Origin of the sequence: Arthrobacter sp. NPDC056493 (genome assembly GCF_042795115.1) — a bacterium.
In the GTDB taxonomy this organism is placed as follows: domain Bacteria; phylum Actinomycetota; class Actinomycetes; order Actinomycetales; family Micrococcaceae; genus Arthrobacter.
On record NZ_JBHTSL010000009.1, the window covers coordinates 56,945 to 114,310 of the forward strand.

General features: G+C 63.0%; 46 protein-coding genes and 4 pseudogenes. 22 read left to right on the forward strand and 28 right to left on the reverse strand.

Translation table 11 applies throughout. From position 1 onward, the window contains the following. Nucleotides 1-258: 258 nt before the first annotated feature. The 3 genes from ACFQ50_RS06070 to ACFQ50_RS06080 all read right to left on the reverse strand — a co-directional run bounded on the left by ACFQ50_RS06070 (nt 259) and on the right by ACFQ50_RS06080 (nt 2,567). Nucleotides 259-795: a hypothetical protein gene (locus ACFQ50_RS06070; protein ID WP_377994696.1), complete on the reverse strand. Its 537-nt coding sequence runs from the start codon at nt 793-795 to the stop codon at nt 259-261. 265 nt (nt 796-1,060) lie between these two features. Then, complete coding sequence (locus ACFQ50_RS06075; protein ID WP_377994627.1) at nt 1,061-1,693, reverse strand: MBL fold metallo-hydrolase; 633 nt, start codon at nt 1,691-1,693, stop codon at nt 1,061-1,063. Between the two features lie 427 nt (nt 1,694-2,120). After that, nucleotides 2,121-2,567 carry a ubiquinol-cytochrome c reductase iron-sulfur subunit gene (locus ACFQ50_RS06080; RefSeq protein ID WP_377994628.1) on the reverse strand — a complete coding sequence of 149 codons (447 nt, stop codon included), beginning with the start codon at nt 2,565-2,567 and terminating at the stop codon, nt 2,121-2,123. A 211-nt stretch (nt 2,568-2,778) separates the two neighbouring features. Between ACFQ50_RS06080 and ACFQ50_RS06085 the strand changes: the two genes are divergently transcribed. Both ACFQ50_RS06085 and ACFQ50_RS06090 read left to right on the forward strand, forming a co-directional pair. After that, a complete protein-coding gene (locus tag ACFQ50_RS06085) occupies nt 2,779-3,075 on the forward strand; it encodes a hypothetical protein (protein ID WP_377994629.1) in 297 nt (98 codons plus the stop codon). A 1,294-nt stretch (nt 3,076-4,369) separates the two neighbouring features. Further along, nucleotides 4,370-4,672 carry a YciI-like protein gene (locus tag ACFQ50_RS06090; protein WP_377994630.1) on the forward strand — a complete coding sequence of 101 codons (303 nt, stop codon included), beginning with the start codon at nt 4,370-4,372 and terminating at the stop codon, nt 4,670-4,672. Between the two features lie 194 nt (nt 4,673-4,866). On the opposite strand, the pseudogene ACFQ50_RS06095 reads toward ACFQ50_RS06090, so the two are convergent. The 7 genes and pseudogenes from ACFQ50_RS06095 to ACFQ50_RS06125 form a co-directional block, all read right to left on the reverse strand. Beyond that, nucleotides 4,867-5,401 (reverse strand): annotated as a pseudogene (locus ACFQ50_RS06095) (recombinase family protein). Nucleotides 5,402-5,625: 224 nt separating this feature from the next. Further along, complete coding sequence (locus ACFQ50_RS06100) at nt 5,626-6,405, reverse strand: fumarylacetoacetate hydrolase family protein (RefSeq protein WP_377994631.1); 780 nt, start codon at nt 6,403-6,405, stop codon at nt 5,626-5,628. A 92-nt stretch (nt 6,406-6,497) separates the two neighbouring features. Next, nucleotides 6,498-6,884: a YkvA family protein gene (locus ACFQ50_RS06105; RefSeq protein ID WP_377994632.1), complete on the reverse strand. Its 387-nt coding sequence runs from the start codon at nt 6,882-6,884 to the stop codon at nt 6,498-6,500. Nucleotides 6,885-7,093: 209 nt separating this feature from the next. Further along, a complete protein-coding gene (locus ACFQ50_RS06110; protein WP_377994633.1) occupies nt 7,094-9,283 on the reverse strand; it encodes a hypothetical protein in 2,190 nt (729 codons plus the stop codon). 68 nt (nt 9,284-9,351) lie between these two features. Next, nucleotides 9,352-10,155, reverse strand: coding sequence for a carbohydrate ABC transporter permease (locus ACFQ50_RS06115; protein WP_377994634.1), 804 nt, complete (start codon nt 10,153-10,155; stop codon nt 9,352-9,354). Between the two features lie 151 nt (nt 10,156-10,306). Further along, nucleotides 10,307-11,242, reverse strand: coding sequence for a carbohydrate ABC transporter permease (locus ACFQ50_RS06120; protein WP_377994635.1), 936 nt, complete (start codon nt 11,240-11,242; stop codon nt 10,307-10,309). Next, complete coding sequence (locus ACFQ50_RS06125; RefSeq protein WP_377994636.1) at nt 11,239-12,531, reverse strand: ABC transporter substrate-binding protein; 1,293 nt, start codon at nt 12,529-12,531, stop codon at nt 11,239-11,241. Before ACFQ50_RS06125 ends, ACFQ50_RS06120 begins: the two co-directional genes overlap by 4 nt. A gap of 184 nt (nt 12,532-12,715) precedes the next feature. On the opposite strand from ACFQ50_RS06125, the gene ACFQ50_RS06130 reads away from it, so the two are divergent. Then, on the forward strand, nt 12,716-13,468 hold the full coding sequence (locus ACFQ50_RS06130) for an IclR family transcriptional regulator (RefSeq protein WP_377994637.1): 753 nt from the start codon (nt 12,716-12,718) through the stop codon (nt 13,466-13,468). Between the two features lie 96 nt (nt 13,469-13,564). Further along, nucleotides 13,565-14,608, forward strand: a complete 1,044-nt coding sequence (locus ACFQ50_RS06135) for a LacI family DNA-binding transcriptional regulator (RefSeq protein WP_377994638.1) — start codon at nt 13,565-13,567, stop codon at nt 14,606-14,608. 154 nt (nt 14,609-14,762) lie between these two features. Here the strand turns inward: ACFQ50_RS06135 and ACFQ50_RS06140 are convergent, their stop codons facing one another. From ACFQ50_RS06140 to ACFQ50_RS06150, 3 genes are all read right to left on the reverse strand, one after another. Beyond that, a complete protein-coding gene (locus tag ACFQ50_RS06140; RefSeq protein ID WP_377994640.1) occupies nt 14,763-14,993 on the reverse strand; it encodes a hypothetical protein in 231 nt (76 codons plus the stop codon). An 817-nt stretch (nt 14,994-15,810) separates the two neighbouring features. Next, complete coding sequence (locus ACFQ50_RS06145; protein WP_377994642.1) at nt 15,811-17,214, reverse strand: MFS transporter; 1,404 nt, start codon at nt 17,212-17,214, stop codon at nt 15,811-15,813. Nucleotides 17,215-17,440: 226 nt separating this feature from the next. Continuing rightward, on the reverse strand, nt 17,441-18,232 hold the full coding sequence (locus ACFQ50_RS06150) for an IclR family transcriptional regulator (protein WP_377994643.1): 792 nt from the start codon (nt 18,230-18,232) through the stop codon (nt 17,441-17,443). Between the two features lie 55 nt (nt 18,233-18,287). Between ACFQ50_RS06150 and ACFQ50_RS06155 the strand changes: the two genes are divergently transcribed. The 5 genes from ACFQ50_RS06155 to ACFQ50_RS06175 all read left to right on the forward strand — a co-directional run bounded on the left by ACFQ50_RS06155 (nt 18,288) and on the right by ACFQ50_RS06175 (nt 24,749). After that, on the forward strand, nt 18,288-19,340 hold the full coding sequence (locus ACFQ50_RS06155) for an Ldh family oxidoreductase (protein ID WP_377994645.1): 1,053 nt from the start codon (nt 18,288-18,290) through the stop codon (nt 19,338-19,340). Beyond that, nucleotides 19,333-20,601, forward strand: coding sequence for an iron-containing alcohol dehydrogenase (locus ACFQ50_RS06160; protein ID WP_377994646.1), 1,269 nt, complete (start codon nt 19,333-19,335; stop codon nt 20,599-20,601). Before ACFQ50_RS06155 ends, ACFQ50_RS06160 begins: the two co-directional genes overlap by 8 nt. Beyond that, a complete protein-coding gene (locus tag ACFQ50_RS06165; protein ID WP_377994647.1) occupies nt 20,598-22,025 on the forward strand; it encodes an NAD-dependent succinate-semialdehyde dehydrogenase in 1,428 nt (475 codons plus the stop codon). Before ACFQ50_RS06160 ends, ACFQ50_RS06165 begins: the two co-directional genes overlap by 4 nt. A gap of 113 nt (nt 22,026-22,138) precedes the next feature. After that, nucleotides 22,139-23,335 (forward strand): enolase C-terminal domain-like protein, encoded by a 1,197-nt coding sequence (locus ACFQ50_RS06170; RefSeq protein ID WP_377994648.1) that lies wholly within the window; start codon nt 22,139-22,141, stop codon nt 23,333-23,335. A gap of 184 nt (nt 23,336-23,519) precedes the next feature. Next, a complete protein-coding gene (locus ACFQ50_RS06175) occupies nt 23,520-24,749 on the forward strand; it encodes an MFS transporter (protein WP_377994649.1) in 1,230 nt (409 codons plus the stop codon). Nucleotides 24,750-25,307: 558 nt separating this feature from the next. Here ACFQ50_RS06175 and ACFQ50_RS06180 read toward each other — a convergent pair. Together ACFQ50_RS06180 and ACFQ50_RS06185 are read right to left on the reverse strand one after the other, a co-directional pair. Then, nucleotides 25,308-25,838: a substrate-binding domain-containing protein gene (locus ACFQ50_RS06180; RefSeq protein WP_377994650.1), complete on the reverse strand. Its 531-nt coding sequence runs from the start codon at nt 25,836-25,838 to the stop codon at nt 25,308-25,310. A gap of 408 nt (nt 25,839-26,246) precedes the next feature. Then, nucleotides 26,247-27,221: a DUF4862 family protein gene (locus tag ACFQ50_RS06185; protein ID WP_377994651.1), complete on the reverse strand. Its 975-nt coding sequence runs from the start codon at nt 27,219-27,221 to the stop codon at nt 26,247-26,249. Nucleotides 27,222-27,848: 627 nt separating this feature from the next. Between ACFQ50_RS06185 and ACFQ50_RS06190 the strand changes: the two genes are divergently transcribed. Together ACFQ50_RS06190 and ACFQ50_RS06195 are read left to right on the forward strand one after the other, a co-directional pair. Continuing rightward, nucleotides 27,849-28,250 carry a hypothetical protein gene (locus ACFQ50_RS06190; RefSeq protein WP_377994652.1) on the forward strand — a complete coding sequence of 134 codons (402 nt, stop codon included), beginning with the start codon at nt 27,849-27,851 and terminating at the stop codon, nt 28,248-28,250. Between the two features lie 1,687 nt (nt 28,251-29,937). Then, the gene (locus ACFQ50_RS06195) at nt 29,938-30,075 is read left to right on the forward strand and encodes a hypothetical protein (RefSeq protein WP_377994653.1); all 138 of its coding nucleotides are present in this window, start codon (nt 29,938-29,940) and stop codon (nt 30,073-30,075) included. Nucleotides 30,076-30,364: 289 nt separating this feature from the next. On the opposite strand, the gene ACFQ50_RS06200 is transcribed toward ACFQ50_RS06195, so the two are convergent. Next, a complete protein-coding gene (locus tag ACFQ50_RS06200) occupies nt 30,365-31,960 on the reverse strand; it encodes an ATP-dependent DNA ligase (RefSeq protein WP_377994654.1) in 1,596 nt (531 codons plus the stop codon). Nucleotides 31,961-32,022: 62 nt separating this feature from the next. On the opposite strand from ACFQ50_RS06200, the gene ACFQ50_RS06205 reads away from it, so the two are divergent. Both ACFQ50_RS06205 and ACFQ50_RS06210 read left to right on the forward strand, forming a co-directional pair. After that, on the forward strand, nt 32,023-32,247 hold the full coding sequence (locus tag ACFQ50_RS06205; protein WP_377994655.1) for a hypothetical protein: 225 nt from the start codon (nt 32,023-32,025) through the stop codon (nt 32,245-32,247). Nucleotides 32,248-32,376: 129 nt separating this feature from the next. Next, complete coding sequence (locus ACFQ50_RS06210) at nt 32,377-32,880, forward strand: DUF805 domain-containing protein (protein WP_377994657.1); 504 nt, start codon at nt 32,377-32,379, stop codon at nt 32,878-32,880. 147 nt (nt 32,881-33,027) lie between these two features. On the opposite strand, the gene ACFQ50_RS06215 is transcribed toward ACFQ50_RS06210, so the two are convergent. From ACFQ50_RS06215 to ACFQ50_RS06245, 7 genes and pseudogenes are all read right to left on the reverse strand, one after another. Continuing rightward, on the reverse strand, nt 33,028-34,110 hold the full coding sequence (locus ACFQ50_RS06215; protein ID WP_377994658.1) for a glycerophosphodiester phosphodiesterase: 1,083 nt from the start codon (nt 34,108-34,110) through the stop codon (nt 33,028-33,030). Nucleotides 34,111-34,186: 76 nt separating this feature from the next. After that, on the reverse strand, nt 34,187-35,890 hold the full coding sequence (locus ACFQ50_RS06220; RefSeq protein ID WP_377994660.1) for a phospholipase C: 1,704 nt from the start codon (nt 35,888-35,890) through the stop codon (nt 34,187-34,189). A gap of 98 nt (nt 35,891-35,988) precedes the next feature. After that, nucleotides 35,989-37,032 (reverse strand): DUF6454 family protein, encoded by a 1,044-nt coding sequence (locus ACFQ50_RS06225; protein WP_377994661.1) that lies wholly within the window; start codon nt 37,030-37,032, stop codon nt 35,989-35,991. Between the two features lie 445 nt (nt 37,033-37,477). After that, the gene (locus ACFQ50_RS06230) at nt 37,478-39,634 is read right to left on the reverse strand and encodes a glycogen debranching N-terminal domain-containing protein (RefSeq protein WP_377994662.1); all 2,157 of its coding nucleotides are present in this window, start codon (nt 39,632-39,634) and stop codon (nt 37,478-37,480) included. Nucleotides 39,635-39,862: 228 nt separating this feature from the next. Next, nucleotides 39,863-40,209 (reverse strand): annotated as a pseudogene (locus ACFQ50_RS06235) (formyltransferase family protein); the annotation flags it as partial. A 131-nt stretch (nt 40,210-40,340) separates the two neighbouring features. Next, nucleotides 40,341-41,360: an agmatinase gene (gene speB / locus ACFQ50_RS06240; RefSeq protein WP_377994664.1), complete on the reverse strand. Its 1,020-nt coding sequence runs from the start codon at nt 41,358-41,360 to the stop codon at nt 40,341-40,343. Continuing rightward, the gene (locus tag ACFQ50_RS06245) at nt 41,357-42,739 is read right to left on the reverse strand and encodes an MFS transporter (protein WP_377994665.1); all 1,383 of its coding nucleotides are present in this window, start codon (nt 42,737-42,739) and stop codon (nt 41,357-41,359) included. Before ACFQ50_RS06245 ends, speB begins: the two co-directional genes overlap by 4 nt. Nucleotides 42,740-42,922: 183 nt before the next feature. Between ACFQ50_RS06245 and ACFQ50_RS06250 the strand changes: the two genes are divergently transcribed. Next, nucleotides 42,923-44,455: a PucR family transcriptional regulator gene (locus ACFQ50_RS06250; protein ID WP_377994666.1), complete on the forward strand. Its 1,533-nt coding sequence runs from the start codon at nt 42,923-42,925 to the stop codon at nt 44,453-44,455. A gap of 186 nt (nt 44,456-44,641) precedes the next feature. Here ACFQ50_RS06250 and ACFQ50_RS06255 read toward each other — a convergent pair. Further along, a pseudogene (locus tag ACFQ50_RS06255) lies at nt 44,642-45,382 on the reverse strand (L-serine ammonia-lyase, iron-sulfur-dependent, subunit alpha); the annotation flags it as partial. Nucleotides 45,383-45,588: 206 nt separating this feature from the next. Here ACFQ50_RS06255 and ACFQ50_RS06260 point away from each other — a divergent pair. From ACFQ50_RS06260 to ACFQ50_RS06270, 3 genes are read left to right on the forward strand one after another with little or no spacing between them, the layout of a single operon-like run. Beyond that, complete coding sequence (locus ACFQ50_RS06260; RefSeq protein WP_377994667.1) at nt 45,589-46,179, forward strand: molybdopterin-dependent oxidoreductase; 591 nt, start codon at nt 45,589-45,591, stop codon at nt 46,177-46,179. A 10-nt stretch (nt 46,180-46,189) separates the two neighbouring features. Next, nucleotides 46,190-46,927: a ferredoxin reductase gene (locus ACFQ50_RS06265; protein WP_377994668.1), complete on the forward strand. Its 738-nt coding sequence runs from the start codon at nt 46,190-46,192 to the stop codon at nt 46,925-46,927. Further along, the gene (locus tag ACFQ50_RS06270; RefSeq protein WP_377994669.1) at nt 46,924-47,256 is read left to right on the forward strand and encodes a DUF6510 family protein; all 333 of its coding nucleotides are present in this window, start codon (nt 46,924-46,926) and stop codon (nt 47,254-47,256) included. The genes ACFQ50_RS06265 and ACFQ50_RS06270 overlap by 4 nt, the downstream gene beginning before the upstream one ends. 965 nt (nt 47,257-48,221) lie before the next feature. On the opposite strand, the gene ACFQ50_RS06275 is transcribed toward ACFQ50_RS06270, so the two are convergent. Together ACFQ50_RS06275 and ACFQ50_RS06280 are read right to left on the reverse strand one after the other, a co-directional pair. Next, nucleotides 48,222-48,635, reverse strand: coding sequence for a VOC family protein (locus ACFQ50_RS06275; protein ID WP_377994670.1), 414 nt, complete (start codon nt 48,633-48,635; stop codon nt 48,222-48,224). After that, nucleotides 48,632-48,916: an ArsR/SmtB family transcription factor gene (locus ACFQ50_RS06280; protein WP_377994671.1), complete on the reverse strand. Its 285-nt coding sequence runs from the start codon at nt 48,914-48,916 to the stop codon at nt 48,632-48,634. Before ACFQ50_RS06280 ends, ACFQ50_RS06275 begins: the two co-directional genes overlap by 4 nt. A gap of 264 nt (nt 48,917-49,180) precedes the next feature. Here ACFQ50_RS06280 and ACFQ50_RS06285 point away from each other — a divergent pair, with 264 nt between their 5' ends. The 4 genes from ACFQ50_RS06285 (at nt 49,181) to ACFQ50_RS06300 (ending at nt 53,618) form a co-directional block, all read left to right on the forward strand. Then, complete coding sequence (locus tag ACFQ50_RS06285) at nt 49,181-51,064, forward strand: hypothetical protein (protein WP_377994672.1); 1,884 nt, start codon at nt 49,181-49,183, stop codon at nt 51,062-51,064. 604 nt (nt 51,065-51,668) lie between these two features. Continuing rightward, nucleotides 51,669-52,229 (forward strand): dihydrofolate reductase family protein, encoded by a 561-nt coding sequence (locus tag ACFQ50_RS06290; RefSeq protein WP_377994673.1) that lies wholly within the window; start codon nt 51,669-51,671, stop codon nt 52,227-52,229. Nucleotides 52,230-52,300: 71 nt separating this feature from the next. Further along, nucleotides 52,301-52,753, forward strand: coding sequence for a hypothetical protein (locus tag ACFQ50_RS06295; RefSeq protein ID WP_377994674.1), 453 nt, complete (start codon nt 52,301-52,303; stop codon nt 52,751-52,753). 190 nt (nt 52,754-52,943) lie between these two features. Beyond that, on the forward strand, nt 52,944-53,618 hold the full coding sequence (locus tag ACFQ50_RS06300; RefSeq protein WP_377994675.1) for a DMT family transporter: 675 nt from the start codon (nt 52,944-52,946) through the stop codon (nt 53,616-53,618). Nucleotides 53,619-54,434: 816 nt separating this feature from the next. Here ACFQ50_RS06300 and ACFQ50_RS06305 read toward each other — a convergent pair. Beyond that, a pseudogene (locus ACFQ50_RS06305) lies at nt 54,435-54,714 on the reverse strand (hypothetical protein); the annotation flags it as partial. 466 nt (nt 54,715-55,180) lie between these two features. On the opposite strand from ACFQ50_RS06305, the gene ACFQ50_RS06310 reads away from it, so the two are divergent. Then, complete coding sequence (locus ACFQ50_RS06310) at nt 55,181-56,587, forward strand: LytTR family transcriptional regulator DNA-binding domain-containing protein (protein ID WP_377994676.1); 1,407 nt, start codon at nt 55,181-55,183, stop codon at nt 56,585-56,587. A 121-nt stretch (nt 56,588-56,708) separates the two neighbouring features. On the opposite strand, the gene ACFQ50_RS06315 is transcribed toward ACFQ50_RS06310, so the two are convergent. After that, complete coding sequence (locus tag ACFQ50_RS06315; protein WP_377994677.1) at nt 56,709-57,155, reverse strand: hypothetical protein; 447 nt, start codon at nt 57,153-57,155, stop codon at nt 56,709-56,711. Nucleotides 57,156-57,366: the final 211 nt, after the last annotated feature.

The following is a 57,366-nucleotide window of genomic DNA, read 5'->3' on the forward strand; positions in this document are numbered from 1 at the left end:
GGATATCGCCCTCCGGGGCTGTCTGCTGCATTTCTTCTCCGGTGGTGAGCAGCAGCACTTCAGTGGGGGGTGCTGCCGGGCCCAGCGCTGCTGGGGGAGTGCGTACTGGACCCGGCCGGTCCCGGGTTCTCAGGTCGCGGCACCTTCAACTTCAGGACCGACATAGTCTTGCCCCTGGATCTTGGGATGCGCACGAGGCCCTGTGGCGCAAATGGTCCCGGTAGCGCTCAGAACTGAGGGGATGACCCCAAGGTTTATCTAAGGAATTTGTGTCGAACCGCAAATCAGGTTTCCTCGGTCTACTAAGAAAACGAAGGTGACCCCCCCTGCGGAAATAGGCATGAGGTTGGGCTCGAATCCGAGCGCGAGAATTCGGCGCTGGAGGCGTTTTCTGGCGCGTTCGGGGTTCTTATTGTCGTTATGATCGATGCCAGGTTCGTCATAGGCGACTCCGTCGTGGAGCATGTTCCAGACGATGACGAGCAGCGTGTGTCGCCGACTAGGCGCACCGAGTGTTCCGGCGCGGATTCCATGGTTGCGTTCGTGTCGGTGTTCTTCACGTTTGGCGTCCTCCGGGCGTTTCCGCTGCGGTTTGAGGGCCCGGATGGGCAACTGCAGGTACGAGACGTGCTGACCACCGGAGTGGATGACGTGCCTGCCGGTGTTGGTTCCAACGTAATCGCGGATGGCGGGCATCAGTGTCCCGAGCAGGTTGGGGGAGCTGATGACAAAACAGAGTTGCTCGCCGGGGTGGAACGCGATCTCGATCTCGACGATCGCGCCCGGTGAGGTCATGGGCCACGGCGCTCGGGGTGGGTACGGTGAACGCCTGCAGCGGAGTTCCGTGGGCGTCGAGCATCTGCACCAGGACGAACAGGTCCATGTCGTCGGCGCCGTCGGTTTCGACCCGGAGGTGTGCCTTCGGGTAGCCGACCATCACCGTCTCCTGACCGAACCGGGCCAGGAATGAGACCGCGTTGGGTTCGCTGCGACGTCGTAGCCCCTTCCGCCAAGCTGGCCGGGCAGTCGTCGGCAATTAAGTTCACTCCCTGGTGATGGTTCACCGAGGGGCTGTGACTTCTGGTGTCCATGGCTTGTGCTGGTGAGCGAGCCAAACCATTGCAGGGTTCAGAGAACGAACCAGTAGCTGGCCCTCCGTGCGGGGATTGTCGAGTTCGTCGAACCAGACTGCCGTGTCTCCGGCGATGACGGTCGGGCCTTCGTCTCCGTCGATGACAACGACTTGTGAGCCCCGGGTGTGCCCTGGCGCTGAAAGGAGTCGTAGTCCGGGAAGGAGTTCCAACTCGCCGTCGACGGTCACGTAGTGCATTCCGGGCGGGTCCACCCATTCGGGGATGGTGTAGTCATTCTGGTTGCGGGCGTCGTCGAGTTCCTGGCGCTGCACGTAGATGGGCTTGCCCGCGAAGAGGTGATTGCCTCCGCAGTGGTCGAAGTGCAGGTGGGTGTTGACGACGATGTCGACACTTTGGATGTCGAAGTCCTGTTCCTGCAACGGGTAAAGGCGGGGGTCCATGTCGGCGACGGCAGGATGAAGCTGGGTCATGCCGGTGTCGACCAGCACACGCGCGTCGGGGTGGTCAATAACGTGCACGTAGACCGGCATCGGTTCGCCTTCGGGAACCAGCTCGGCCACGCGCACGGCGGTGACAGGGATTGCAGCAGTGGAATTCACTTCTTTACCTCAGTTCCAGATGGCCTCGACGTGTCCGGGAGCTACAGACCGACGAGCCGAGGCTGCCCGTCTGCTGCCCTGGTCCAGAATCCCATCCGCCGAGGCGTCCGTCGAGCAACTGCACCGGAACCAGGGATCCTGATTCGGTGCGCCGGACCGTTTGATTCCCCGTCGTTATTGAAAACGGCCCTTTCACGGCCCTCCCGCGGGCGTTTCGTAACGCGGCTAAGGGAAATTTCGTAAAGAAGATGGATACTCAGCCTGCCTGTAGTCAACCGGCCGATCGAATTGTCTAGCCGATAATCGTCGGGCTGCGGAGGGTACTACCTGTCCAAGTTGTCCCAGTCGTCGCCGAGCACCCACCGCAATGCTGAGAGCTGTCCCGAAACGAGGCCCTTGTTCCTGGCCGCCTCTCCTCGATCCGGTGTCAGGCAACGACCGTGATCCAGTCCCCGTCGATCGCGGCGGTCAGGCGCAGGAGAGGACGGCGCGCCGGCCCGCTGATGACGCTGCCGTCCGATCCGTTGAACGTGGAGCCGTGACAGGGGCATTCAAAGTTCGTACCGGCCGGCGCCACCGTGCAGCCGGCGTGGGTGCACGTTGCGTCATATGCCACGACCTGGCGGTCCTCAGGTCTAAAAACAACGACGGTCTTTCCGTTGGCTTTCCCCGTAGCGGAGCCGCCAACATTTACGTCACTGAGCTTGCCGATCCGGAAGGGACGGCCAGATGGAGCCGAAGCGCCGGGATCCGCTGGGACGGCGCTGCTGCCCGACGGTGAGACAGAGCAGGCGGACAGGGCCAGCGCGCCGCCCGCCGCGGCAGCCGTACCCAGCAGCAGAGACCGTCTAGCCGCGGGTTTTTCAGAATCCATGGAGCTATCATGTCAACTCCGCCTGAATATATGCTGCGGTCCGTGAAAACACCGCACGCCCCGACATGCGCCCACGCCACTCGACCGCCGGCGATACCGCCGACGGTTCCGGGGCCCGATTAAGGTTGACCGAAAGTATCTTGACATCCCTATCGGTGAGGTCTAGTTCTGGGCATGTCCACCACCCGTCCATACAAGCAAAGGAGCAAACATGGACGCCGCCCCATACGGAATCGTGCACTTCTTCCCAGGAGGAACCAAGGAGCAATACGAAGCCTCAATTGCCGCCGTTCATCCAGGAGAGGGGCTCCTGCCGGACGGCCAGACGTTCCACGCCGCAGGTCCTTCAGCCGGTGGTTGGACGATCATGGCAGTCCACGATTCGAAGGAAAGCTGGGAGAAATTCCGCGACGAAATCCTTATGCCGCGCATGCAGGCGGGTATCGAGGGCGGATTCACATCACCCCCGGACGAGACCGTCATCGACCTGTACAAGATCATGCCCTAACCATTCGGGAGGCGGCCTGCCGGGGTGTTCTGCAGGCGGCCTCCCGCAACTGAGCGAGGTCAGATCCCACGAGGTCCCTGCGGCCATACCTCGGGCGCCAGCCGAACGGCTGACAGACCGGCGGCCTATGAGGCATGCCGGACGTGAGCAGCTGCGGCTCATCTCCAGGTCGCCGAACCACTGCGCTAGACGCTGGCCACCAACGCCGGAGCAACGGGTACGCCTTGAGGCGGTGAAGTCCCTCATCGAGCCTGACATGCCGCTTCCTGCGGAGATTAGTTGACTCACCCTCCGTTCACCAGACAACTGGAATTGTTCATCAACTGAGGAGTTTCCGCGGGCCATTTCCATCCCAGTTTTCCGAACCCCGATAATCGAAATTCCGTCAAGCTGGAGGCGCCGGACCTTGGCTGTCTCGCTGGGCGAAGGTTCTAGTCATGGCCTCGTTGGTTGTGGTGGCCATGAGATGTTCGAAGGAGGTCGCCACGCTATGAGGTCGGCCAACGTGATTTGAAAACGTTCGACGGAAAATTTTTCTTCTGCTTGTCGTTGGTTGTTCATCCTGTTCCTCCTTTTCGGTTGTGGTGGACTGTTTTGCTGACTCATGGTCGGCCGGGGTTGGAACTGCATGACCTTCTGAAGTTGCCGAGCTAACTGTGCCGTGGTGTTGCCTGTTTCTGCCTCCACGCCTGTTCATGGCAGGGCTTTCGGCTGACTGCATGACTATCTGTGCTCACGTCTCTAGCTCTCCAAGGTTTGCCGGAAGCCACCGTCTGGACGCCATGAGAACAGGGCGAGGGATGCGATGGGTTGAGTGTCTGGGGCGCTGACAGCCGGGCGCCGTACGCGGGATTTGGACCGGCCGCGATGGCTTTCCGCAGGTGCGGGCGTGGTTGGACTCTAAGTCTTTCCGCCAGCGGCGTCAGGAACCGCTCTTTTGGACCCTAGTCTGACGGTTTTTTGAGAGGCTGCTGCCTGACGTCAGTTTGGGATTCCACAGCTTATGGCCATTGACACCTTGTGCCGCCCGGACTGCACGCCGGTTGCCGCTGGACGGATCGCCGCAGACCATCGCTGTCGGTTCCTATACCTATGGACTCCCTCATCGGGGGTGCGAGCCGCACTGCCATCCTCTGGGGTGATCGCTGCCGCCCTCGAACAGGGAACAGTGGCTTACGTATTCGACCTCCACGTCTAGACTTGTCGACTGAAGCGGTCGTCCCTTTGGCGTTCGAAGTGACTCGGGCTAAGTTGCCAGCAGCGCTCCCCTCGAAAATGAAATGGACTAACAAGAATGCACGCCGTGCTTGAATACAGCTACGAAGACAACTACCTTCAAACCCGCGAAGCTCATCGCTCAGACCACCTCAGGGCGGCGTGGGAAGCAGTCGAGCGGGGAGAGCTTCTGCTTGGCGGAGCCGTTGGTGACGGGCCGTTCAGTGGCTTGCTGATCTTCACCGGCGAGAACGCACTCGGGGCTGCAAGAGCTTTTGCGGCCGCCGATCCATACGTCACCGCTGGCATCGTGACGTCCTGGACCGCTCGCCCGTGGACAACCGTTGTAGGAAGAGATGCAACCACACCCGTTCGGCCCTAATGTCAGCAAATCAGAGGTACGGGTCGATCCGGACCTGCTTATGGATTGACGACTGGTCGAGGATGGCGAGGCGGTTGTCCAGGCACCCCGACCGGGCATCGTCCGGAGCGCACAGCTGCTTCCCAACTGAGGTACCTCGTCGCCGCGCTCGAGCGGGCCGAACCCGGCCTTAAGGAATCGGCTGAAGGGAGGGTTCAGGACAGCTTGGCCTGGCGCAGGTACTGGTACGCCGTTTCCCGGCTGATGCCGTAATCCGTGGCGAGGGCATACGTGGGACCCGTTGGCCGCCCGCCGCACCAGCACTGGTGCCGGTTCCGGCGTGAGGGTTTTCTTCCGGCCCTTGTAGGCGTCGCGCTGCCTGGCCAGGGCGGTACCTTCGCGCTGCCGCTCCCTGATCAGCGAGCGTTCGAACTCGGCGAAGGCTCCCAGACCGAGAGCATGAGGGTGGCCATGGGAGACCTCCCGGGTGAAAGCAAGTTCTCTTTATCGAACTCAACCCGCGCCCCTTTGCGGGTCAGGCACTGGACCAGGGCGCGCAGGTCATCAAGGTTTCGGGCCAGCCGGTGCATGCTGTGCACCACGACGGTATGCCCGTCACGGGCAAAGCCCAGGAGTTCTGCCAGCTGTGGTCTGGCCGGTCCCTGCCGGAGGCCTTGTTCGTGAACACCCGTCCAGGACATGGCCGTCGAGCTGGCGTTCCTCGTTCTGGTCCAGCGTGCTCACGCGCACGTACCGATCCCCTGACCGGCCACGCGAGCCTCCAACCCTGGTTGTGTCAGCTCGAGTTCCAGGGCCTTCCCAAAGGCGCGTCAAGGTGCCCGTCCTGGGGACGTCAGGTTGGGATGCAGTTCAGAGTCACGAAGGTGCGGCAACCTGGATGAGGTGCCGGAAACCGAGAGATAACCCGCGGTCGTTCTCATAGCGAGACCGGCCGGCTCCAGGCCGGCGAACCATCACCTTGCCAACTCCACAGGGTTGATCAATTCCCCGATGCCGTCCACGGAAACCGTGACCTTCTGGCCGGCAACCAGTGTTGTCCGTCCTGGTGGGCTGCCCGTTAGGATCAGATCTCCGGGTTCAAGCGTGAAAATGTCGGCTGCGTAAGCAATCAGCCCGGCTACGTCCAAAACCATGTCAGCCGTGGAGCCTCGTTGGACTATGACACCGTCCACGGCGCCTTGGACCATTACGTCCCGGGGATCCAGTTCGGTTTCGATCCAGGGCCCGACTGGGCAAAATGTGTCGTAGCCCTTGGGTCGGGTCCAGTGACCGTCTGTCATGTAATCCTTTGCTGTGACGTCGTTCACCACTGTGTAGCCAAACGCGTGGTCGAGCGCGTCGCTGTGCTGAATTCGGTGTGTCCGCGTGCCGATTACTACCGCGAGTTCGGCTTCTAGTTCAACTTCGCGGGCACCTGATGGGAGCAGGATCGTTTCGCCCGGTCCGATAACGGCGGACGGTGGTTTGAGGAAAGTGACGGGACTTCCCTCCCGCCATGAGGTCACCTTTGGTGCTCCCGTGAAGTTCTTGCCGAAGCCCACGATCTTTGTTGGGCCGGCCACAGGGGCGAGCAGTTGTACGTTTTCAAGGGGAAGTTCCTGTCCGGTCCGGGCAATAGAGAGGCCCGCGTGAAGTGGGTCCCCGTTGAGGACATGGAAAAGGAGTCCTTTCTCGCTGCCGGTGACGTGGCCGAAATGTTCTTCGTTGCCGATTCTGGCTCGGGCTATCCTCATTCCTTACCTTCCAAGTACGCGCGAATTCATTTATACGGGCTTCCTGTTCGGCCGCTCCCGTGACGGCTCAGGGGTGCTAATGCCGGCCAGGCTCAGGACCACGGCGAGGCCTGCGGGGTGACCGGCCAGTGCTTTGCAAATGGGTGGGCGCCCGCTGTGCGGATGAAAGAGCGCAGGACAAACGCCACGATGATCACGCCGTCGGCGTGCCCGATGAAGGGCAGAAAGTCGGGCACCAGGTCGATGGGCCATGCCAGGTAGACCAACAACAGGACCAGGCGGATCCGGATGCTGTGTTGGAGAGATCGGTCAGCGCGGAGCCGGCGCTCCAGGGTCGGGAGACCCGTCAGCCACAGGGCTTCCCTCATGCCGAGCGTTTCCGGGTGTCGACGGGCGTACAGCCATGGCAGGACCAGCAAAACCGCATATACGAGGACAACTCCACCGACGGCCGCTATCGCCGGTTCCAGCCAGCTCATTCATTGCCCTCACCGTACTGCGCATGGACGGCTGAAGTCCCGTATTTGGCGGTCCTGATTTAACGGCCCACCCCGTACGCGGTCCTCCACCGCCGAGGACTCGGGCACCACGGCTCAGTCCGCCGGCCAGGTGTCACCGCACCAGGTGCTTGATCTTTTACGAATGGGCAAGTGACCGGGCAGCGGGTTGCGTTGCCCGGTCACTCTAGTTACTTCCAGTCGATGACGAGCAGCTCGTGGGCGTGGACGGAGTCGACGGTCACGGAAATGGCGTCGCCGAGGTCCTTTACGGCCGCCGCGTCTGCGTCCTGGACACGAAGTCGAACAGCCGAAACGGTGCTGGACGCGGCCGGTTTTGCCATTCGAACGGTAACAGGACCCACCGGGTAGACGCGGTCCTGGCGTGCCGCGATCGTGGTTGTGGCGAGGGTGTTTGTCAGGTGGACGATGCTCCTGTCCTTCTGCTGGTAGGCGTTGACCGCGATACCGCCGGGACTTTCGGCTGAGACGCGGGATGCATCACCGATGGCCCAGCGGATGATCCCGGCAAGCAGAGACCTGGCATCGGGCAGCTGGTTGCGGTCGGCAATGCGGTCCAGATCTGCCAGTACCATCGCTGTCCGGCCCGTGCCTGATTCGCCTACGACGAGCGCGGGTGTGCTGCTGTCTGTTTCTCGCATCCAGGCGGTTTCGGGTGGATAGATGGGGAACCGGGGGATGAAGGTAGCCAGTGCTTTGAATCCGGGAAGCACGGTTGACTCGCGGAGGTAGCCTCCGAAGGAGACGATGTCGGTGTCATCGAAACCAGCCAGGGCCGGGTGCCGGTCCGGTCCCGCCTCTTCGGTTCGGTCTAGGGCTCCTCCCGCTGAGTTCCGGGACGGTTGAAGGCGAAGGTAGGTGTGGCTTCGGGCTGTTTCGAAGTTGAGGTCGGCTCCGTTCCAGTCGCCGTGGTCACCGGAGGCAAGGGATACGCCGAGGATTTCGGACAGGCCGTAGTCTTCGCGCGGTGTTCCGTCCTCGTCGTACAGTGAGGTTTCTCCGCTGGCGACGACGGAGCCGCCGGCGGCGTGGAATTCACGGACTGCGTCGATCTGGTCGTCGCTCAGGGCGCCGACGTTCGGGAGCAGGAGCACTTGGAAGCGTCCGGTCGCGGTCCGGATGTCCTCGGCGTGCACAGGTACATAGGTCAGGCCCGCCTCGACGAGAGCAGAGATGGCACCGCGGTACGGGCTGGCCGTCCGGGTCTCGACGGAAGCGCGACCGAAGAAATCGTGGTTGTCCGATGACCACACGACGCCGACATCGGCCACGGGTGTGCGGTCGAAGAGCACGTCCTCGTTTTCCTGGTGCCACTGGAAAATCGGCGGCGCTGTTTCATACTGCCGCCGGTCCTCGTGGAAGGAACCGATGTGGTGCCACCAGGGCTGGATGCCGCCGGCGAAGCCGTTGGCTGACCAGAGCCGGGCTTCTGCGGTAGGCATCGAGGCGAGGCGGAATGCTGGCCTTCCCAGGCTGTACATGGGCATGCTCTCCGGCATCACCGCGTCCCAGCCGACGAGTTCGTGCATACGCTTGCCTGCCTCGGCGTTCTGGTGGAAGCTGTCGCCTGGCCACCGGAACTGGTGGTCAAGCATGGCGAACGGCGAGCCGCGCAGGATGCGGCGCTGGTCATTGAAGCGTTCGGCCGCGTGTTTGGGGTCCCCGCTGAGCATGCCCATCCAGATGCAGTGCTCACCGCCTGCGGCAGTCGTCGCTTCATTGTTGCGGCGCCAGATCTCGACCCGGCGGTCGTAGTTCCAGCGGACCCACTGCCGGTAGTCCTTATCCTCCCAGTCGGTGCGCGCCGGCAGGTCCCGGCCGGCAGCGTCCCGGAAGCCGCGCCGGCAGTTGTCGCAGTAGCATATTTTGTCCCTCGGAAGACCTGCCCAGCTGTTGTCAGCGAAGCCGTCCGGTGCCGAGCGGCGGGTGATTTCCGCTAGCACTTTGAGCAGGTAGTCGTTGTAGTAGTCGCTGTTGACGCAGGTGATCCATTTATCTTCGGCCCGGTAGGGTTCTCCGTTTGCGTCGCGCGCCATCCATTCCGGGTGTGCCTGGAAGAAGTCCTCTGCCACCCGGTTTGAGTCCATGCGGGCGATGACGGACAGTCCTTCCTCCCGGGCGGAGGCGACGATACGGCCGTACAGGTCATTGTCGTCGCTGATGCCGACGGCCCTGTGGTGCAGGTCGAACTCTGAGGGGTAGTAGGCGACGATGCCTCCGGCGTTGACGATTACCCCGTCGATGCGCGTCCGCCGCCAGTAGTCCCGCCACCAGGCGTCATCGTAGCGCCTGGGGTCGATTTCCACGAGATTGGTCTGGCCCCATCGACGGCTTGTCCGGTACCACGGTTGTGTAGTCATGAATGCTTTTTCCTTTCAGTGTTTTGCACGAAACTGCATCGATCGCCGTCTGCCGGCAGGACCGGTGCTCACTTGAGTCCGCTCGTCGCGATGCCTTGCACGAAGTACTTCTGTGCCAGGAGGTACACGACGATGACGGGGACGACGGTGATGGTTGATGCGGCCATTAGAAGGTTGGTTGTGGAGAAGAATTGGCCTTGGAACTGCGCGAGTGCCATGGGCAGGGTCTGCAATTCGGTTGAGTTGATGAAGATGAGCGGGCCGAACAGGTCGTTCCAGGATTCGACGAACGTGAAGACGCCGACGGCGGCCAAGGCGGGTTTCACCTGGGGCAGCATGATCCGGGAATAGATCGAGAAGACGTTGAGGCCATCGAGTTTGGCCGCCTCTTCCAGTTCCTTGGGGAGGGTAAGAAATGCCTGCCGCATGAGGAAGGTGCCGAAGACCGGGGTCAGGACACGCGGGACCCAGAGGGGCAGGAACGTATCTACCCATCCGACCTGCTGGAAGATGATGTACTGCGGGATGATCAGCACGATAGAGGGGATGATGGCCGTTGCGAGGACGAGGGAAAACGCGATATCCCGTCCCCGGAACTCGAGGCGTGCGAAGGCGAAGCCCGCGAGCGAGGAGACCAGCAGCACGCCTGCCACGTTTACGACGGCGAGCATGGCGCTGTTCATGAAGAATGGCCTGATCGCATCAAAGGCGGCAACGTAGTTCTGCCATTCCCAGGTTTGCGGGACGAAGCCCATCGGGTTCTCGGCGATATCCTGTTCGGTCTTCAGCGACGCGGAAACCATCCAGATGAGCGGCGTGATGAAACTGATGGCCAGCATCATCATCAGGAGCAGCTTCCCGCTGCGACCCATCAGAGCTGCGGGGCGGACAGGCTGCCGTGGGCGGCGTGCCGGTGTCGCCGACCACGAGGATCGTGCCGGAGGCACGTCCCCTGCGGTAAGGCTTGGGGAACTGACGCCGGGGGTGGTTGTGATAGGGGGTGTCACGGTTCTCTCGCTCTCGTCAGTTGTAGAAGACCCAGCGCTTCTGCAGCTGCAGCTGCAGGAACGTGACGGCCGCGATGATGATGAACAGGATCCAGGCCATCGCGGAGGCGTATCCGAGGTTTCCGAAGGTGAAGGCGTTCTGGTACAGGTAGTAGATGTAGACGTTGGTGGCCTGGCCCGGCCCGCCCTTCGTGAGCACGAAAATGAGCGCGAATACCTGGAACGACGTGATGAACTGGGTGACCAGGACGAAGAAGATCTGCGGAGTGAGCAGCGGCAGGGTGACGCTGAAGAACCGCCGGACCGCCGTGGCACCATCGACCTTCGCCGCTTCGTGCAGGCTTTCGTCAATGCCATCGAGGCCGCCGAGCAGGATGATCATGGGATAGCCGATGCCCTGCCACGCCGAAATCACGATCACGGCGATGAGTGCCCAGTTCGAGTCCGTGAACCATGCGGGACCGTCAATTCCGACCAGGGCCAACGCGCTGTTGAGGAATCCCTCCGGGGCGAGGAGCTTTCCCCAGACGAGGCCGATCGCGACGATGCTGGTGACGTACGGCGTGAAGTAAGCAGTCCGGAACACAACGTTCGAGACCCTGCTTTTGCCGTGACAGAGCAAAGCCAGGAGGAGAGCGCCCACTGTCGTGAGCGGGATGACTCCGAGGGTGAACAGCAGTGTGTTGCGCAGTGTTGTCCAGAACAGTTCGTCCTGTCCGAGGTCGGCATAATTGTCGACTCCCAGGAACTGCGGATCAGTGATGCCGTCCCAGTTCGTGAAGGACGCGATGATCGACACGATCACCGGGATCAGCTGGAAGGCCACGATCCCCAGCATCAGCGGACCGATGAAGACCCACCCGACGAGTCCGGAACGGCTGCGCTTGCGTGTCCGGCCACTGTTCGTGCCCGTGGGGCGGAGCCTGGCCTTGAAGGCCGTTGTCACACTCATGCCAACGCTGCCTCGACCTGCGAACGGGAACTGGACAGCGCCTCTTCGACCGTGATCTCACCGATGAGCGCCTGCTGCAGTTTTGGCCTGTAGATCGCCACGGCTGCAGCCGTTGCGGTCGTCGAGAAGACGTTGCGGTTGTGTGCGGCTGCTTCTGCGAACAGCTGGACGTTCGCCGGAGCGCCGGCGCCTGGAACGATTGACTCGGCTGCTTTGCGGCTGAGAGGCACACAAACGCGCTTCTCGGCGAATGCCTTGCCGCCTTCAGGGCCGGTGATGTACTTCAGGAACTCCCATGCACCGTCCGGGTTCTTCGCCTTGGCCGGTATAACCATGAGGATCATGGAGCCCTCGGTGAACTGATTTACGCGAGCGGGGATCGGTGCGATGTCCCATTCAAAGTTTTTGATGTTCTTCTCGAGATAGGTGCCAATCGACATCGCAGAGAGCAGCATTGCGCTCTTGCCGGCTGCGAAGAGCTGCTGTTCGGCTTGCTCGGCGGCGATGTCGGCCCACGGAGGCGCGACCTTGTGCACGAGGCTCAGGTCGGCGGCCCACTGGAGAGCTTCTACCCCCTGCGGGTCGGCCAGCGTGAACTTTTTGCCGTCCTCGGAGAAGATGCCGTCCCCGCCGTTGTTCGTGGACCAGATGTTTTCGAACGCGGTGTCTTTGACCACGATCGTGCCCCAGACATCCTTCGTCGTGAGTGCCTTCGCGGTTTCCAGGAAGTCGTCCCAGGTCCAGTTCTTGGAACTCCAAGTCGTCGGCGGAAGGGGCACGCCATGCTTCTTGAAAAGCGTCTTGTTGTAAAACATCACGCGGGGAGCGGTGCCGATCGCGAGCCCTGCCCGGCCGTTGGGCAGCGCCGTGAAATCGAAGACCTTCTCGAAGTAGCCGGAAGGATCGACGTTGTCTTTCTTGACGTAGGAATCGACGTCCAGAATGGTCTTCTTGTCCGACATCTCGCGAAGGAAGTCATCGTTCAGGCGCATGAGGTCTGGCGGTGAACCTCCAGCGATCAGTGTGCGGAACCTGGTCTGGTAATCGGAGAACGGGACGGGCGCCTGCGGGCTGACTGTCAGGCCGCTCGCCTTTTCAAAATCACTTTTGATGGAGCCGAAAACGAGGTCGTTCACGCCATCAGCCCAGCTCGCGCCGGTGACCGTCTTGGCGTTACTGCCGTTTCCCCCTCCAGGGGAACCGCAACCGGCGAGGAATAAAGCACCGGCTGCGCCGCCGCCTGCAAGCAAAAGGCTGCGGCGGGAAATAAGGGGAGTCCTGCTGGTCATTTCCTGAGTCCTAACTGCCGTAGTTATGTCGCGCGTCGCTGCGCGAGATTGGGGATGACTTGTGGATGAAATGAGAGGAATTTTTCGGTAGAGTAGATTACTCAATCGATTTAGTTAGTGACCTTAGTCTCGCTGCGTCGGTAGAGTCAATGATTTTTCTTGTATTAACCGCGAAAGGACTTTCATGGAGCATCAGGAAGGCCAGCAGTCCATCACCTCGGTAGTCCGCGCGTTCAGGATCCTGGAGACGTTGGCCCGGCTTGGAGGGGAAGCGAGTCTCAGCCGTGTGGCGACGGAACTGGATATGCCGGTCCCCACGGCTTTTCGGGTCATGCGCACCCTTGTCGCCGCCGGCTATGCACGACAGCTTCCATCGAAAAGCTATGGGCTGGGCCCGGGCCTGATCCGACTGGGTGAAGATGCCTCGCAGCTGCTCGGCTCGTGGGCGCGCCCTGCGCTCGAGGCGCTAGAACAGCGTCTGTGTGAGACATCGAACCTCGCCATGCTGGATGGCGACATGATCGTGTACGTTGCCCAGGTTCCCAGCCGGCACCAGATGCGAATATTTACCGAAGTGGGCCGCCGGGTCTACCCGCACTCGACCGGGGTGGGCAAGGCAATCCTGGCGGCGTTGCCGGACGACCGTGTGCTGGACATCATCCGTCGAACGGGCCTGCCCGCGTACACGCCAACGACCGTCACCACCGAAAGTGCGCTGTTCGAAGAGCTGGCGCTCATACGCTCGCGTGGCTATGCAGTGGATGAAGGCGAACAGGAACCCGGCGTTCGCTGCTTCGCCCGGGCAGTCGAACGGGTCCGCACTCCTACCGCCATCTCGGTCTCGGGCCCTGCCGCCCGCGTACTCCCAAGCGACTCAGCACGCTTCGTTGCAGCGCTTGAATCTGCCGCAGCCCAGTTACGGGAGGTTCTCACTTAGGATCGGGAAGTCTTTGCAGTTTCATCCTTGGTTCTGTCGGCGCTCCCATTGGCGTGTTGATTACTCTTTATCTATCTGCCCTAGGAGGCCAGCTACATGACTGAGGTCAGCAGACCTGTGAAGAACGTGACCATTGCCGACGTCGCTGCACGCTCGGGAGTGTCACCGGCCGCCGTCTCCCGGGTATTCAATGGACGGGGAGGGATTTCCTCAGCCACGGAAGCCCGGATCAGAAGGGCGGCGGAGGAACTCGGATGGACGCGCTCAAGTGCGGCAGTTGCTCTTCGTAAATCCAAAGCAATGGCTGTAGGCCTTATCCTGAACACGGATATCACCGGCCCCGATGTCATGCCGATGCCGCCACAGGTGCTGATGGGCATCGAGCACGTGATCACCAAACCCGGGTATGGTCTGTTGCTGCACGTCTTTTCCAATGACCCAGAAGAAGAAAACCAGGCATACAAGCGCCTGGCAGCCGACAAACGGGTGGACGGCGTCCTGATGACAGGCGCGCGGGTAGAAGATACCCGCTTCCGCCTTCTGGCAGAGCTCGGCTTGCCGGCGGTTCTCATCGGCCCCACACCGCCAGGGGTTGTCTTTCCGCACGTGGAATACGATCCCCCCGGCGCCGGCGTCGAAGAGAGCGTGCGGCACCTCTTTGCCCTGGGCCACCGCCGCATCGCCTATATCGGCGGCCCGCTCTCCAGGGTCCAGCCAAAGATCCGTGCTGAGGCGTTTCTGGACGCCATGTCGGCCGTAGGACTGCAACCGGTGCTGACCGTTTCTACTGACTACACCGCGGATGCCGCGGTATCTGCGACCAAGGAGGCCATGACCCGCGCAGACACGCCAACGGCATTTATCTATGGGGCGGATGTTATGGCAATGGCCGGCATTCACTATCTGCGTGGAACGGGGATAGAAGTTCCCCGCGACGTTTCCGTTGTGGGCTTTGACGACCAGCGGTTAGCGGAATATATGAACCCTGGCCTCACTACGGTGGCCCGGAACAGCATGCAACGTGGCGCGCACGCAGCCACCGAACTGCTCAGGATTCTCGGGGTGGACCTTCCCGAGCCAGGACCGCTGGACGCACCGCGCCTGATCGTACGGGGCTCAAGCGGCCCGGTCCCTGAATAATTGGGGGCTCTGGCTGTATCCATTGCGGCGCGTGTGATGCCGGAGAGCGGGCCTAGCGTGGCGAGCCCGTTGGACATTCTCAAGGAGTACCTTCCAAAAAGTGGGCTCTTTCTGTTTTCGCTTTCGAAGGTTGAGCGTTTTAGCCCGGCTGGGTTCAACCGTGTGCGGTTCGTTCGTATGTCATGCCGTAGGGGACTGCTGGATCAAGTCGAAGTGTCAGATGGCCGGGGGAGTGTTTGGTGACGAGGATTCCCCGGTCTCCATAGGTACGGGCCATCATTTGCAGGTGGCGCTCCCCGGACTCCAGCAGGGCCTCGATTTCGGCGAGGCTGGAGGCCCACATGGTTAGCTGGGGGCGCTCTGTCATGAGGTCGGTGTTGGTCATGATTCCTCTTCGGATAAATGAACTATTCGACGATATGTTGGGCTCAAATGGGCTGCCCGGACGCGCCGCCTTGAGGCAGCCAGGGGGAAGACGGTACCGGCGCTGTGCGGTTTCGTCCTTGAATTGGTTCCGGGTCCGGCGCCCGTGCAGGACATTGGCGACTGTTGTCTGGGGGCTGTCCCAGGCATCGTCATGGCCGCCTTTGAGGAGTACGACGGGCCAGTTGTCGGCCAGCGTGAGCCGGGAGGAACCAAATAACGGCATGCCCACTCAGCAACGAACTAATCGCCATGGCTGCTGCCTTTCAGCCCGAAGACTCTGGCGGCGGTTCAGGCCCATGTCCCCTTCCCCGGACACTGCGTGGGGGCCTGCAGCCCAGGTGGAGGGGCTCTGAGCAGATCCGCCCCGCTCCTAGCGGAGAAGTTCAGTTACTCGGGAGCTGGGGCGGCTGGTCTGACGTCCCAGCCATCCCCTCGATGGAACATGCGTCGTCCGCCCCCGTACGTTCGGTGAGAAGTGGACCGCCCAACGGCAAACGACGGGACCAACCACAGGATTTCGCGGTCGTTCGTGAAGTCGTCGACCGGACCGCTTGCTATGACGGCCTCGTCGTCGAGGACTTGTATTTCATCGCCCCTTCCGAGGGTGTCCCAGCTCGAGATGTTGCGACTCATGGTGGTGACTCCTTGCATTCATGTTCTCTGCGGCACAGGTTCGGGCCGGCTAGCTGTTGACACCGCCCCGGGGTTTCCTGGAGAAACCGCCGGGGCAGTGAATTATTTGGGTATGACTACTACCTGTTGTCGACGCTCGGGCCCTACTTCGAAGCCACAACGGGCCGGGACTCGGGAGCTGCAGCGTGCTGCCTGGGGTCCAGCGACTTGAACATCTTCGGGAGCAGTGCGGTGAGTACGGCGGCGACGATCAGGAATCCGCCCATGAGGAGGCTGGGCGCCACGTAGTTGCCTGTGGCGTCTTTGAGTGCTCCGAACACGGTGGGGGCGACGAACCCGCCCAGGTTGCCGAGGGAGTTGATCAGGCCGAATGCGGTTGCAGCTGCTGCGCCGGTAAGGAAGAAGCCAGGGATCTGGTAGAAGGGTGCGCTCTGCGAGGACAGGCCGATCATGGCGACGCAAATCGCGACCATGATGAGCACGGGTTCGTGCAGAACGGCGGAGACACAGATCCCGATGGCCCCCACGATCGCCGGGATGGTCGCGTGCCAGAATCGCTCGCCCGTCTTGTCGGAGTGGCGGGCCCAGAGGATGGCTGGCGCGATGGCGACGAGTGCCGGTATGGCCACCATGAGACTGACCTGAAGGGTGGACATTTTGGTGCCGGCCTGGGTCTGGAAGGCCACGATCATCAGCGGGAGGAAGAACGCCAGGGCGTACTGGCCACATTTCAGGCAGAAGTAAATGAAGGAGAGCATCAGGACCCGAATATCGCCCAGGGCCCGGAACACGCCCTTGCCGGAGTGGCTGGATTCCACGAGGGCGTGTTCCGCTGCGATGGAACCCTCGAGCCAGTTCCGTTCGCGATCTGTCAGCCATTTGGCGTCGGCTGGACGGTCCACAAGCTTGAACAGGCACGCTACGCCGACGAGCATTGCCGGGATGCCTTCGATGACGAACATCGCCCGCCAGGACTCGATGCCGAAGTAGTGGTCGGGTGTCAGCAACAGGCCGGTGAGAGGGGAGCCGAGGACGCTTGACAAGGTGCCGCCGAGCACGAAGAGCGAGAGCATGGTTCCGCGGTATTGCTTGGGAACCCAGAGCGTGAAGTACAGGATGACGCCGGGGTAGAACCCGGCTTCGGCGATGCCGAGGAGGATGCGGAGGACGTAGAGGCTGGCTTCGCTGTTGACGAAGCCGGTTGCTGCTGCACACGCCCCCCAGGTGATCATGATCCGGGCCAGCCATTTGCGGGCACCGACCTTGTACTGGATGAGGTTGCTGGGCACTTCAAAGACGGCGTACCCAACGAAGAGCAGCCCGGACGCCAGCCCGAAGGCCGCAGTGGTCAGGCCCAGGGACTCGTTCATCTGCAGGGCAGCGAGACCGATGTTGGTTTTTTCCAACGAATTAAAGAAATAGGCAATTGCCAGGATCGGTACCAGGCGCAGGGTCACTTTTCGAATCGTCGCGCGCTTTTCAGCCGACGACAACTCCTGCAGTGCGTCGAACGCAGCGAGGGCTGCGTTAGTGGGTGTAGTAGTCACGTCACTCCTTTGTGTTGTGCCCCACATTCGGGGCCTAAGTATTGATACGCCCATCCGTTTCGGCGCGGCAGGTGCTGTCCCGGATGTTGGGACGTCAATGACGACGCGTTCCACTCTGCGGGCCGATGCTTGCCTGGCACAACGACCAGAAGGCAAAGGGATTCGTGCACCCCTTCGTATCTTTTCCGACGGCGCTGTTCTGTTCAGGCGAGCTGCGCTGCGCTGCTCAGGAGGCGACGCGTCGCCGGGGGCGTTTGGCAGTGCCGATGGCGCTGCTGAGGGCCATGGCAGTGGCCAGGACCGCGGGTGCGTAGCGTTTGGCAATAGCGAGTTCGGTGGCGCCGGTGACGGAGATGGCGCCGGCCACCGGGCCGCCCTGGCCGGTGAAGACCGGTGCGCTGACGCAGAAAAGACCGAGCCGGGACTCCTCGACATCGTAGGCGACGCGTTCCCGGCGAACTTCCCTCAGTTCCTTCCGCAGCTCGGCGGGGTCGGTGATGGTCTTCTCTGTCTGCTGCAGCAGCGGTCCGTTCAGGACCGAGTCAACGAACTCCGGATCACTGAACGCCAGAATCGCCTTGCCCAATGCGGTTGCGTGCATCCTGGCGCGGCCGCCGACGCGGGAGTGCGGAACCTTCAGGGTCCTGGTGGTGATCTTTTCGATGTAGAGGACCTCGTTGCCCTCGCGGATCGCGATGTTGCTGGTGAGCTTGGTGACTTCGTTGAGGTTGTGGGCGAACGGGAGCGCCAGATCCCTCAAGGTGCTGGAGGACGGGACCAGCGATCCCAGCTCAAAAAGACGTACGCCCAGGCTGACACCGCTGGCATTGCGCTCCAGGGCTCCCCAGTCGATGAGGTCCAGTACGAGCCGGTGCGCTGTGGACTTGGGGACGCCGGAGCGCCGGGCAATTTCGCTGATGCTGAGGACCTGGTCGGGGGAGGTGAACAAGTCAAGAAGCGCGAGGCCGCGCGATAGTGAGGACGCGGAACCGGCGTCCTGCTCTGCGGGACGGGGCATGGGAGGCTGCCTTTCCTGTGTGGATGATCTTAGGAGTTATACAGAGGAGGGATCAATGAAAACAAGCGCCAAGGAAAGTGCCTCCGAAGCCATTGTCGTGCCAAGCGGCGATCTGCGGAAGGTGATCAGCGATGCGTTGGCGGCGAATGGGGCCTCGAGGCCCCACGCCGACATCCAGGCCGCGAACCTGGTGGAAGGAGAACTGCGCGGGCACGCGTCCCACGGCATCCGCAGGCTGGCGGTTCTGATCGAGCGGATGCGTCGGGGCCTCATTGTCCCGGACGCCGAGCCCGACATGGAGTGGGTGGCCCCGGCGGTCCTGCGCGTGGATGGGAACCGCGCTTTCGGACCTGTCGTGGCTTACACGGCCATCGACGAAGTAGTGGCCAAGGCCGACGACACGGGAATAGCGATGGCTGCTATTTCCAACTCGAGCCACATCGGCATGCTCGCCCCCTACGTCGAATCGATCGCGCGCCGCGGCCAGGTCGCGGTACTGCTGACCACCAGCGAGGCCCTGGTCCATGCCTGGGGAGGACGGGGCGCCAGCGTGGGAACCAATCCAATTGGCATTGGCGTCCCGACGGCGGGGGAGCCACTGGTGCTTGACATGTCCACGGCTTCCGTCTCGATGGGCAAGATCATCGACTACGCCGCTACGGGCAGGGCCCTGCAGCCAGGCTGGGCCGTGGACGCCCTGGGCCACCCGACCACTGACGCCGCGGCCGCAGTAGATGGGGGAGCAATCTCTCCGTTCGGCGGCCCCAAAGGCTACGCGCTGGGGATAGCGCTCGAAGCTCTTGTCGGCACCCTGACCTCCACCGCCTTCGGGACCGATGTTGTGGGAACGCTGGACACGGAGTTCCCTGCCACGAAGGGCGACCTGCTGATCACTGTGAGCCTGGAAAAACTGGGCCTGACCGGCATGATGCCCGCTTTGACCGACTACCTGGCCCAGGTCCGGGACAGCGGCGTCGCCGGCCCGGCCGACATCCCTGGAGACCGGGCACGGCGGACCAGAGAAGAGCGGGCCGCTATCGGCGTGCCAATCGATGACGAGGTTTGGGCGCTGGCCCTCAACTACGCGGAAGGACTTTCCCATGACTGATATCGCCAATTCCTTCGGGCTGCTGCGGCTGCCCGACTCGATCGCCTTCGGTGACGGGTGCCGGTCCGGTATTGCCCGGACTGTCGCTTCCCTGGGACACAGGGCACTGGTGGTCTGCGATCCGTTCCTGGCCTCGACCGAAGCTTTCAACCAGCTCCTGCAGGAGCTGGAGGCCCTGGACGTGGCCGTGACCGTGGACACCCAGGTTGTTCCCGAGCTGCCCGTCGCCGTCGTCGAAGAAGCGATCGAACGGGCGGTGCTTACCCGTCCGCAGGTCATTGTCGGCTTCGGCGGTGGCAGCGCACTCGACCTGGCAAAGCTGATCGCCCTGGGCCTGGCCCACGGCACGCCCCTGAACCGGTTCTATGGCGAGAACCAGGTCCCCGGACCGGTGATCCCCCTCGTAGCGGTACCAACAACCTCCGGCACCGGCAGCGAGGTCACCCCGGTCGCGGTCCTGGCCGACCCTGACCGGGAGCTCAAGGTGGGCATCTCCAGCCCCTACCTGATCCCGCGGGCGGCCGTCGTCGATCCCCGGCTCATGGTCGGTGCACCGGCCGCGGTCACGGCCAGCGCCGGCGCGGACGCGCTGGTGCACGCCATCGAGGCGTACACCTCCAACAACCACGCCCCGCAATGGGCGGACCAGCTGCCGGTCTTCGTCGGCGAGAACCTCCTGAGCTCCACACTGGCCCTGGAGGCCATCCGGCTCATCGGGCTCTCGCTGCGCGGTGCCGTCCGGGACGGGCAGGACTTCCAGGCCCGCTCCCGCATGGCCTATGCCAGCCTCCTGGCGGGCATGGCATTCGGCACCGCCGGAACCCACCTCTCCCACGCCATCCAATACCCGGTCGGCGCGCTCACTCACACGCCGCACGGGCTCGGAACCGGAATGCTGCTGCCCTACGTGATGCAGGCGCTCCTGGCCACCGACGCCCGGCGCCTGGCCGACATCGCCCAAGCACTCGGCGTCGCTACAGACAGCACCGAGGAATCGGCCCAAAACGCCATCGACGAGGTCGCCGCCATCATGGCCGACATCGGACTGCCCAATCACCTGGCAGCCATCGGCGTCACCGAGGCGGACCTGCCCCGCATCGTGGAACTGTCCCTCACCGTGCGCCGGCTCGTCACGAACTCAGTCCTTGAACCCACGGAGGAGAACCTCCACCGCATCGTGCGCGCCGCCCTCAACGGCGACCGCACCGCGCTGAAACCCGTTCCCACCGCAGCCTCGACCGAAAGCGAAAACCAGCAGTGAACCACCTTTCCGACCTCTTTATTGGCGGGCGCTGGACGCCCGGAACCACCGGCAACAGGTTCCCCGTCATCGACCCCGCCACAGGGGACGAACTCGCCTCCTTCGCCATCGCGGACGAAACCGACTGCGACGCCGCCGTCGAAGCCGCCTCCGCCGCGCTGCCCGCCTGGTCCGCGACCGCGCCGCGGGTACGCGGCGAAATACTTCGACGGGCCTTTGAGATCCTCACCGAAGAAAAGGAGCAGCTGGCCGAGACCATCGTGCTCGAAAACGGCAAGTCCTACGCCGACGCCCTGGGCGAAGCCTCCTACGCCATCGAGTTCTTCCGCTGGTTCGCCGAAGAAGCGGTGCGCGTCCGCGGCGACTTCCGGCTCTCGCCCAGCGGCGACAAGCACATCATCGTCACCCACCAGCCCATCGGCGTCGCCCTGCTCATCACCCCCTGGAACTTCCCCGCAGCGATGGCCACCCGCAAAATCGCCCCCGCCCTCGCCGCCGGCTGCACGGTCATCCTCAAGCCCGCCCGGGAAACACCCCTCACCGCGGCGTTCGTGGTGGACGCCCTCCGCCGCGCCGGCGTCCCGGACGGAGTGGTCAACCTGGTCACCCCCGTCCCCACCGGTCCCGCCGTCGCACGCATGCTGCACCACCCCGAGGTCCGGAAGGTCAGCTTCACCGGCTCCACCGAAGTAGGCCGGGTGCTGCTGCACGAGGCGGCCGACAACGTCGTCAGTGCGTCCATGGAGCTCGGCGGTAACGCTCCCTTCGTCATCCTCCCCGGCGCGGACCTCAAGGCCGCCGTCGAAGGCGCACTGATTGCCAAGATGCGCAACGGCGGGTCGGCGTGCACCGCCGCGAACCGCTTCTACGTCCATTCCTCCCTGGCGGCCGAGTTCGCCGAACGGATGGCCACCGAGCTCGCCACATGGCGCGTCGGGCCCGGCTCCGACCGGGCAAACCAGCTCGGAGCGCTCGTCTCCGTCCAGGAACGCGACAAAGTAGCCGACCTGGTCACGGCCGCCGTCGAGTCAGGCGCGCACATCCTCACCGGAGGTGAAGCCTCCGGGCACGGAGCCTTCTATCCGCCGACCGTCCTCACCGGCGTCACCCACGACAGCCCCATCACGCAGACCGAGATTTTCGGCCCGGTGACCGCCGTCATTGAGTATGACGACGTCGATGACGCCGTGCGGATGGCCAACGACACCATCTACGGACTCATCGCCTACGTCTACGGCGAGCAGGCCCCAGCCCTCGCCGTCGCCCAGCGCATCGACGCCGGTATGGTCGCGGTGAACCGGGCCGTGCTCAGCGACCCCGCCGCACCCTTCGGCGGCATGAAGCAAAGCGGATTGGGCCGGGAAGGAAGCTCCGAAGGAATCCTGGAATTCCTCGAAGAAAAGTACATCGGAATCGACCTGTAAGTCACAGAGACGAGAACAATGAAGATCACAACCCTTGACATAGTCGGGCGGGACAACGTGGAGGTTGCTCACCCGGAGGCCGACAACGCGAACGTATTTTGGAAGGCACACGCATGATTGACGCAAAGATATCCTCGGTCCGGATGATCGAGGTCTCCGCCCTCATTCCCGACGATCCCTCGAACCGCGGATTCCCTCCGCAATCAAGGGCAATCAGCGTCTACGACCAGTACCACCCCGCCGACGGGTGGCAGCTGCCGGCGGGTCCACGGCGCAAGTCGTTACTCTATCTCGAGATCGGAACGACGGCCGGCGTGACGGGCCGCTACGGTCCCATTGACCAAGAGGCCGTCGCACCCCTGGCAGAGGGAATGGCCAAATCCCTTCTGGGCCTCGACCCGCTGGCGATTACCTTCATCTGGGACATGCTTCAGCGGGCAAACCGGCACTCCCGCCACGGAAACCGCAAGATCGCGATCAGCGCGGTCGACAACGCCCTGTGGGACCTGAAGGGGCGGCTGCTGGGCCTGCCGGTCTGGCGGCTGCTCGGAGGATCCGGCCGAACCCGGATTCCTGCGTACGCCAGCACGCTCGGAACGTTCCACGGCGAGGGCGAGGTGGAGGAAACCGCCGCGCAGCTCCTCGATGAGGGCTACACCGCCCAGAAATGGTTCTTCTCCGACGGGCCAGCGCAGGGTGCCGAAGGAATGGAACGCAATGTGGCCCTCGTGGAGCGGACCCGTGCCACGGTCGGGGACCGCTCCGAGCTGATGTTCGATGCCTTCATGAGCTGGGACCTCGCCTATGCCCGGCGCTGGTGCGCGCGTGTGGAGCACCTGCGCCCTGACTGGCTCGAGGAACCGTTCCCTGCCGGCGCCATCGAGTCTTTCGCCCAGCTCCAGGCGTCAACCAACATCCCGCTCGCAACCGGCGAACACCTCTACGACCGCCACGATATCCTTCCGTTCCTCCAACGCGGGCTGCTCGGCGTCCTTCAGGTAGATCCGGAATGGTGCGGCGGCACCACCGACCTGGTCCGGATGTGCGCCATGGCAGAAACATTCGGCGTCCCCGTGATCCCGCACGGCCACGGCATCCGCGCTGCACTGCACGTTGTTGCGAGCCAGCCACCCGAGGCCTGCCCGCGCGTCGAATACCTCTTCCACCACGAACCCGAACGGCACTACTTCGAGATCGACGCCCCCGCCCCGCAAGGAGGCTCCTTTTCCCTCCCGACGCTCCCGGGCTTCGGCATCGAATTCGCCGAGGACCGCATCAAGGAATCCCAGGACGTGCTCGCCGAATCCTAAGCAGACTGGACCCGGCGGCTGACGGCCACCCAAGGCCGCTCAGCCTGCCGGGTCCAGCCGCCCCGCGGAAAATCCGGTGCTTGGGGGGCTCTGGCTGGGCCTCCCGGAACCTGCCTCAGCATCAGTACGCTCGGAATACCGGTGGATCACCGGACCGAAAAAGAACTACACGATAAGGCAACTCATGTCACCCGACACGTCCGTCGCTGAACGCGAAACGCAGGGATCAATCGGCGACGAGCACCGCTCCGGACACTGGGGAGGCGTCTTCGCCATGTCGTTCGGCGCCTTTGCATTGGTGGCCTCCGAGTTTATGCCCGTGAGTCTGCTGACGCCCATGGCCGCGGATCTGCAGGTCTCCGAGGGCATGGTCGGGCAAGGCATAGCAATCTCAGGACTGTTCGCTGTGCTGACAAGCCTGTCAATCTCCACCCTGGCCGGGAGCATCAACCGCAAAACCCTGATGATCTGGCTGACAGCGCTGATGGGCTTCTCCGGTGCCCTGATCGCGCTGGCTCCGGGCTATCTTCCTTTCATGATCGGCCGGGCGTTCATCGGTGTGGTGATTGGCGGCTTCTGGTCGATGTCGGCTGCGACGGCGATACGGTTGGTGCCCGCGGCTCGGGTGCCCCGCGCCCTCGCGATCGTCAACGGCGGAAACGCCCTCGCTACCGTGTTGGCAGCGCCTTTGGGCAGCTACTTGGGCTCGATCATTGGTTGGCGGGGAGCATTTTTCTGCCTGGTTCCGGTGTCAGCTCTCTGCCTTGCCTGGCTGTGGTTCAGCCTGCCGTCCCTTACCGCTCCCCATCGGTCGAGGAGGGTCCGGGACATCTTCACGATCTTCACGGCCCTCCGCGAACCGCCCGTCGCGTGGGGCATGGCCGCCTGCGGCGCCTTCTTTATGGGCCAGTTCATCCTGTTCACCTACGTCCGCCCGTTCCTGGAGACGGTGACCCGGATCGACGTGACCGCGGTCTCCCTCGTGCTGCTCGTCCTTGGCGTGAGCGGTTTTGCCGGCACCGTGCTGATCGGCCGCTTCCTCGGACCCGGCCTGTACAGGACGCTAACTGTCATTCCCGCCCTGATGGCTCTTATCGCGGCGGCCCTGATTCCTTTCGGCGCCTGGCTCGTCGCCGTCGTGGTTCTCCTGGGACTGTGGGGACTGCTGGGAACCTCGGCACCAGTCGCCTGGTGGAGCTGGATCGCCAAGGCCCTGCCGCACAACGCCGAACAGGGCGGCGGACTCATGGTGGCTGTGGTCCAGACATGCATCGCCCTCGGCTCCACCGTGGGCGGTCTCCTGTTCGACTCCATCGGCTATGGCGGCACGTTCGCCTGTAGTGCAGCAGTCCTGCTCCTGGCCTCCGTCTTGGCACTGGTGACCTCCCGGGCCACGCAACAGGCAGCAAGCTAAGGAGCCCTAGAGTTCTTCGATTGGCTCGCTACCATCGATGAACCGCACGGTTGTGATCGTGCAACGGCTGGGAAACCTGAGGGATCAAGGTTTCCCAGCCGTACCTGCCCCAACACGTCCGGAAGGCCAGCTCCGTGACCGGCTGGCCACATACTCGTCGACGGCGGCTACACCGCCGTTTCGTTAGTCCGCCAACATTGCGTCGGACTCAACAAAGGATGTCAAGCATGGAAGGCCGAGCTGAAGAAGTCCCGTGCCGCGGCGATCAGGCCCCGCCGGGGCATCGTTTCTACAGTCTCGTCCAGTTCCGTCTGCTTCGCTCAAAATCCTTCCTTCTTGATGCTGTCGCCCGACGTCGGGGCGGGCAGTTTCGGCAGGTCGCGCCGTTGGGTTCAGGGTGTCGGTGTTTTACGGGTTCCGGGACCGGTGACGGTCGGGCGGATGGGCTCCGACAACGACCGGTAGTTGGGAGGGGACCATGGCGTGGGGGCAACTGTAGGCGGGAGCAGCGAGCATATCCCGACGGTGGCGTCCCTAGGGCCGCCATGTTGTGCAGGGCTATGGCTTCGCCCCTCCTTCCGCCGAGGCCTTATCGTTCGGGGCTGGGCCGCTTGAGCCGCGCACAATCAGGCGCGGAGCGTCGAGGGGTCCGGGCCCGGGGAGATCCACCCCTAGCAGCCTGAGCAGTTCGGTCGCTGCGTGCGTGCCGCGTTGGGTGCTGTTGCGAGCCACAGTAGTCAGACCTGGGTTCATGTACTCGGCCACCCGCTGGTCGTCAAAGCCCACCACGGAAACGTCGCGGGGGATTTCGACGCCGGTTCCACGCAGGTAGTGCATGCCTGCCATTGCCATCAGGTCCGGCCGATATATGAATGCTGTTGGCGCCTTCGTCTGTGCCATGGCGCGTTTGGTGGCGGAAACTGCAGCGCCGGTGGTGTAGTCAGTTGAAATTGTCGAGACTGGCTTCAGCCCCACGGACGCCATGGCTTCGAGGAACGCTTCAGTGCGGATCTTTGGTTGGATCCTGGAGGGCGGCCCGCCGATGTGGCGATTTGGCGGTGGCCCAATGCATAGAGGTGATGGACGCATTGGTCCATGCCGGCACCTGGCGGGTTGTTTTCGACGTGGGGAAAATCAATTCCGGGAGGCGCGGGGCCAATGAGGACGCTGTCCCGGAAAATGCCGCATACACCCCGGCCAAGCACGGCGTTGTGAGCCTGACCAAGAACGATGCGGCTGAATATGGATCTCGGGGCTGCGCGTCAACGCGAGCGGCCCGGCTACGCTGAGACGCCGCTGGTGGCCCACCGCACTGAAGGAAGTCCTCCGGAGGGGATCGCGAACGTCACCACATTTCTTCTTTCCGACAAGGCCGGCTTCGTGACCCCAGACCGCACGAGCTTCAAGTGGATAACCTTGTATAGCCCCGCGATTGGCGTTGCCCCAGGGCTCTCGCGCCCGGGCTGCGCCACGCCAATCCGCGTACGTGCATGGGACTCAGCAAAGGGTGTCAAGCATGGAAAGGCCGAGGTGAAGTCGTTCCGTGCCTCGGGAGCCGACGGCCGCACCCGTCTTGACTCCTATATAGGAAAGCTCATTCGGAAGCTTGGCCAGGAGTCGGCGGGCGCCGTCTGAATCGAGCAGTGACCCTGGCTCGTCTGATGCGAGGCCGAGATGTACGTCCTCCCATTCCGCGCTGCGTTCAGTCGCCACCGGGGCCGCGCCGGAGAAAGCGAATGCACCCAGTCTGTCGCCGAGTTTCTCGACGTGCTCAAAGGGTGTCGTAGCGCTGCGTCCCTCGATGGCCGACCTGCCCCAGTTAACGAGATGTCGGATGCGCGGACCTCCTGAATAGGTCGCCGACTGCACGGCCACCACCTCTTCTTCGACGGTCAGATAGCCCTTCTGTGGCGCTTGGCCTGGTACCAGGGCGTCCGAGTGCTCGACAAGAAGTTCGATATCTCCCCAGTCCCAGCTGGCAATTTGGCTGAGGGAGTCGGTGAAAGCAGACACGCTGGAGCGGTCGGCGCGCGGAGCTGACTGTAGTGCAAAGGCGCGCACCGAAGTCCGCCCAAGCCGTTCCTGTAAACGGAGGGTCTCCATCCGGGCTGACGCGATGTCGCTTAGGGCCCGCTCGCGGCCGGCGGGGTCCTCCGAGGCCAAGCCATAGCCGTGGTCGGTTTTCGTGGCGGTCAGCGTGACTGACATCGCACTGACCGTGTTGCACCATCCGGGATCGAGAAGGTTGCTCAACCTGGCTAGTCCACGTGGGTGGAGTTGGCCGCCGAACACTGGCAGCTCGAGGCCACCGATGCGGGAGTCCGACCTGAGGGCCGCGTACCAAAGGTCCTCGGCTTCGTTGTCCTCGGTGAGGCCGACGGGGGCCGCGTTATAGGCGGAATAGACGATGACCGTCTTGGTCGATTTCGTTTCCTGTGAGCCAGAAAAATCTGAGAGTCGCGGCGAAGTCATGGCCCCTATGTTTCCCGTTTCCCCCGAGACCCCCTAGTTGCGTCCCGCTGGACAGGACGCTTCTCGCGCCCTCCTGCCGTGTGGAGATCCAGAGGAAGGCCCGTTTCCTGGCGGTGGCAGGGACTGGGACTCTGTGCCGGGTTGCCCGCTCCTTTAACGGGCACTTGATCCTGCAGTCTTCATTTTTTGTGCGATGAGATATCTGAAGGAGGCTGCAACGCCATGATGATGCTTAATGATTTTCAGGCCGCGACTTGCCTCGTGCGGCGGGTTGAGGCGCTGGGCCTGATTCCGGGCTCAGCACAGCAACATTGACCGGGATGGCAAACACACCCCATGGCCCGATCCTGTTGGCCAGGTAGCCGTTGAGCTTCAGCTCGCTTTACTCGGGGCGTTCCAGACAGAGGCGACCCGCTGAATGTCGTGCGGGTGGACGGCGACCCAGACGCCGAAGCGGAGCTCGTGGCCTCCCTGCAGCCGACGTCTGCAGCACGCACATTGTGCACGTATGCGCCGTCGAAGAGCTCATCCATCCCCCCGGACTCTCGTCGTCGGGGCGAGTCTACGCGGGTTATTAGCTACCAGTCAGCAATGTCCTTGGTGAGACAGGAACTATAGGATCGGGAAATGAAGATCCGTTTTCTGGCCCCGACCGTTATGGCATGTCTTATTCTGCTGGTCTCGACTGGTTGCATGAACGGGCCGAAGCCGGATCTCGGTGCACGCGATGCGACCGTCTCATCGGTCATGCAGGCTTTGCACGCCGCGGACAAGGACCAGCTAATCAAACTTTCTCAGCCTGGCCCGCAGTATGCCGACGGGTACGCGCAGATGATGATTTCGGACTGGGGTGGGGTGAAAGACTCCGGATACTCCACGTCCTATTCGTCCGAGGCCGCCCCGGAATTCGTCGCCGTGCGGGTAAGCACCCAGGACTCATCCGGGCGCCCAGCGGACGTTGAATTCGCACTTCGGTGGAATGACAGGACCTGGTTGTTGGACATCGGCTCTGACCTGAACCGGACATAGACCTCCGTCAGGACAACGCCGTACTTTTCAGCCGTGGGCCAGTTGGCCAGCCGTCGCCTTCAGTCGGCCACTCCGTCACCGTGTCGCCATGCCGGTGTGCCACCCTCCACTCGCCGTCGTCGCGGCGGCGTTAGCAATGGTGGTCTTGTCGGCAATGTACCTGGCGTTCCTGTTGCGCGTCCGCCATCACGACGGCACGTTCTGGGATGAGGAAGAGGCGGTTAGGGCAGATTGGGAAGGCCGCGGGCGGGCGCTGTAGCCAGGTTTGGATCGGAGCGTCCACTGCTCCTTCTGGAACGCCGACCGGGACAAAGCGTTCCTCGCCAGACTCCTATTCCTGCCATTCAGGCTTCGAACGGAGCAGGGCAAGAGCGTGTACAAGCTGCTCTGCTTTGCGATCGGATACGGGGACGCCCCAGTTCGTCTGAATGTAGCGACTAACGCGTGCTGCTACCTCAGCTGGAGAAAGTCCATTAGCCAGCCAGGACATGGCCAAGTCCGCCTCGGTGTCATATTCGTATACAGGGAACGCGACACCCCCGAACCCCAAGTCCGCAAGGTCCGTATCAACGAAGATGCGCCGCACGGCTCGGCGACGCTCCTTATCCCGCCGATTCATATCGGACTCCCATTAAGCTCTTCACCAGAGCCCACAATAATCCGTTCCGCGGAGCTGCCTCTTTGCTAAGTGGAAATCTCCAACGGACGGTCCTAGCTGTCCAGCAGAATGCACTAGACGTCGACACGGGCGGCGACTGGAGGCTGCAGGCCTCAGCCAACAAGAACTAGACCAAGAAGTAACATGGCCCCGGTCGCGCAAAAGAGCGCAATTCTCCTAAATGTCCTTTTTCGGTCCTGCAGCGTATGCGCGTCAGGTCCGCGCCGTATCGCCCTAACCAATTGCCAGCAACTGACGGCCACAAGGACGATCCCCGGCCAGAACAGCACGCCTTGATAAAGCGTCAACGTCATGCCACTTCCGCTGGTTCTAGCTGTCGTCTAATCGTTCCTTGGCTTGTTTGGTATCCCAGCGCTGTCGGGACCTGATCCCTTCCGCCGCACCGGCTGTCCCCGCGCCACCCTGCGACATAGGCCCTGCCTGGCAGGATTTTGGCTGGCAGAGGCCGGGGCTGTCCATCGGACTGCGTACACGATTCTTGGTCCTGTTGAATAGCCATGGCCGGACCATACTGTTCCTATGAGACCAAGGCTTGTTGGTTGCGCGGTCGTTGCCGTGCTCTCGGCGGTGTTGTCAGCTTGTACCCCGCCCCGGCCACCTGCCGGCGAATTGCCGCCAGGTCCTGGGGAGCAACAGTCCACAACGGCCGTGCCTGGAGAGCTTGTGGGCCGCGGGTTGGTGCGTCAGGAGGGAACCGGGCTGCCCGAATTCTGTATGGGTGGCATGGCCACCTCCGATCCGCCCTTATGTACTGGCCCGCCTCTCCGCGGCTGGGACTGGTCACTAGCGGACGGCGAAGAGACAGTGGCTAACGTAACCTACGGAGACTTCGTGGTCCACGGGACCTGGGACGGAACCAGTTTCACCGTCACAAGACCCCCACGAAGCATCTCGTCCAACGAATCATGGGGAGAACCGGATCCTCGACAGGATCCACGCCACCCTGGCGCCGGGACCAAAGCGCGCTTGCAGCAAATCCAACGCGAGATATGGGAGACAGAGCGACCCGTGGCAGACACGCTGGTCGAAAACGGTTACCTCTTCCGGTTCGTTCCCCACGACGACGGGTCGCTGCAGAAGGCGATGGATAAGCGCTACGGTCCGGGGATTGTCGTGGTCCGGTCCCAGCTCCGCCCTGCCGACTAAACCGACCGCATCCCCAACCCTAAAAGGGTAGGATCTGCACGAACCCGGGCTCTTCCATCCAGCGGGTGGTGAATGGGATTGGTAAGAGCTAGAACAACAATTGCAGAATTGCCCAGAGAATCGCGCCGTTGACCCGGCTTGCCTTCAACTAAGCAATATCCTAATTTAGGGTCCTCAGCCAGGGCCTGACCGGAGTGCTTGGCACGTGACGAGCGTCGGGTCATCAGGACCTTCGCCGCTGCTGGGATCTGAAGCTCGTGCACGCACCTGCACGGAAAACGCTAAACCATCAATTTTGCGGGAGTGGGGCGTCTCTTCCCGAATCTGGTTCCGCCGGCGCGGCCGATAACTTTCTGCCCCGTGGGGTATGGAGCAGAGCGCGCAACGTCTGGATGGTGTCGGCCTCCGCGGCCGTCTTGTCGTCACGGTAGCGCTTGACGCGTGCGAACCGAAGGGCGATTCCACCCGGATAGCGGGGAGAGTGTTGGACGCCGTCGATGGCGATCTCGACCACGGTAACCGGCTCGGTCCACACCGTACCGGCCGACCGCCGCAACTCCAACTCCTGGAACCTTTCGGTCTGCCATTGCAGCAGCGCGTCGGTGAGGCCCTTGAAAGTCTTGCCCACCATCACGTAGCCGCCGGGGTCGCCGAACTCGCCAACAGGGTCCAGGGCGCCGAGGTGCAGGTTCGACAGCAGCCCGGTGCGCCGTCCTGACCCCCATTCGCAGGCGAGCACCACCAGGTCGTAGGTGAGCACCGGCTTTACCTTGATCCAGTTCGAACCCCGCCGGCCGGCGGCGTAGGCCGAGCCTACCGCCTTCACGACCACACCCTCATGGCCGGCGGCCAGCGCATCGCGCGACACTCTCTCGGCAATAGCCGCATCCGCAGTGATTTTCCCCGGGATGCGGTGACCGGGGGCGATGCGCTCGAGCACGCCGATGCGTGTGGACAGCGGCTCGTCGAGCAGGTCGCGCCCGTCGATGTGCAGCACGTCGAAAAACCACGGATGCAGCAGCGTGGTGCGTGCCGCGTTCGCCCCGAACCGGGACATGGTCTCCTGGAACGGCCGGGGGCCGCCGTCCTCGTCCAGGGCTAGAGTCTCGCCGTCGAGAATCACATCGCGCACGGGCAGTCCGCGCACCACCTCCACCACCTCAGGCAGCCGGTGGGTCACTTCGGCCAGGGTGCGGGTGTAGATGCGCACGTCGTCGCCGGCACGGTGAACCTGGATGCGTGCGCCGTCGAGCTTGTATTCCACCGACGCTTCCCCCGTCGCCTCCAGCGCCTCGCTGGCACTGGCCGCGGTTGCGGCGAGCATGGGCTGCACGGGACGCCCGACGACGAGGCCGACGGCGTTAAGCTGGGCCGCGGTGCCCGTGATCGCCAGCAGGGCGGTCCCGCCGAGATCGCCGGAGAGCATCGCTGCGCGGCGTACGGCCTCGACCGGCCGGCCTGCGGCGCGGGCAACCGCATCCGTCAGTACTCCTTCGAGTGCACCGGTACGAAGTTCTCCGAGCAGCACGCCGGCGATGAAGGCCTGCTCTCGTTCGGTGGCTTCCGCCATCAGAGTCCGAAGGGTGGCGGCGCGTTCCACGGTCGAGCCAGCGCCTGCGGCTGCCTGCAGTCGGTCCAACGCAGCGTCGAGGTGGGCAATGGTGAGATTCGGCTCCGGAGCGGGCTCGCCCCTGGACGCCCGCATGGCGCTCCAGCCGATCCCGACTCGGCCCTGGCGAGGCTTTGCGGTGAGCAGGCCGACCGCCGTCGGGATGTCCGCGGGCTCGAGCCGGAGCAGCAGGTCTGCAAGTTCGTTGACCTTTGCCAGCCGGGAGCGGGTGGCCGCGACGGCTTCCAAGGTCCTCACGAGCACGTCGAGCAGCATGGCACCAGTCTGTCACGGCCGCTGGTCATGGACAGCGACTAGCGATTAGGCCCTGTTCCTGAATGGGCGCGTGGGAATCATCATCGCCAGCTGTTGCCCTCGACGGCGTCTACCGGACGCCGGGCGGCAGCGAAGAAGATACAGCACCTGCCATCCTGGTTGGTGGCATCTCCCTGCTGATGCCGTACGGCCTGGCACGCCACCTCGTTGCCGTCGTTGCCCTTCCGGGGGCGTTGGCCGGTGCAATTGGCGGTCTGGCGGACCGGGGAAACCGCCGCAGCCGGTAGCGATGCGGTACATCGCCCCGCTGTCGTGTGAGGGGGAAATTCGGTGTCAATTTGCGGGCTGACCAGGCTTTTCCTCCACGGGGCACCGTACGATGAGCACGTCTCATCACTCTGACATTGGGGGAAACCTTGAGCTATCCGCAATACCCGTCCCAGCAGCCCTACCCATCCCAGCAGCAGGCCTGGCAGGGCGAGCCGCCGCTCTGGGCACCGTACTATGGCGCGCCGTTCCCGGCGGCCGTGAAGCGGTTCTTCAAGAAGTACGCCACGTTCTCGGGCCGCGCCAGCCGCAGCGAATACTGGTGGTGGGCGCTGGTATCCATCATCGTCAGCTTCGTCCTGAACATCGCCATTAGTGTCGGCACGGCCGCCTCGTCGTCCTCGGGCCTGAGCAGCAGCCCGCAGCTCGGCCCGGGTGCCACGTTCGGGATGATCCTGCTCGTCATCTGGGGCCTGGCCACCATCGTCCCGTCCATCGGGTTGACGGTGCGGCGCCTGCACGACAGCAACAAGAGCGGCTGGATGGCCCTGCTCGGCCTAATCCCGTTCGCGGGCCCCATCATCCTGCTGGTGTTCGCGCTCCTCGGCCCCGACCCGGCTGGTCAGCGCTTCGACCAACCCGCAGGTTACTGACCACGGGGCAATCTAGTAGCCAGATGGCCCCGCTGTCACTGCTCGGCGCTGACGACCCGAAGAGTTTTTTCACCATCCGGGATAGATTGACCAAGGCCCCTGCTTCGGGAGTCCGGAGCAGGGGCCTTGGTTGCTGCATCTGGTGGGTCAGCTGAGTGCGGACGCGCCAGGCTCGAGGGTGTATTGCTTCGGCAGTTTCAGGGACCGTTCTGCCATGACGTCACGGAGCAGGTTCGGGTAGTCGGTGATGAGGCCGTCGACTCCGGTGTCCATCAGGGCACGCATGGTGGGCTTGTCATCGACCGTCCACGGGATGACCTGCATGCCCTTGGCATGGGCGCGAGTCACCATGTCTGCGGTCACGTAGGGCACGTAACCGGGCTCGGTGACTTTCCCGTTTTGGGGTGTGCCGTGGACCGGGGAGATGGCGTCAAAGCCGAGGGAAGCGGCCGCGTCCACGAGGTCACCGCCGAAGTCGTCGGCGTCGATCCCGCCCAGCCACGGTGAGGCGCCGGGCTGGCCGGCCTGCAGGAAGTCCTTATTGGTCAGGGCGACGGTGCGGATGCCCGGTTCACGTTCCTTCACCAGCCGCAACGCGCCCCAGTCGAAGCTCTCGATGGAGACGCGGTGCTGCATGTCGGCGGCTTTGATTTCGCGCAGGGCGACGTCGACGAATTGCTCCCGCGGTGCCGTCTGCTCTGGCGCGCCCGCCTCGACCTTGGTTTCGATGTTGAACCTGACCTGGGAGGCGCGGTAGCGCTTGGTCAGGTCGAAGACCTCGGCGAGGGTGGGCATCTTCGCGCCGGGTGAGGCCTGCTGGCCGGGGAAGCTGGTCAGGGTCTGGGAGCCGCAGTCGAGGCTGCGGACCTGGGCGAAGGTGAGGTCTTTGATGTACTTCCCGACATAGGGGAACTGCGGGTCGCCCGGCGTGACGGGGGCCGTGTCCTGGCACTTCTGTCCGCTAATCTTCCGGTCGTGGGTAATGACTTCCCGGCCGTCCTTGGTGATCTGCAGATCGAGTTCAAGGGTGCTCACGCCCACCTCGAGCCCTTTAGCAAAGGAGGCGAGGGTGGATTCGACGGTGAGGCCGATCCCGCCGCGGTGTGCCTGAAGGTCGAAGTGGTTGTCGGTGCCGTTGGGGTTGGTGTCGGCTGCCTGGGCCGGGAGGGTTGTTCCCAGTGCCAGGCTGGCGGTGAGGGCCGCCGCGGTGAGCAGCTTGGTGTACTTCATGGTGGTTCTCCAATGGTGATGGGGATGGGCGCCGGGAAGGGTTTTGCCCCGGCGGCGGGTGAATGGAGTCTGGTACTTACTTTCCGGTGTTGCCGTTTGCGGTTCGGGTGTCGGATGCGACGGCGCCGGTCTGTTCGTTGAGCAGGACCTTGTCGTTGCGCTGGTGGTGGAAGTTGAACATGGCATTCATCGAGCCGGCCGCAGCGTCGGCGGAGGCGTCCCCGATCTGGCCGGTGTGCCAGTTGTCTTCGATGAAGCGAAGGATGGAGGCCTGGTCGGTTTCGGTGTGGTCCACGAAGTTCTTCTTCGCGTAGGGGGAGATGACTACCAGGGGCTGGCGCGGGCCGGGGCCGCAGCGGTCAGCGTAGCCGCCGGCCATCGGGACGCCGCTGGCCGCGGCACTCTGGCACCATGCGGCGTCGTCGGCGAAGTTGGAGGAGTTCTTCACCTGGGCGGCGACGTGGTCGTACCAGCCGTCCGAGTCGTCGTAGGCCAGCACGACGGCGGTGTTGTCCCAGTTCGGGGAGTTCTGGATCCGGTTCACGGTGCTGGTGACGAAGTTCTGTTCGTCCACCGGGTCGGAGTAGGCGGCGTGGCCGTCCTGGAACGATCCGGCCTTCAGGAAGGACACGGCGGGGAGATTCCCGGTGTCCACCACTTTATTGAACGCGGTGAGGTCGTACTGGTGGTTCGCCTGGCCGTTGTGGCCGATTTCGGCGTCCGATGCCGGGGCCAGGTGGTGCGGGTTGGAGGTGGAGGCGTAGTACTGGAACGGCTGGTGGTGGGGGGAGTAGTCAACAACGCTGGCGCCGGCGGCGTTGGTGTGGCTGGACAGGCACGACGCCGGGCTGGCCGCCGTTGCCGCTGTGGTCGGGGTGAAGCCGCCTTGGAACCAGCCCCAGGACACTCCCTTGGTGTTGAGCAGGTCGCCGATGTTTTTGCCCGTCATCCCGGCGAGGTTGCCTGTTTTGGCGTGGCTGCTGTTCGAGCAGTCGTCGTAGACCGGGTCGGGGTCGTTGATGACGGTGCCCACGCCGTTCGCATCGGGCTGGCGGACGGCGCTGCTTCCGGACGCCGGCGTAGCCGCGGGCTGTCCGGTGGCGGTGTATTCGGTGGCCCCGTGGGTCTGGCCGGAGATGAGGTTCAGCGCGCCCGGGGTGGAGGGGCCGAAGACGGTGCTGAAGTGGTTGTCGCTCATGGCGTAGTTCTGGGCGTAGTTCCAGATGCCGGTGACGGTGTTGCCGTCGTAGTAGTCCATGGTCAGGCCGGGCCGCCCGTACTGGTTGGTGCCGCAGGCGTCGCGGCTGGTGAACTGGACGAACCTGTCCATCGCGCCGCCGTTGTAGGCCTTCTGCTCGGAGGAGTACCCGTGGTCCTGGTCGCAGGTGACGGCCTGCATGGGCGAGAGCCGCTCCGGCTGGACAGAGTTGGGATTGTTCGGCGCGAGCAGGCCCGCGTTGGCCAGGGTGTTGATGTCCTTCGGCGTGTCTTTCGCGGCGGTGAAGGCGGCTGCACGGGTGGCGCTGCCCTGCTGGGTTTCGCCGGCGGGGTTGGCCGCCTTGGGGTAGGTGGCGAAGTAGTGGTCGAAGGAGACATTCTCCTGGAAGATCACCACCACGTGCCTGATCGGCGTCGCCGTGTCCCGGTGAGGCTCGACGGCGGTGGCCGGGCTTGCGCCGAAGCCGGCCAGTCCGGCGGTGAGGGCTGAGACTGCCAGGGCTGCGGCGCCGGTGGCGCCGGCAATGCTTTTTCGGGTGAATCGTGGTGCTGGATAAGGCATGGGGAATCCAATCGTTCCTGGTGGGGGAGGAGAACCGGTGGACCGCCGTCGTACGTGACAACGGTGTCCGGTGAGGTTGGGCGTCCGGTGAGTGGGGCCTACTTGGCCGGGGTGACGTCGGCTTCGTAGGTGAGGATCTCGGTGCCGTTGCCTTCCTCACCGTTGTCCGGGGCCACCGTCATGGTGAGGTGGCTGCCGGCAGCGGTCATCTTGAAGGGGTTTCGCGTGGCCACATGCCCTGCGGTGGACCACTGCTGGAACGGCACATCGCGGACCACGTTGCGGGATTTGAGATCGATCATTGCCATGCCGCCGAGCTCATAAGTTGCCGCTGTGCCGCCGGCCGCAGGGGTCTGCGGGAGGTTGGTGACGCCGGCGCAGAGCATCTTGGAGTTGGGCACGTACTGGCAGTCCTGGTAGTCGACGAAGAAGTCCGGGTTCTGCCAGGTGGACAGCTGCCTGCCGTTCAGGTCCCATTCCGCGAACCGCCGCGAGCCCCAGGTGTTGCCCACCAGGTGGCCGGTCTGTTTGTCCATCACGATGCCGCCGAAGTGGTCTTTCACTTCGAACTGCTTGTGCACGGTCAGGGTTTTCGCGTCCACGCGGTAGATGATGGCGCTGCTGTTGGGCCGGTACTGGGCGACGGGCACCCAGACGTTGGTGCCGTCGAAGTCGATGCCGCCCGGGTGGTACATGTCGCCCTCTCCCAGGACGATGTCCTTTTGCAGGTTGCCAGCCTTGTCCATGACGAACAGGTGGCCGATGCCCTTGCCCGGGGTGCGGTCGAATCCGTCCTGCGGGGCGGCGAACTTCCTGGTCGGTTCGGTGATCTGGACGGCCGAGAGGAAGATGTGGTCCCGGCTGTAGGCGATCCCCTCCGTGTGGTACGTGGGGAAGTTCAGTTTCAGCTTGGACGTCCGGGTCCAGTTCGTGTTCCGGTCGACGCCGTCGAACGCGTCCGCCAGGGCCGTGTCGGTTACGTGGTGGTCGCCGGGGCCGGCGGTGCCGGCCTGCGGCTGGCCAATGCTGGCTGCGTCTTGGTTGCCGGCGGCCTGGGCGACGGCGGTGCCGCCGATCGCGGATGCGGACAGGATGATGGCCGCGGCGGCCGTGAGGATGCCGCGTGTACGGGTCGTGCTCATTGGGGGAGCCTCTCAAAGATGGGTCTTATCAAGAGCTCGCCACGTTACTGATGAGTAATTAACCGGACATGGCTGGTGGGTGAACTGCTGCCTACCGTGCCCCGACGGGTCTGGTAGTGTCCGGCCATCGATAAATTGCGGCGCGGTTCATCGGCGACGTCCTCCATGCGCGGGCCGGATTGCAGGAGTCCACACCTCCAGGCCGGGCCGGTAAATGAGGCGCCGGCAGCGACCGAACCCAAGGGTACAGTCGAGACCAGGCAGTCGTGAATCGACCAAACAATAAACACACGACCCAGCAATCCAGTTGACTATGTCAACCTGGTTCAGGACCACCCACGACCTTGAGGGCCAGCGCCAGCGAATGGGCGCATCATCGCTCACCGTTTTGCCGTCTGCGTCAAATCTGGGAACGGACAAGGACTGACCACTGTGCCGTCTGCCGCTATGTCTTCCGACGCTGGTCGGCTTCCTCCACCAGTTCTGTAATCCATGGCCGATGACCGCGGTGGAAGGCCAGCCCTTCGGGCAGGCCTTGGGCAGATGGGACGGACTTGGCAATGTCGACGGTAATCCGACCGCGGCCCAAAGGCGCGTTCGTGATGTGCACGTCGCCGTACGAATCCGGGAGGGCAGGATCCATCCAAAGTCCACCACGGGAAATGTGGGCGTCGTACCGCATAAGGCTCGTCACCAACATGATCGGGGTGGTTGCTGCCCAGGCCTGCGGGGAGCAAGCGGTTGGATAGGGCACGGGCTCGGAGAATTGGTCCCGACCGAAGCCGCAAAAGAGTTCCGGCAACCTGCCGCCCGAATACTCGGCCGCCTCCAGCAGGGCCGTAGAGATCCGCTGCGCCTCCGCCACGAAGCCATAGCGCATCAGCCCTGCCTGGATAATCGCATTGTCGTGTGGCCAGACCGAGCCGTTGTGGTAGCTCGCCGGATTGTAAGCACCCATGTCGCTGGCCAGGGTCCGCACCCCCCACCCACTGAACATTTCCGGAGACATTAACCGTTCCACCACCAGCGGTGCCTTGTCCTTATCGATGATGCCGAACAATAGGCCATGCCCCATATTGGAGGCGCACGCATCGACATGCCGCTTCATACCGTCCAAGGCAATGGCGTAATAGCCGCGTTCTGGCATCCAGAACTGCTCATTGAACTGTTTCTTCAACTTCGCCGCCCGATCCGCGAGTTCGTCTGCAAGGGAAACGTCTCCGGTGTCATACGCCATCCAAGCCCGGGCTGTAAACGCGGCATAGACATAGGCCTGCACCTCGCAGAGCGCAATGGGAGGTTCAGCCAGTCGACCGTCGGCGAAATTGATACCGTCCCATGAGTCCTTCCAGCCCTGGTTGATCAGCCCCTGATCGTTGAGGCGTTCATACTCGACGAAGCCGTCGCCGTCCTTGTCTCCGTAATCCCGGATCCAGTCCAATGCCCTATCGGCATGGGGCAGCATCTTTGCGATGGTCTCCTTAGCGAAACCCCAGCGGCTAACAGCTCCAAGCACATCGACGAAAAGGGGGGTCGCGTCAACACTGCCGTAGTAAGTGGTTTTTCCACCCAGAGCCAGTGCGCTTGAGACATCGAGCCTCACCTCATGCAGGATCTTGCCCGGCTCCTCCTCGCTCATCGGATCCACCACACGTCCCTGCCGGTCGGCTAAGGTCTGCAATGTGCCGAGTGCGAGGGAGGGGTCAACCGGCAGTGCCATTTCCGACGCCCACAGCGAATCCCGGCCAAACAGCGTCATAAACCAGGGCGCGCCAGCGGCCACGACTACCCTCTCCGGATGGTTCGGGTCTTCGATGCGCAGGGCGCCGAGATCGTCGTAGCTGCGCCGCAACGTTCGCTCGATGGAGCGGTTTCCCATGCGCAAAACCGGAATTTTGGCCACCCATTCCTGCCGACGCCGATCACGAGGGGACAATTCGTCTCCCTCGGCATGGACCAACGAGGCCGCTGAGCCCGGGCCGTCAACGACAGGCCTGACGGTGATGATCGTGCTCCAGGCGCCGCGCGGCGCGATGAACGCCTGGTATGTGAAGGTCTCGGACGCGACAACTGCGCCAGGGGCCTCGAAACGAACACCCTTCCGGATAGCCTGCCACACACCGCTGATGGTCAGGCCGTTGGCCTCCACCTTGCGGGTTTCGTCCCAGTGTCGATGGATCCGCGCTTCCTTCACTTCAAAAAGATCTGCGAAATCGGACTCCACCCTCAGAGAGATCACGCATTCGGCAGGTTGGGGAGAGCAGTTGCGGACGGTGACCTTCTCCTCGAGGCCAGCCCCCACTTCCCGTAGCCGCTCCACGATCAAAGGGCTATCCGCATATCCGTCCGAGCGAGCAACTCGACCGGCAAACAACGCCCGGTACGGCTCCTTAGTCTCCGCGGCCAAGGGTTCGAGCGACTGGCCGTTAATGGTCAGCATCCAGCCGGAGAGGATGCGGGTGTCCTGAACAAAAAGACCATGGGGATAGTCCTGATGGATGTCCCCGTTGGGCAAGGAGATGCAGAAAGATGATCCTTCGACCAAAGTAACCGACCCGGGACCAAGAGGTCCGGCCGCCGTATCAGCATTCCATCCAGCCATTCCGGCTCCCTCAAGAGCTGCCTCCAGCACGCGTTGGCGGTTCAAGTGATGGTGTCGCCGCCGATTCTTCAAGCGACGCTACTCTTGCCCGCCCTCCGATGCCACAGCTGCGGCACATCCATGCTCTCCCCGACTCCGTGCGTCACCCAAGCCTGTGCTGAAACTACGGACACGGCGCAGCCGCCGGATTTCTGTCTGAGCGAGCGGACAACACATTACGAGAGCGCACTAGCGCGGAATCACGGTCCGGTTGTTTTGGAGAAGGACCTTCCTTCGCAGTGCCATCGGACGGCGTTGCGTAGTGCGGCGCATTCGGCCTCCCTGCCGACCGCCACCAGGTACTCGGCGGTGTAGGTGTGGTCAACGGCGATGAGCTGCTGCGAGGTGATCGGGCCTGCATCGAGTTCGGCATTGACGTAGTCGGCCGTGGCGCCCACGATTTTCACTCGCCGATCGTAGGCCTCAATCGGGATATCCCCAGTGATCGCACGGAATAGCAGGTCGTTGAGGCATTGCCCGAACTTGGACACCATGATCAGGATCCGGAGTTTGCGGCCGTGCGGTTCCAACTGCCAGTCCAAGGTCAGCACGTAGGGGCTCCGGATACCGCTGCGGGCCCGGCGATGGTCCGCCGGGCCCGCAGGGGACGCTAGTCAGCGCAGAGGATCCAACCGCGAGCCAGCGAGCGGTGGGAAGGCGCGGCAGGTCAGATGGCCGCCGTCTCCAGGTCTTCCGAACCGGAGACGGAGGCGCCCTTGCTGCGGTTCACCATCAGGCCGAGAAGGTCGAAGACCAGCGTCGCCGCGGCAACGGTGGTGATGTCCGCGTGATCGTAGGCCGGAGCGACCTCGACGACGTCGGCGCCAACGATGTTGATGCCGTTCAGACCGCGCAGCAGCGCCAGCAGTTCGCGGGAGTGGAGCCCGCCCATCTCCGGAGTACCGGTGCCTGGCGCGTAGGACGGGTCCAGGACGTCGATGTCGATGGAGACATAAACAGGGGTGTCGCCGAGGCGGTCCTTGACCTGCTGGATCGCGGCCGGAACGCCGATGATGTCCAGGTCCGAGCAGCGGATGATCTGGAAACCGAACTCGTGGTCGCGGAGGAAATCGTCACGGTCGTAGACCGGTCCGCGGATGCCCACGTGCATCGAGGAGTCTTCAACGAGGAGGCCTTCCTCAAATGCCCTGCGGAAAATGGTTCCATGCGTGATCGGCTGGTCGAAGTAGGTGTCCCAGGTATCCAGGTGTGCGTCGAAGTGGAGCAGGGCAACCGGGCCGTGAACCTTGTTCAGTGCCCGCAACATGGGCAGGGCGATGGTGTGGTCACCCCCGATGGAGATGAGGCGCTTGCCTTCACCATCGCAGTCCGCGGGGCCCTGGAGCAGCGGCAGCGCCTGCTCTTCGATTTCGCGGACTGCCCGGGTGATGTCGTAGGGGGTGCAGGCGATGTCGCCAGCGTCCACGACCTGGACTTCGTACACGGGCTCAACGTCCAGCTCCGGGTGGTATCCGGGACGCAGCAGCCGGGACGCTTCACGGACGGCGGCAGGACCGAACCGTGCGCCGGGCCGGAACGAGGTTCCGCCGTCGAACGGTACACCGACGATGGCGATGTCGTAGTCCGGGACCCGGTCGATTTGGGGCAGCCGGGCGAAGGTGCCCAGGCCCGCATAGCGGGGAACCTTCGTTGCGTCGACGGGGCCGATGGGCTTATGCGTGGTCATGAGAGGGATCCTTCAGTTGCTTTGCTGTTTGCCGGCGATGCCGGCGTCTTTTCAGTGGTGAGTTCCGCGAGGGACCTGTTGGCGGTTTCCGGCGCGAGCAGGAACGTCGCCAGCAGGCCCACCAGGGAGATGACGGCGCCGATGAGCAGCGAGCCGGCGGCGCCGAAACTGAGGATGGCGACCGGCATCAGGTAGGTACTGGCTGCGGAGCCGACCCGGCTGATGGCGGTGCCGAAGCCCACAGCCGTGGCACGGACTTCCGTGGGGAACAGTTCGTTGGGGTAGACGACCTCGAGGAAGCTCGAGGCGCCCGAGGCCAGCGCAAAGATGGCCAACGCGATGAAGAGCGGGGCAGCCTGGACGTTGGGGATGAAGGCCGGGATGGCGAGGGCCACCACGATGATGCCGAAGCTCCACAGGAGCAGCTTGCGGCGACCGATCTTCTCGACGAGCCACAATCCGGGGACACCGCCGACGACGAACAGCATGGAGATCAGGAACGATCCGCCGTAAAGGTTCGCGTCACCGGTCATGCCCATGGATCCGAGGAGGTCAGGGGCGAAGGTGTACACGGCGAAGAGCGGGATGACCTGGGCGGTCCAGAAGATGGAGACGAACAGGGTTCGCTTCCAGAATTGGCCCCGGAAAATGTCCAGGAACTTGACCTGCTTGGCCGGGCCTTCACTGTCGGAAGCGATATCGGCCAGGCCGTACTGCTGCCCGTAGACCTTCTTGATGACCGCGTCTGCCTCGTCCCGGCGGCCGCGGGAGAGCAGCCAGCGCGGGGACTCGGGCGTGCCGAGCCGGAACAGCAGGGTGATGATGGCGAAGATCGCCGGGCTGGCAACCATGACCCGCCAGGCGTCGGGCCCCACGTCACGCAGGAGGTAGCCGACGGCGTAGGCAACGGCAGCGCCGATGGCCCAGACCACGAACGTGGCACCGAGGAGGCGGCCGCGGTGCTTCTTGGGAAGGAACTCCGCAAGCAGCGACGTGGCGATGGGGTAGTCGGCTCCGATGGCCATCCCCAGGAAGAACCGGCAGAGAACTACCTGCCAGATCTCGGTGGCGAAGCCGTTCAGCACGGAGAACACCGCCAAGGCGATGAGGTCGGCAATGTACATCTTGTGCCGGCCGATCTTGTCGGTGAGCCACCCGAAGACGCCACCACCGAAAAAGATACCCACCAGACTGGCCGCGCCCACCATGCCGATTTCGGCCGGGTTCATGTGCAGACCGGGAACCATGGTGATCAGGGCAATGCCGATGATTGACAGTGCGTAACCGTCGATGAACGGCCCACCCGAAGCGAAGAACGTCAGCTTTTTGTGGAATTTGGTCAGCGGGGCATCATCAATGAGATTGCTCGTTGCGCTCATTGCAAACCCTCTCTCGTGAATGCTCATCATTGAGCGGGGAAGTTTCAGTGACTTAATTCTTCGTGACCAGCGTCACCGCGTACACCCGCAGATTGACTACAAATAACGGAAGCGCCTATACATGTGTATAAGCGGCTGTGGGGCGCCCTCGCCCTTCGGATTCGTGAACAGGAAGGGCTCCGCATGGCGATCACCGTGGCCGAATTGCTGGCCGAACCGCAGCTCGGACTGACTCTTTTGGCGGGTGCTGACGGCACGGCCAACCGCATCACCTGGGCCCACACGTCTGACTTGCCAAGGTTGTGGGAATGGGTCACCGGCGGCGAGCTGATGATGACCAACGGCCTGTCTATCCCGGCCAACGACCAAGGACAGGTTGAGCTCGCCGAGGCGCTCGTGAAAGCAGGCGCCAGTGCCCTGGCCATCGGCGAGAAGATGCACGCCCCCGATCTTTTGCCGGCGTTTCTTGAGGCCTGCGACCGGCTTCCACTGCCCGTGATCAACGTCCCCTATCCGCTGCCCTTCATTGCTATTGCCCGCTCTGTGGCCGAGGCATCGCTGCTCGAGGAATCCCGTCGGCTGCGCCAGACGGCCCGCATCTACGATCTGCTTCGCATTGCGGGCACGTCGGAAGACCATTCGCAGAGCCTGCTTCAGGGACTTGCAAGTGAGCTCGACTCGCAACTCTTTGTTATGGTCCGGGGGTGCCTCCATCCGTGGTATCCGGGCGGCCAACGATTGCCCGGATCGCTTAACAAAGACCTGGCACAGCTGAGTGGCCAGACACCCACCATGAGCAAGAAGTTTCAATGGCATTACCTCCGGGACAGGCACGTCCTGTTGATGGACATTCCGACGCACCCTAACGCCCTGCTGGTCGTGCTGCCGAACGCAATACCCCACCCGGACCCCGTCGTCCTGCTGCATGCAGCCACGGTTCTGGGACTGGAACTGTCACGCACCGTTCTGGCATTGGAAAATCAGCGGCGGCTGGGGGCAGAATTCCTCCTGCAGGCCATCGAGGGACGCCTCGGGATAGCGGACGTCGAAAGCCGCCTTGCCGATTTTGAGGTTCCCGCCCGTGAATTCCTTCTTGTTTCGATTTCTGCAGACGACGGGGAAAGGCTGGCAAACATCCACGTCGAGCTGTGGCGTCACGGCTATCCCACGGCGTGCTTCCGCCGTTTCAACACCCTTCATCTGGCTGTCTCCGCCGACCTGACCGATGATCTGTTGATGCACTCCGTCGGGTCGGGTGTCAGAATCGGGATCAGCAGACCGTCAACTGCCGCCGGAATCCAGCGAGCCCTGCAGGAATCACTGTGGGCCCTCGGGACAGCAGCCGGCACCGGCGAGAGGCTGGTCAGCTACGCCGAAGGCCCCTCCTGGATGGGGCTCACCAGCTTCGAGGAAGGCAACGCGCTCGTTCAGAGGTTCCTGGGCCCGATTTTCGAGTACCAACAGGGAGAGCACGGGGACCTCATCGTCACACTGAAAACCTTCCTGGACACCCAGAGGTCGTCGCAGAAGACCGCGGCGGCCCTCTTTACCCACCGGCAGACAATCATCTACCGGATGCGGAAGATCAGCGAGCTGACCGGCCTGGACATGACCGAAACATCCACCCTGTCGCAGCTATGGTTCGCCCTGCAGATCCACGAGGCCATGCAAACGCAGACCCCTTCGCCGCCCGGACATAGCCGACCAAAGGGCTAAGCAGGGTCCGCACTCTCGGGAAGAGGGGCTAGCATGCCCCGTACTGCACGGCGACGTAAATAGCGCCAGCCAAGGCTCCGGCGCAAGTGATCGACACAGCCCAGGTCTCCAGCCGAAGCCGGCCCCGTCGTTGCCGCCGCTTACGCTTGTTGCGCAACACACCCTGGGCATCCGGCGAATCGGCGGGTTGCGTTCGATGCAGGGGACCTGGAGCAGCCCGCCGATCGGATCGCAGGTCAGGCCGACGTTGTGTTCCATGGTGATTTTGGCGGCGTTCTCCACCTGCGCCGGGGTGCCGCCCACGACTCTGGCCAGGCCCGCTGCGGCCATGGAGGACGCCGAGCCCACCTCGCCTTGGCAGCCGACCTCGGCCCCGGAAATGGCCGCCGGCTCGTTGTAGAGCGCCCCGACGGCACCGGCGGCGAGCAGGAACTTGACCACGACGTCGTCGCGGTCTTTCTGCGTGGCCTGGTCCATGCCGGGGCGAAGTTCAGGGCATAGTAGAGCACAACCGGGATGATCCCGGCGGCGCCGCTGGTCGGTGCGGTGACCACGCGGCCGCCGGAGGCGTTCTCCTCGTTGACCGCCAGGGCGATCAGGGTCACCCATTCCTGCCAGTACTAGGGGTCCCGGTCCTTGTCCTCCTTGAGGAGGCGTTCGTGCCAGCCGGGAGCACGACGGCGGACCTTCAGTCCGCCGGGCAGCAGCCCCTCGCGCTTCAGGCTGACCTCCACGCAGGCTTCCATCACGGAATAGATGTGCAGCAGGCCCGCCCGGATCTCCTCCTCGGACCGGGAGGCGCGCTCGTTGACCAGCATGACCTGCCCGATGGACAGGCCCCCGGGCGGCGCAGTGACCCAGCAGTTCCGTCGCAGTCCTGAACGGCAGAGGCAGTTCGGCCTTGGACTCGTCCAGCTCGTTCTGGGCCGAGGAATCCGGGTTTTAGCTAATTGGGGTGTACCTTTGCCTCGCATCGCCCGCCCACGGTTAGCTGTTCCCTTCAACCTCGCCCTGGTTTTTTGTTCGGCGTCCTGGCTGAGTCCCGTTGGTGCCTAGACCACGACCTGACGTTGGCCTATGGTTGGGGCATCAACGGTCGTTGGCCGGGTGGAGCTCCACTGCGGAGGTGCATCATGGGTATCATTTCTTCCGGTTTCCGTGGACGGCGGTCCGAGAATTCTGCCCTGCCTCCCGGGCAGCATGAGACTCAGGACTTTCCCGTGCTTACCGCCGGGCCTGCTCCGCTTGTCCCCATTGACGAATGGGAGTTTTTCATCGCCGCGGAGAATGGCCGGCGGCTCTCCTGGTCCTGGAGCGAGTTCATGGCCTTGCCGCAGGAGGAAATCACCAAGGACATTCACTGTGTGACCAGTTGGTCAAAACTGGGAACAGTGTGGCGTGGAGTTTCATTGGACACGCTCTTTGAAAACATCGAAACGGCCAGCGATTTCGCCACTGCGCATTCCTTCGGCGGTTACACCACCAATGTTCCTCTGTGGGATCTCTTGGGCGGCAAGGCGTGGGTTGTGTGGGAGTTCGGGGGCGAACCGCTTGCGCGGGCCCATGGCGGGCCGGCGCGGCTTTTGGTACCACATTTGTATTTCTGGAAAAGCGCTAAATGGATTCACGGTTTGGAACTGACAGGGGAAGATGTTCCCGGTTTCTGGGAATCGAATGGCTACCATCTTCACGGTAATCCGTGGCGCGAGGAGCGGTATTCGTGAGGCCGGTGCCGTGAGCACCGTATGGCGTGTCGCTGAGGTGGTCGGCGGGTCCCTGGAAAACGCCACGGCCCGGACCATTAGGCTGCGCGTGGATGGCTTGATGGGACATCTGGCCGGCCAGCACATTGACGTCCGCCTCACCGCCGACGACGGGTACACCGCGATCCGTTCGTACTCGGTGGCATCCGCCAGCGCGGATGAGCATCTGGAAATCACCGTCGACGAGCTGCCCGACGGCGAAGTGTCGCCTTACCTTGTCCGGGACCTGGCCGTCGGGGACCGGATGGAAATCCGCGGGCCGGTGGGCGGCTGGTTTGTCTGGCGGCCCAGCAACGGTAACCGGGTGCAGCTGATCGGGGGAGGGTCAGGTGTGGTGCCGCTGATGTCGATGATCCGCGCCCATCAGGCTTCCAGCAATGTGTCGCCTTTCAGGCTGCTCTATTCCCTCAAGTCCCCCGAGACGTCGCTTTACCGCGACGAGCTGTATCAATTGGATCAGGAATCAGCCACGCTGATGGTTGACTACGTCTATACGCGTTCGACGCCGGAGGGCTGGCCGGTCGCGCCGGCGCGCCTTACGGCGGACGCCCTTTTGGGCAAGATCTTCCCGGCTGAGGAGAATCCGGACGTATTTGTGTGCGGCCAAACGGTTTTCGTGGAGACCGTTGCGGACTGGCTGGTGATGGCGGGCTACTCGCCGGAGTCGATAAAGACCGAACGGTTTGGCGGGACGGGAGGTATCCGGTGAACGGCGCCGACGATTTCGTAGTCCCCGACTCCGAGGACCAGGACCTTGCAACATCAGCCCATGACCCGATCGCGCATGTGGACGGGAACGCCACGGCCGGGGCCCTGTCCGAAGTGTTCCGGATCGACATCATCGCTGCGCTCGGGCGCTGCAGGCACTGCGGCTCAGTCAGGGCTTTCGGCGAGGCCATGGTCTTCACCGACGCTCCCGGGATCGTGGTGCGCTGCCGCGACTGCAAGGGCGTGCTGCTGAGGCTGGTGGAAACCCCAACCCAGTATTGGCTGGATTTGAGCGGCCTCAGTTACCTGGAGATCGACCGCGAGGAGTAGGCAACAGGAACTCTTGGTCTCGCCCGAGTCACGGCTCCTCCTCCTCCTTCGCGCCTCGGGAACGCCGACACGCGTGATTCCATCGAACTCGGAGTTAAGATTTCGGTCAGCAGGGGAGCGATTCCCGCCGGGCCTGGCTTGGGGCAGGTACTGGCCGCCCTTCCCGGCTGATTCAGTAGTCGCCGGCAACTACAGATTTGGGAAATTGACTGGCGCCCCGAAGCGCCGGCCCAGGGGCCGCTCCCACGGAAGGGCCCTCTTCCGTCCCGGATAGCCGCCAGGCTGCTTCGCCTGGCGCTGCCCTGTGCGCTGGCGTTACGGGGCTTTTTGCTGTCGGGCCGATTGCTTCGCCTACGTCAACACTGGAAATGGCGACGTTTTCGGAGGAATCGCAGAGCGGGGAACGTTAGACGTGGTGCATGAACGCCGTTCCGACCCGATGGCGCAACGGTGTCGGGATGCGACCACTATCCCAGACCGCCACTGGTGTAAGTGGCGCCAGCCCATCGCAGCAATTCAAGGGACTGGGGCAGTTCGATGCTTCGGCTGTCATGGGCTCGTCGACGGCTTTTGGCTCAAGAGGTGCATCGATGTGACCTTCGACGAGGATGACGCAGAGGCGGCCCGGTGTGCAGTGCGTCCCTTTACGGGCGGACAGTCTGTCGGGCTTCTTCTGGACGTCTCCGGGACCACCTATATTCACCCAGCTGCCATCCAGGATCACGGCACGGTGGTTCCTGCCGCCGTTCGGCCATCCTGGGCCGAACACCAGCGGACAGGTCCTCGCACACCGTATCCTCCGACTGCAGCTTCCCTGCCCGGGCAGGTACTTCACCGAAGAGCTCGAAGCCGTTCAGTGGCTGGAGAAGGTCATCATGTTGGGGTTATTCCGCAACGACCGAAGATGTCTTTCGTCTGCGGGTGGAAAAGCGACGGGAGCCAAACTGGAGGTCGGTCCCGAACTCTTAGCGGGCGTCGGGGTGGTTTTCGTCTGACTTCATTTCTATGAGCTGGATGAGATTGCCGCAGGTGTCGTCGAAGACTGCCACGACAGCGGTGCCGACGTCAGTCGGCGGCTGGGTAAACACCACGCCCCTGCTGGTCAGCCGGGCGTGCTCGGCCTCGATGTCCTCCACCGCGAATTGCGCGAGGGGAATGCCGTCTTCGGCAAGGGCATCCCGATAGGGCTTCACTGCGGGGTGGCCCGAGGGTTCCAGCAGCAGCTCGGGACCGTCAGGCGACTCGGGCGACACAACGGTAAGCCAAAAGTCATCGCCGAGGGGGATGTCATGGCGCTTGGTGAAGCCGAGCACGTCGGTGTAGAAGGCGAGGGCCGCCCGCTGGTCGTCGACGAACAGGCTCGTCAGGGCAATTTTCATTGTTCGGTCCTCTTTCTGGTGGGCCATCGATCGGTGACCTGGGCGAGTGGCTCGGGGTTGAAGTAGTGGAACTTGGCACGTCCGTGGCGCTCCGTCACGATGAGACCGGCAGACTCGAGCACGCCGAGGTGCTGCGAGACCGCCTGACGCGTAAGGCTTAGACCATGCCGCATCGTGAGCAGGGAACAAATCTCGAACAGGGTCTGGCCGTCACGTGCTGACAGTTCGTCGAGAACAAGGCGTCTCGTCTCATCGTCAAGAGCCCGGAACACATCAGCCATGGACATACTTTAGGCAAGTAGCAGCTTGCATATCAAGTGTCCGAGCCCTCACCGATGCCGCGAACGGTGCTTTGCCGCGAACGGTGCTTTATCCCGGCAGTTCTGGCTCTGCCTAACGAATAGGGCTTTTGGCGGGAAAGATCCGCCGTGGTCAGGGCGTCCCATGGCCCGCGCCAAGAATCTCGTCGAAGCCAGTCGCCGCTCTCGACGCCGTGCCTCACAGTATGTAGGGTGGCTGCCCGAGACTGAAGGAAAGCACACAACGTGGAACTGCGATTCGCAAACGATCCCCATCGGATGAACTGGCTTCGCCCGGACTACCCCTACGCAAAAGTGTCCCTTCCTGAGCCGTTTGAGAACCCGGGCGGTGCCCCTAAGCTGGATGCGCAGGTGAGCACGACGTTCGTTGGCGACGAACTGAGGACCGAGATAACCCTCACGAACCTCAGCGACCGCCCGTTCTTCACCAGGGTCGATGACATAGGGATCTCCCTGCCGCTCGAAGACCGCTACGACGACCCTCAAGCGATAGGAACCCGGCGCTGCAACGCCCAGGTCTTTTGCGGCGGCTCATCAAGTTTCGTTCTTGCACTGCGGATGGGTGGTGAGGCTCCCCATCTGGGGCTCGTCCTCACCGAGGGCAGCCTGTCGGCTTACAGCATCGAGCGGGACGCCACTAGGGAGAGCAACGATCGTGGCTGCTTCATCCTGCATCCATCGCCGCTTGTCCTGGAGCCCGGAGAGCAGACCAGGGTTTCGTGGTCGATTTTTCCCTGCCTGGACAAAAAGGACTTTTTTGTCCAGGCAGGACGGCGCAGCCGCTTCGTTCGGGCCGAGTGGGACCGGCATGTCCTCTTCGTCGGAGAAACAGCCCGGCTTCGTATCGAAGCATCCTTTCCGCCGTCCCAGGTGACGGTCAACGGCGTTCCGGCCCAACGGGAGCCGGATGGCAGTTTCACTGTTGAGTTCGACGTGAACGAGCCGGGCGAACGGGAAATGGTGGTGCGCGCCGGCGACCGGACAGTCCACACGCGGATTCTGGTAAAGGACCGTTTCGATGACGTTCTGGAGCGCCGTTGTGACTTCATAGCCAGGCATCAGCAGTACGACGGATCGATCGACAACCTCCGCGGCGCCTTCCTCACGTACGACAACGAGGAAGACCACCGGTACTACAACCACGTCAACGACTACAACGGCGGCCGCGAGAGGGTGGGCATGGGTATCTTGTTGGCCCAGTACCTCTGCGCAGTGAGGGACGGGATCATCGAGGTGACTGACCGTCTCGTCCCTTTGCTGGTGCGCGAAAGCCTCGACAAATACGCCGCGTATGTCCGGCGCGAACTAATTGACGAGGAGTCCGGAACCTCCTTTAACGACATGGGCCGTGACGGCAGCTACAAGCGTCTCTACAACGCGCCTTGGTATGCCTCATTCTTCCTGGAACTGCACCGGCTCGACGGCAACCCGGAAGACGTCGTCGTCGCCTACCGGATCATCGCAAGATTCTACGAAGAGGGCGGCGGCCGGTTCTATCCCATCGAACACCCCATCTCTGCCCTGATGAATGCTCTCGAGGCACTTGGTCTTCCCAGCGAACTGGCGGCGGCCCGTGAAAACTTCGTCAGACATGCGGATGCCATCGCCACAGTTGGCACCCTCTATCCGCCCAGTGAGGTGAATTATGAGCAAAGCATCGTAGCTCCCGCCGCGGACATCCTGCTCCAGGTCTACCTGCTGACCGGCGAAGAAAAGTTCCTCAAGGCAGCCCGCGAGCAGATAAAAATTCTCGATCAGTTCAATGGCGTGCAGCCGGACTACCATCTGCGCGAGGTTGCGGTGCGCCACTGGGACGGGCACTGGTTCGGCAAGCGGCGGACCTATGGCGACACCTTCCCACATTATTGGAGTGCCTTGACTGGGAACGTGTTCTCGGCTTATGCCGCAATCGCCAACGACCCGGAGTACGCACGCCGCGCCGACGCATCGCTTCGCGGTGTACTGCCGCTAATCTTCGACGACGGACGTGCGGCCTGTGCCTACGTGTACCCGCTGCTCATCAACGGACAGAGAGCGCAGTACTTTGACCCCTACGCCAACGACCAGGACTGGGCGTTAGTCTTCACCCTCCGCTCGCTGCACAGGTAAGCCGAACCCGCGTCCAGTCACGCGCGGCGTCGTGCCGCATGGGAAGCACCAGCATCGCGCTCCTGGCAAATGGTGTCCCCAGAGCACAGGAAAGCCCGGGCGCTAGGGGGTAGACGGCTCGTTCCAGGACCACACACTGCCTGCTGACCACCGCCAGCGACTGTGCACACTACCGAGCACCGTTTGCCTTCTGCGCGGCCAGCTCGCCGGTTCCTGTCGCGCATTTGCGCGGCGTTCCCTGGCGGGGCAGGTCACGGCTAGTGGTTCCCGAACCAGGAAGTTCGGGGCCTGCTGATTTTTCAGCCACACGCACCCTGTGCCATTGCGGTTCCCGTTTTGGTGTCTACCCCGATATCGCAGATGTAGTCGTTGCCGGCGGGGGCGGCGTAGTTTGTCCGTGTTGCAGTGTGTCCGACCCGCCGTGTCTTTGTGGGGTCGATGTCCCGTCGGCTCACCGGAATCACCATAATGTAGCTGAAGAGTTCCGGCGCGCACCACGGCGGTGATAATTAGGTGGCATCGGACTTCAATGAAGAATGGCGCGGACTATCGTCTGAGCATGGTCCGGTGAGACGCGCCGCGCGCATCGAGGGAGAGCAACGAGATGAGACCACTTCGATATTCCATCAACGTCACGCTCGACGGCTGCTGCCATCACGAGGCAGGCCTTCCTCCGGACGAGGAATCGATGGACTATTGGACCGCGGAGATGGCGCGAGCGGATGCACTGTTATTCGGCCGTACGACCTACGCGATGATGGAGTCGGCGTGGCGGAAGCCGGCCACGGGTAAATGGCCTGACTGGATGGATGAGTGGGAGATCCCGTTCGCTGAGACCATCGACCAAGCGAAGAAGTTCGTCGTGTCGAGCACGCTGAGCCAGGTCGATTGGAACGCCGAGCTGGTGAAAGGAGAGCTGGGTCCAGCGGTTGAACGGCTCAAGCAAGCGCCAGGCGAAGGGCTCTTCGTGGGTGGAGTGACGCTCCCGCTGGCGTTGGCAGATCTGGGACTGATCGACGAGTACGTCTTCCTTGTGCAGCCTGTCCTCGCCGGACACGGGCCTTCGTTGCTCAACGGTTTGCGCGAGCACATTCGGCTCCAGCTCGTGGATCGCCATGACTTCCGGTCGGGGGTGGTCGCCCTACGATTCCGGCCCCTGCAGTGACGGCTCGACCAGAGTTGCCCTGACACACCATCAGCTCTTCGCTGTCGCGGCCGCTGCTCGCAAAAGTTGCCGTGGAGCTTGCGGAAAAGACGGGCGCACGGATGCTTCTGCGCACGGCTAACCGGTCGCAAAACTCTCTCCGACGGCTGAACGGGGCGATCAGCGCCCTGAAGTTCGGGGGCCATTACGGAAGTCCGTACGACCTCAATCCGGTCGACCGCTTAACGAAAATTGAGCACCTCGACGAGGCTGGCCTCACCAGGATGGCTCAGCGCGTCGCCAGCGGTGACTCCAACCTGTGGTGCCGGGAATACGAATCCGGGGTCTCGGACGACCCCGAAAACCACGTCATGGAACAGGACTTGTACCAGTGGACGGCCGACACCGGCAGCTACCCCGAAGAGCAGATAGCCATCGGCTTTGAGAACGGACTCCCCGTGACCGTGGACGGCCGCACTATGGACCTTGGTGCGGTCATTACGAGCTCAATCATCGCGTGGGGAAATTCGGCTCGGACGCTATAGCGGCCTGGAGCATCTCGACCGCGGCGAAAAGGTCCTCGCGGTACGAGAGATGCCGGCGGCCTGGATCCTCCCAGGAACGATGCGGCATCTGGAAACGGCCTGCCTCAGTGAACGGCTCATCCGGGAAAAGATGGATTCATGCTCCGGATGCCCTGTACCTTCGTGACCGCGAAGCCTGGGGGCTGAATCCGTGCGCACCGAAAAGGGAGTCGTGATGCGCTATCGGCTGCAAAAGACCGAGGCAGCGATCGGCTGCATTCTTGGCGTGCTGCTGTCGACCGTCTTTACCTTCGAGACCTTCGGCATTGCCGCGACCAGTGCGACCAACGCCGGGCTGATCATCAGCCTGACCATCGTGATGACCCCCGTCCTGGAAATCGTCGTCGGCAGGCGGAAGCTCAGCAGGCTGTTCTATCTGGCCGCGGTGATCGCTGGGGCTTGGGTCTACTTCCTCGCCACAGGCGGTGCAGCAGCATCGTTCGGGTCTGGCGATCTGTTGATCTTGCTGGCCGCCGTGGCACGGGCGGTCCACGTGACAGGGCTGCACCGGCTCTCGGCAGGACGAAGCATCGATTCGCTAAACCTGACCTTCGTCCAGATGACCGTTTTCCCGTTCCTTATTCAGATGTGGGCGGTTCGCAAGACTTCCCCGACCAGAGTGAGTCTCTTGCTCGGCACGGAACCGGTCTGGGCTGCAGTCATCGGTGTAGCACTGGCCGGCGACGTCCTGGGCCCAATTGGAATCTTCGGTGTTGTGCAGGTGCTGGTTGGCACCACGTGGGGGCAGCTCCTGGAACTAAAGACCCTGCCTGCTGCCCCGGTTACCACCCGTGAACCTGAAGAAACCCGCACACCGACGGCATAGTCGAAAACGATCCTCAACGGGAATCTGAACCCGTAGAGAAGCAGCCGGTCCGGACTCTCACCGGACCGGCTGCTCCCTCTTTACTGGCCAGGCGCAATTGACTCCCTTGTGGCGATCAGCTGCAAGTTCCCGGGGTGTGGCGCCACCTGACAGGAGTGGACGGCGAATGGGCCGCGATCGCTCCGGCCGTGAGCCTGCTGATCCGAACCGTTGCCATGGCATCCATGGTGTTTCTCATGATCAGCCCTCCCCGCCAGACAACACCCGGCGTGTCAGCCAACAGTGGATCACACCGTTACTCAGACAGTCCCGGTTTTGTGGTGGTGGGGAACATGACTTAGATCTCATGTTGAGCGGTGAGTTCAGGCGGGTGAGCGGTGTGGTGGGGTGGTCGGGCGGTGGTGGCTGGAAGTCGGGTCGGGGTGGGCATACGGTTGTCTCTCAACCGGCTCGGACGAGCGAGCTGTTGCGCAAGGGGAGTTCGAGCAGTTCACTACCAAGCGAGAAAGATAGAGCGAGAAAGAGAGCGAGATGACACGAGAAGAAGCCTACGCCTGCTGCCCCTCAGATTCGTACGTGGAATTTTATGGCGGCCGATGGCTCGTAGTCCCGTTGGCGCCCGTCCGGCAGCCCGCCTTCTTCGTGTGTCTTCCCGACAACGGCCGGGTCACCCGCCACTAACGTTTTAGTCGACGAACCGCGTGCCGGTCGGGTCGGTACAGGTCTCACATCGTCTTGGACTGGCAGTCGGTAACAGCGGGATTCGAACATCCCGGTGTTCGCCAAAGTAGTGTTTCAACGGTTTGATCGCTCGGGTCAGTGAAAGGGCTCGATGGCGTCCGCGCCGTCTTGGACTACTGAGTTAGAAATTCCATTGGCCGCCCGCTGGACCGGCTCGGCTGCCCCTTCCGGGGTAAGCGTATTTTTGCGTCCGCGGTAGGCGCCGCGCTGCTTAGCCAAGGCGATGCCTCCCGCTGGCGTTCCCTGATCGAGCGTCCAAATTCCGCGAAGGCCCCATGACCGAGAGCATGAGGTTGGCCGTGGAGGAATCCTCCCCAGTGAAGAGCGGGTGCTCCTTGACGAACGCCATGCGCACCCAGTAAGCCACCGCTCACTTTGCCCACAACTGGCCCGATACGTCGGATCGGCGAACCGCCGTTCCGCAGTCGCCGTCATCCATTGCAAAGGGACGCTTTCATTCCCTCCCGCGGCCAGTCCAGTCTGACTGCCGTGGCCTGGTCACAGAGCTGACTCGGTGAGGATTGCGGTAGCGTTCTGTCCGTTGCGGGGAAGTTTTCCGCTCCCCAAACCGGCAGCCAATGGGTTGACCATCCACTGAGTAGCGGCACCGGTCACATGATGCTGATAGGAAATGCGCCTTAGGGGCGGGTGGTAGCCACAAGTGAGCACGACGGTGAAATACAAGCCGGACGCTGAAATGTCCATTCTCCACAACCTGAACGCCAAGGTGAGCCACCATCCTTCAGTGTCAACCGGTCTTCCACACTGAGGGGGCCTATCACAACGGCGTATAATTTGACTGAACCCTAAGGCGGTGCATAATGCCCGATGAGAACCGGTTGCAGCGGATATCCCGAGAGTCAAACAAGGCCGAGGTTCACGGTGCGTGGGAGCGTTTCGTCCGGGGTGAGGATGATGTGCATGGTGTGCGGCCGGAAGTGGCGATCTCCTGGCAGCGTTCCCGGGACCAGTACCACATCGATCCGTTTCTGACCGAGGTGCCTGGTGCGCCGGACTCCCAGGCAGGTTACTCCCTCGACCAAGATGTCGTGTTCGCGGAGTTGGGTTTTTGTGCCGCGGCCATGGCAAACGGTGTGGCGGACGCCGGGGGTGTCGTGACCATCGCCGATGCTGGCGGCAGGATCCTGACCTCCTGGGGCGATAGGTACACCCGTTCGGTCGCCAACGCGGGCGGTCTTGCCCCGTGGTTCAGCTGGTCCGAGAGCGCGGTGGGTACGAATAGCATGGGTACAGCTCTGGTGGCCTGCCGCGCGGTGATGATCAGGCAGACGGAGCATTGGGCCCAGGCTTTTCACGACTGGTCCTGCGCGGCGGTGGCGGTGCGCGACGTTGTGAGCAAGGAGCCGGTTGCCGTTCTGAATATTTCGGTTTGGCGCAGTGAGCTGCCCTCGACAACGCGGCAATGGCTGGAGAGGGCCGGATCCCGCGCGCAGAGCAGTTTGCGCTGGCGCGCCCATGACAGCGGCGCCGAGCTGCTCGCCGTCTACACGCACGCCCGCGGCCGGTCGAGGCAGCCGCTCGCCGCCGTCGACACGGCAGGTGCGGTAGTGATCGCCGACGATACGGCAAGCGTCATCCTCGGCGTCCCCAGCAACACGCCTGCGGTTGATGCGGTGGGCCGCTGGATTCCCCAGCTCCCGGCACTCATCCACGCGGCCCGCTATGCCACCACACGGGCGAGAACAGACCATGCGTGGACCGGATCGACGCAAATCTTCACCCAGCTCGCTGACGAACCGTCATCGGTCGAGTTCCGCCCCGTCTTCTGTCGCGGCGAGCTGATCGGACACCTGATTTCTTTCGGTGCTGTCGCCGGCGAACAGTTCCCGCAGGCAGAAGCAGGCGGGTTATTGTTGGGGCAACCCCCGCGCCGGATTGTTGCGTTGCGTGCGGAGAACCGGATGGTGATGCTGCAGGCCTCGGAGGTCACGGTGGCCGAGGCGGATGGTAGCGGTGTGTGGTTGCACACGGATAATGGCAGGCTGCAGGCTGCGGTGTCCGGGCTGGACAAACTCGAAGCCGACCTTGCCGGTACCGGCAGTTTCCTGCGGGTCCACCGTCAGTATCTGGTCAACCTGAGCCGTGTCCGGGAGGTCGAGCGTCGGGAAAAGGGCGAACTGGTCCTGGTCATGGACGATCCAACGAACACGATGGTCCCGGTTTCTCGGCGGAACGTCCGCCCGGTACGTGATGCGCTGAGCATCTGAGGTTAGAGCCAGTGGGAAGGGACGTCGATTGCGTGCGCAGTACGGAGACGGGCATCTCACCGGCTTTTGCCCGACAGCGTGGGCACGAATTACGCATGGCCGCCTGAAAATTCTCCTCGATTTACGCCCGCTCCTTGAAGTAACCAACGTGCGGTGGATCCAAGACGAGTTCCGTGATCACTGACGAGTAAGCTACCGTCTCTGCCGTGTGGTTATCGGCAGCAATCTTGGCCAAGAAGGTCAACTGCTTCGGCGAAAGAAGCTTACCTTCCAGAAGCCAAGTCTGTTCCTGATCTGGGAACCGGATTGCGAGCGGGGTATCAGTCGCAATGATTGTTGAGGCACGCGAGATGGCCGCTCGGAGGGCAGTAACTTCCTCGCGCATTCGTTGAAGATCGTGAAAGTTCGTAGAGAAATTGAGCATCGGCGTGCACGTCGCCATCGAGTTCAGATTGAATGCCAGCAAGCGTTCCAGATGGCCGAGAGTCTCAACTAGACCCGGCAGTGTCTTCGGATCATGTCGCAGACCGTCGCGTCGCTTTGGTTGGCTGCCTTCGTCCTCCGTCAACGACTCATGATTGACGCGGGTCCGTCAGTCATCGAGAAACGTTCGTTTTACATGAAATCTCGGTGGATCACGAGATCGAACGGATCGCCGGTACGCTCAGTGTTCGTACTCCCGCTTGATGGAAGCGAAGCCTTACATCGTGGCTTGACTGGTCGATGAAACGCTTACTAAGTGGATGAGAAGATGCCCGCACCAGTTCGAGGAACCAGGG

Excerpts from the sequence above, each read along its gene's own strand:
- ACFQ50_RS06170 (WP_377994648.1), top strand. The coding sequence starts at position 22,139 with ATGATTGACGCAAAGATATCCTCGGTCCGGATGATCGAGGTCTCCGCC.
- ACFQ50_RS06070 (WP_377994696.1), bottom strand. The coding sequence starts at position 795 with ATGACCTCACCGGGCGCGATCGTCGAGATCGAGATCGCGTTCCACCCC.
- ACFQ50_RS06200 (WP_377994654.1), bottom strand. The coding sequence starts at position 31,960 with ATGCTGCTCGACGTGCTCGTGAGGACCTTGGAAGCCGTCGCGGCCACC.
- ACFQ50_RS06180 (WP_377994650.1), bottom strand. The coding sequence starts at position 25,838 with ATGCGTCCATCACCTCTATGCATTGGGCCACCGCCAAATCGCCACATC.
- ACFQ50_RS06090 (WP_377994630.1), top strand. The coding sequence starts at position 4,370 with ATGCACGCCGTGCTTGAATACAGCTACGAAGACAACTACCTTCAAACC.
- ACFQ50_RS06190 (WP_377994652.1), top strand. The coding sequence starts at position 27,849 with ATGAAGATCCGTTTTCTGGCCCCGACCGTTATGGCATGTCTTATTCTG.
- ACFQ50_RS06260 (WP_377994667.1), top strand. The coding sequence starts at position 45,589 with ATGGGTATCATTTCTTCCGGTTTCCGTGGACGGCGGTCCGAGAATTCT.
- ACFQ50_RS06105 (WP_377994632.1), bottom strand. The coding sequence starts at position 6,884 with ATGAGCTGGCTGGAACCGGCGATAGCGGCCGTCGGTGGAGTTGTCCTC.
- speB (WP_377994664.1), bottom strand. The coding sequence starts at position 41,360 with ATGACCACGCATAAGCCCATCGGCCCCGTCGACGCAACGAAGGTTCCC.
- ACFQ50_RS06120 (WP_377994635.1), bottom strand. The coding sequence starts at position 11,242 with ATGAGTGTGACAACGGCCTTCAAGGCCAGGCTCCGCCCCACGGGCACG.
- ACFQ50_RS06185 (WP_377994651.1), bottom strand. The coding sequence starts at position 27,221 with ATGACTTCGCCGCGACTCTCAGATTTTTCTGGCTCACAGGAAACGAAA.
- ACFQ50_RS06135 (WP_377994638.1), top strand. The coding sequence starts at position 13,565 with ATGACTGAGGTCAGCAGACCTGTGAAGAACGTGACCATTGCCGACGTC.
- ACFQ50_RS06310 (WP_377994676.1), top strand. The coding sequence starts at position 55,181 with ATGCCCGATGAGAACCGGTTGCAGCGGATATCCCGAGAGTCAAACAAG.
- ACFQ50_RS06250 (WP_377994666.1), top strand. The coding sequence starts at position 42,923 with ATGGCGATCACCGTGGCCGAATTGCTGGCCGAACCGCAGCTCGGACTG.
- ACFQ50_RS06280 (WP_377994671.1), bottom strand. The coding sequence starts at position 48,916 with ATGGCTGATGTGTTCCGGGCTCTTGACGATGAGACGAGACGCCTTGTT.
- ACFQ50_RS06125 (WP_377994636.1), bottom strand. The coding sequence starts at position 12,531 with ATGACCAGCAGGACTCCCCTTATTTCCCGCCGCAGCCTTTTGCTTGCA.
- ACFQ50_RS06100 (WP_377994631.1), bottom strand. The coding sequence starts at position 6,405 with ATGAGGATAGCCCGAGCCAGAATCGGCAACGAAGAACATTTCGGCCAC.
- ACFQ50_RS06205 (WP_377994655.1), top strand. The coding sequence starts at position 32,023 with ATGGGCGCGTGGGAATCATCATCGCCAGCTGTTGCCCTCGACGGCGTC.
- ACFQ50_RS06225 (WP_377994661.1), bottom strand. The coding sequence starts at position 37,032 with ATGAGCACGACCCGTACACGCGGCATCCTCACGGCCGCCGCGGCCATC.
- ACFQ50_RS06230 (WP_377994662.1), bottom strand. The coding sequence starts at position 39,634 with ATGGCTGGATGGAATGCTGATACGGCGGCCGGACCTCTTGGTCCCGGG.
- ACFQ50_RS06110 (WP_377994633.1), bottom strand. The coding sequence starts at position 9,283 with ATGACTACACAACCGTGGTACCGGACAAGCCGTCGATGGGGCCAGACC.
- ACFQ50_RS06155 (WP_377994645.1), top strand. The coding sequence starts at position 18,288 with ATGAAAACAAGCGCCAAGGAAAGTGCCTCCGAAGCCATTGTCGTGCCA.
- ACFQ50_RS06085 (WP_377994629.1), top strand. The coding sequence starts at position 2,779 with ATGGACGCCGCCCCATACGGAATCGTGCACTTCTTCCCAGGAGGAACC.
- ACFQ50_RS06115 (WP_377994634.1), bottom strand. The coding sequence starts at position 10,155 with ATGGGTCGCAGCGGGAAGCTGCTCCTGATGATGATGCTGGCCATCAGT.
- ACFQ50_RS06150 (WP_377994643.1), bottom strand. The coding sequence starts at position 18,232 with ATGCCCCGTCCCGCAGAGCAGGACGCCGGTTCCGCGTCCTCACTATCG.
- ACFQ50_RS06220 (WP_377994660.1), bottom strand. The coding sequence starts at position 35,890 with ATGCCTTATCCAGCACCACGATTCACCCGAAAAAGCATTGCCGGCGCC.
- ACFQ50_RS06130 (WP_377994637.1), top strand. The coding sequence starts at position 12,716 with ATGGAGCATCAGGAAGGCCAGCAGTCCATCACCTCGGTAGTCCGCGCG.
- ACFQ50_RS06080 (WP_377994628.1), bottom strand. The coding sequence starts at position 2,567 with ATGGATTCTGAAAAACCCGCGGCTAGACGGTCTCTGCTGCTGGGTACG.
- ACFQ50_RS06175 (WP_377994649.1), top strand. The coding sequence starts at position 23,520 with ATGTCACCCGACACGTCCGTCGCTGAACGCGAAACGCAGGGATCAATC.
- ACFQ50_RS06275 (WP_377994670.1), bottom strand. The coding sequence starts at position 48,635 with ATGAAAATTGCCCTGACGAGCCTGTTCGTCGACGACCAGCGGGCGGCC.
- ACFQ50_RS06245 (WP_377994665.1), bottom strand. The coding sequence starts at position 42,739 with ATGAGCGCAACGAGCAATCTCATTGATGATGCCCCGCTGACCAAATTC.
- ACFQ50_RS06160 (WP_377994646.1), top strand. The coding sequence starts at position 19,333 with ATGACTGATATCGCCAATTCCTTCGGGCTGCTGCGGCTGCCCGACTCG.
- ACFQ50_RS06140 (WP_377994640.1), bottom strand. The coding sequence starts at position 14,993 with ATGACCAACACCGACCTCATGACAGAGCGCCCCCAGCTAACCATGTGG.
- ACFQ50_RS06215 (WP_377994658.1), bottom strand. The coding sequence starts at position 34,110 with ATGAAGTACACCAAGCTGCTCACCGCGGCGGCCCTCACCGCCAGCCTG.
- ACFQ50_RS06290 (WP_377994673.1), top strand. The coding sequence starts at position 51,669 with ATGAGACCACTTCGATATTCCATCAACGTCACGCTCGACGGCTGCTGC.